We start from the raw sequence: 55,214 nt of genomic DNA, 5'->3' as shown, positions 1-55,214 counted from the left end.
CATATTGTTTATCGCGATAACTGTCTACGATCTCGCGGTACCGAAGTCCAGTAAGATTTGCCGCGATAAGTAATTTTATGTACGGTCATGCCTGAAGGAGCCTGACGTGTCCGATCCCCTGCCCCTCGACGACCAGCTCTGCTTTTCGCTGTATGCCGCGACGATTGCGATCAATCGTGCGTACAAGCCCGTGCTCGACCGGCTCGGCATCACCTATCCACAGTTTCTCGTTCTCCAGACGCTCAACGAAGCGGAGGATGGCTGTTCGATCGGCGCGATCGCAGATCGGCTCGCGCTCGAACCGAGCACGATCACGCCGTTGGCGAAACGGCTGGAGGCGGCGGGGCTGGTCACGCGCATCCGCAACCCCGCCGATGAGCGACAGGTGCGCGTCCGGCTGACCGAGACCGGCAAAGCGCGGTGGACGGAGACCGGGTGCCTTGGCCCGCTGATAGTCGAGCGGTCCGGCATGACGCAGGATCGACTCGCGGCGCTGAACGTGGAGGTCGCAGCACTGCGGCGAGCACTCGCAGGGGACCGCCCGGTAACGCAGTGACGCCCGTATTGCGCCAATCCTGCAGGCACGACTGACGATCGGTCGGACGATGCCGACTGACTCGGCTGGGAAGTACGTACGCGATGATCGACGCCTACCCGTCCTTATCGTTTGGTATCCAAGAAGCCGCGTACGGCTGAGATTGTCGCGACAGGCTGTTCTTCCATCAGCCAGTGGCCCGAGTCCGGAATCACCGCCTCGGTCACGTCGCTCGCGGCGAACCGCATGACCGTCGCCATCATCGGTCCGAACGACTTGGCGCCACCGATGGCAAGCACCGGCATGGTCAGCTTGCCCGCCGCGACGAAGCCGGCATTGTCCGCTGCGTCGCGGTCGAATGCGGCGAACTGCGCAAAGCCCGCATGCATCGCGCCGGGTCGGGCATAGAGCGCGGCATAATGAACGCGGGAGGCTTCGCTAAACTTCGCCGGTGACGCCGAGAACTCGTTCCAGAACCGGTCGAGATAGATACGCTCGCGACCCGCGACGAGCCGCTCCATATCGGGACCGCCGAACCGGAAATGCCAAAGCAGCGGGTTCTTCAGCAGTTCGTCCCAAGGCCCGACGCCCGGCAAGGGCGCGTCCATCAGGACGAACCGGGTCACGCGGTTGCGGTTCCGGGCGGCGAAGGCATAGCCGACCATGTTGCCGATATCGTGCGTCACCAGATCGGTCCTGTCGATCTGCAGCGCGTCGAGCACACCGACCATGTCGACTGCCTGCGTCGACTTGTCGTAGCCGCCCGCCGGTTTCGATGAGAGGCCCATGCCGCGCAGGTCGGGAACGATCACCAGGTGGTTGCGCGCCAGATCGGCGGCGAGCGGTGCCCACATGTCACCGGTCTCGCCATAGCCGTGCAGCAACAGGACCGCTGGACCGTGGCCCCCCGCGCGCACATGGATCGTCGTACCGTTGGTCGCGATATCGCGTTCGGTGAAGCCAGGTGGGAATGGCTGGACCTGCGCCAACGCGGGCGTAGCGACGAGTATCGCCAGGATGGCGGCAGCGGCGTGTCGTAGCATCACGGTGCTCCTGGGCAGCATGGCCGCTGCAACTGGACAGGAGCGTGCCGCGCGAGCACCGTTCGCACTAGCCGGCAAAAGCCGAAACCGCCTTCCGGGATTGTCGAACGATGATGAAGCTCGACGGTATTGCGGCGTTCGTTGCCACCGCGGAAGCGGGGTCGATCAGTGCGGCGGCGCGGCGTCTCGGCAACGCCAAATCGGTGGTCAGCGAACGACTGGCGGAGCTGGAGCGATTGCTTGACACGCGCCTGATCCAACGCACGACGCGCAAGCTGTCGCTGACCGAAGACGGCCAGACCTTCCTGCCGCGCGCGCAGCGGATCCTGTACGAGGCAGCGGAGGGCGCGACAGAGATGGCGGCACGGCGCGGCACGCTGGTCGGGCCGTTGCGCCTGTCCGCACCAGTCGGCTTCGGCGTGCTGCATCTCGGACCAGCAATCTGTCGCTTCCTAGCCGACCATCCGGGCATCGACCTGACGCTCGAACTCGACGACCGCTTCGTCGATGCGGCGGCCGACGGCTTCGACGCGGTCATTCGCCACGGCACGATCGCCGACACCAGGCTGGTCGCCAAGCGGCTCGCCACCAGCCAGCGCATCCTCGTGGCCTCGCCTGCCTATCTCGCGCAGCACGGCGTGCCGCAAAGCGTAGCCGACCTCGAAGCGCATTGCGGCATTCTCTACGCAAACCGCGATGCCGACTGGCGTTTTGCGAGCGCCGACGGGTGGACCGTCGTGCGACCGCGCGCTGCTTTGCGCGTCAACAACGGGCTCGTGATGCGCGATGCGGCACTGGCCGGGCTGGGCATCACGTTGCTGCCGACGTTCTTCGCGCATGCCGATGTCGCGACCGGTACCCTGATCAGGATTGATATCGGCTACGCGGCCGAGGGTGCCGAGCTGTACATTGCTTATCCGCGAGAGCGAACTGCGTCGGCAAAGATCGCTGCCCTGACGTTGAGCCTCAGGGCCTCGTTCGGCGATCCGCCCTATTGGGACTTGCCGCCGAGCGATCGCGACGTGCCACTTTCAGCTAGGATCGCATTCCGGGATACGCCCGGATAGGCTGCGGCGTTTCGATCTGGCAGGGAGGCCGTAATGACGACGCTCGCCAAGCCCTTCGTAGAGCCCCGCATCCCCTCCCGCGCCACCGCCGTCGTGCCGACGGTCGCCGACCTGCCCTGGCTGGTCGGGTACGCGATCGCGTTTCTGGCGGCGCATCATATCGCCGCCGAATGGGGCGGGCGCGGTTTCTATTCGTTGCTCTATCCCGCTGCCGGCTTCCGCATCGCGCTGCTGTGGCGGCGTGGGCCGCGGCTGACCCTTGCGATCATCGTGGCCGAGATCCTCGTGCAGATTGGCACGGGCGTGATCGATCCGCGGTCGGCGGGATGGCTGACCGCGCTGATCGGCGTGATCCGTCCGCCGCTGGTCTATGGCCTGATCGTACTGCTGGTCCGGACGATGGCGGATCGCGCGCAGACGAGCATGAGCGTTGCGCCGATGCCGCTCGGCCTCGCCTCGGTCGGCGCGCCCGCCGCCGCTGCGTTGACCGCGCTGCCGTGGTCGTTGCTGCGCCCCGATCTCACCGGCGTATCCGGGCTGCGCGAGACGGTGACGTCGCTGACCGGGTTCGTCGTCGGCGACCTGCTCGGCGTCCTGCTGCTGGCGCCGCCCCTGCTCTGGGTGGCGGACCTTGCGACGGGCGGCACATTGCGGCCCGGACGCCCGAGCATGGCGTCGGTCGCGGAGGCCGTGGTGATCCTGGTGGCGTCGTTCGCGATCGAGATCCTGCTCGCGCGGATCGGCCTGGGCACGCCGCATACCCCCGTCCTGCTCGCGGTCGCGTGGATCGGGCTGCGGTTCGGGCGACTGGCGAGCTGGCTGGCGATCGTCGTCGTCGCGGCGATGGTCCTGCCGCAGACCGCGATGCCGATGGACATGGGCGGGCGCCTCGCGCTGCACATGAGCCTCGCCTCGATCATGGTCGTCGGGTATCTGGCGGGCAGTTTCGCGGATGCGCAGGCCAGGGTGCGGGTCGATCTCGAACGCCGCGATCGCCTGTTGTTCCAGGCGGAGCGGCTGAAGACGTTGCGGGCGATGTCGGTGGCGGTCATCCACGAGATCAGCCAGCCGCTCTCGACGCTGGCGATCGAGGCCAAGCATCTGCACGAGCTGACCGTCTCGGCCGATGTCGAGATCGCGACGACTGCAGCGCTGATCGATCGCAAGGCCGCCGCATTGTCGACGCTGGTCCGCCGGCTGCGTCGGTTCGGCGGACGGACGGTCGACGTACCGACGCCCCTGCCGCTCGCGACGTTGATCGACACCGTCGCGGCGCTGGCCCGCCCCGAGGCGAAATCGCACGGTGTCACGCTGTCGATCGACGCCGTCGCGCCCGACCTCGTCATTCTCGCGCAGGAGGTCGAACTGGCGCAGGCGATCGTCAACCTGGTGCGCAACGCGGTCCAGGCCTGCGGCAATGGCACCGTGATACTCGGGGTGACCCGCACGAACCGAGGCGTCGAGCTGGTGGTCGTGAACGGATCGCGACCCGCCCGCCCCGAGCAGCCCGGCATGGGCATCGGCATCCTCGTCGCGCGCGCGATCGTCGAGGCGCATGGCGGCACCCTTTCGCGCGTCACCGATACCGCCGGAAACACGCGGGCGACCATTGCCCTGCCGCTCGTTGGAGAGCCCGAATGACCGATACCGCGTGTGGCATGGTGTATGTCGTCGATGACGACCAGGACCTCGGCGCTGCGGTCGCACGGCTGCTTCGCCGTCACGGTCATGTCGCGGAACCGTTCCTGGATCCGGCCCCATTGCTGGAGGTGTACGAGCGCGCCCCGGCGCACTGCATCGTCACCGACGTGATGATGGGCGAGATCGACGGGTTCGACTTTGCCGATCGCGTCCGCCTGCTCGACCCCGCGGTCGCGATCATCTTCATGACTGCTTGGCCAACGACCGCCAACGCGGTGGATTCGGTGCGTCGCTATGGCGGCCTCGACTATCTCGAAAAGCCGATCGACGAGGACCGGTTGCTCGCCGCCATCACCGAGGGCGTCGCCTGGTCAAAGGCGCAACGCTCGGCACTCGCACGGACCGCGGGGCTGACGCCGCGGCAGCGCCAGGTGTTCGACCTGCTGGTGAAGGGGCACAACAACCAGGCTATCGCCGCCGCGCTCGACATCAGTCCGAAGACGGTCGAGGATCACCGCGCCGCGATCGTCGCGAAGACCGGCACCAACGGCATCGCCCAGCTGATCGCGCTCGCACGGTAATCCGCGAGGTCGATCGGACCACCGGATGGGCAAGCTTGATGCAGCTTCGGGCGATGCGGTCGGCGGCTGCTGGAATGCTGGGGCCACTATTGGGTCGATGCGCGCTGACCGGTCTCGATGCGCCATCCTCGGCGCTGTCGGCAATGCATGACGCGTCTCGGTATATTTCCCGGATTGGGTGCGCTTCGACACCGGGATACGCATTCTGGACGATGATCCAACCAGATCGGATGAGAATTGCGCGCTTTGAAGGAACTCTCGGTTCCCTGTCGCATGAATGTCGGCGGCAAATGGTCGAACGGATGCATTCATGACGTGTCCGACAAGGGCCTGCTCGTATCGAGCAGCGAACCGCCGATCCTCGGCACCTATGTCGACATCCGTCGTGGGACTCTCGTCATCATTGGTCGCGTGGTGTGGAACGGCGGCAGCCGCTTCGGGGTAAGGACCCAGGACCCGGTCAGCCTCGCCGCATTGTTGAGCGAACCCGTCCTGAAACATCGCCCCCCCGCCGCCGACGCCGACCGCCGCGCGATGAAGCGCGAACAGTCCGCCCGGAGGATCGTCGAGCAAACCGACCGTACCAAACGCCGCGCATCGGCATTCCAGTTCGTCTGCCTGGCGATCATCGGCGCGGGTATCGCCTGCTTCGCGGCGATGTCCTGTTACCAGGCGCTGGTGGCTCCACTCGGTACGACCGTCGACGTGCTCGCCGGCGCGGTGAGCTGACGCGCCTGCGGGAAACGACGGTTTCCGGCGCACCGTGCTGCCGAGCGACGCGAGCCGGCAGCTTCACGGGACGACGCCTTCACGCGGCTATGCGACCGAAGCCGATCGGTTGGTCCATTCGATCATCTTGGTCGTGGCGACGGCGGTTTGCGCTTCCGTGCCGACGATCCGCTCCTGCGTGGTCGTCGAGTGCAGCGACTGGACCTTCAGCATCGCCAGGATCACCACGACGTCGCCGCCTTGCACGGACAACGTGGTTTCAGAATTCGACGGCTTGATGCCGTTGCGCGCCATCGCGGTCTCGACGGTGTACGTGCCGGGCGGGACCTCGGCCATGACGAACTGGTTCATCCGGATCTGTCCCGACGCGACGCCGTGGATGTCGATTTTCATACCGGCCATGCCACCCATGAAGCCGCGCCGCACGACATAGATCCGCGCACTACCCGCAGCCGGCCGAAGCGTCCGCGCGTCTGCAACAAGGGCGGGCGACGCAGTCTTGCCGACCCTGTTGCCGGACAGCGACCAGATCACGAACGCGATGGCGGCGACGAACAGCCCCCCGAAGATCACGACCGCCGCGCCGCCGGACAAGGATTGCGCCCCCGTCATGCCGAATATCACGCCGAAGAATGCCGCTATCCCGGTGAGAACAAACCATTTAGTATTGCTAGGCCTCATACCTACTCCTCGGATAGTCTGTAGAGTTGCGCGATTATTGAACGGTCTGCGCCGATTACTGTTCGCGTATTAGCGCGCTACCTTGCCCGATCAAGGCCGCCGCGCTGAACGATCGAACGTCGTGGATCGGCTTTGCCCTGCCGTGCGCGGCCGGTACCAGCCGACTGTCGCAACGGCGCCTATCCCGCTAAGGAAGACGCCGCAATCATCGGGACGTGAGACAGACGCATGGCGCGCAAACATTCGAAACACGGTCCCTATGAAGATCCGCAGGCCGAGGAGGACGCGCCCGTCGCGATCGTCGCGTGCTGGCTATGTGGTCGCCCGACCGGCAAGACCATCGTCTGGCACCATCCCGTCCCCAAGAGCCGGGGCGGCCGCGACGTCGTCCCGATGCATCCGATCTGCCAGCAGACGCTGACCGCGAACTTCACCAATTCCGAGCTACAACGCCACGGCATGGACGTCGAGGGACTGCTGGCCGACCCGGCAGTGCGCAAGTTCGTCGACTGGGTCGCGAACAAGGACCCCGATTTCACTGCGACGCTGACCAAGAAACAGCGCTGATCGCAGGGCGGCGGTGCCTGCCCGCATCTCGACAGCGAGATGACGGCACACCACATTCCGGTCAACGGAGTGCCGCCATGACCAGTTACCGCAAGACCGAAGATGCCGTCGCCGCGCTGACGCCCGAACAATACCGGGTGACGCAGGAGAATGCGACCGAGCGTCCCGGTTCCGGCGCGTTGCTGCACACCAAGGACGCGGGAATCTACGTCGACATCGTCTCGGGCGAGCCGCTGTTCGCCAGCGCCGACAAATACGAGTCCGGTTGCGGTTGGCCGAGTTTCACGCGGCCGATCGAACCGGCGAGCGTCAAGGCCAGGCGCGACTGGTCGATGCTGATCCCGCGTACCGAAGTTCGCTCGGCGCATGGCGGCAGTCATCTGGGTCACGTCTTCAAGGACGGTCCGCGAAGCCGCGGGGGCCTGCGCTACTGCATCAATTCGGCGGCGCTGCGCTTCGTCCCGCGCGGGGAGATGGCCGCGCAAGGCTATGCCGCGTATCTCGATCAGGTCGAGGAAGTTCCGGCCAGGACCGAACGCGCGGTACTCGCGGGCGGATGCTTCTGGGGGATGCAGGACCTGATCCGCGCTCTGCCCGGCGTGGTCTCGACCCGGGTCGGCTATTCGGGCGGGGACATCGCCAATGCGACGTATCGCCGCCACGGCACCCATGCCGAAGCGATCGAGATCGTCTTCGATCCGGCGCGCACCGACTTCCGCACGCTGCTCGAATTCTTCTTCCAGATACACGACCCGACGACGGTCAACCGGCAGGGCAACGATCGTGGCGTGAGCTACCGCTCGGCGATCTTCTACACCGACGACGATCAGAAGGCCGTCGCGCAGGAGACGATCGCCGACGTCGAGGCATCGGGCCTATGGCCGGGCAAGGTCGTGACCGAACTCTCCCCGGTCGGCGATTTCTGGGAGGCCGAGGCCGAGCACCAGGATTACCTGGAGCGCAAGCCGAACGGCTATACCTGCCATTTCGTCCGCCCGAACTGGAAACTGCCGCGCCGCGCCGAAGCGGCCTGAGCGGGCGCGCGAGTATGGGTCAGCCTGCCTTGCGCTGCCAGTTGTCGCGCTCGGCGAACACGCGCGTGACCTCCGCCATGTTCTCGGTTCCCCAGGTGCACAGCGGCGCCAGCGCCTCGGCGAGGCTGCGGCCCATCGGCGTCAACGTATAATCGACCCGCGGCGGGACCTCATGGTAATCCGTCCGCGTCAGCACGGCGTCCGCCTCCAGTTCCTTCAATTGCTGGATCAGCATCTTGTCGCTGACGCCGCGCACCGCACGCTTAAGCTCCCCGTAGCGGTTGGGCCGCTGCAACAGGAAATACAGGATCAGCGGTTTCCATTTTCCCGCGATGATGCGGAGCGTGACGTCCAGGCCGCAGGTGAAGCCGTCAGTCGGAGGTGCAATTGGCATAACCTGGTACTTACCAAAAGGTGCATACTTGTCGATAGGTATGCGCTCCGCCAGTTAAGGATCTTCGCAACCACGGAGACATCAGATGGACAGATTGAACGGCAAGACGGCGATCGTGACCGGCGGGGGCAGCGGGATCGGCCTTGCATCGGCCAAGCGCTTCATCGACGAGGGCGCGTTCGTCTACATCTTCGGGCGGCGGCAGGACGCGCTCGACGCGGCACTGGTCGAGCTAGGCGAGAATGCCTGCGCGATCAGCGGCTCGGTATCCGACATGGCCGACCTCGATCGCCTGTTCGAGACGGTCCGGACGGAGCGCGGTTCGCTCGACATCCTGTTCGCCAATGCCGGTACGGGCGAGCTCGTCCCGCTCGGTGAAATCACGCCGGAGCATTACGACCGGACGTTCGACGTCAACGTGAAAGGGCTGCTGTTCACCGTGCAGAAGGCATTGCCACTGATGCGGTCGGGCGGCTCGATCATCCTCACCGGATCCAGCACGAGCGTGATGGGAACGCCGCGGTTCAGCGTCTACAGCGCGACCAAGGCGGCGATCCGCAATTTCGCGCGCAGCTGGGCGCTCGATCTGCGCGGCACCGGCATTCGCGTCAACGTGCTGTCGCCGGGACCGACCAGGACCGAGCTCGCGCTCGAGGTCGTCGGCGAGGATGCGATGGCGGAAATGGGCGCCGGCACCCCGATCGGCCGGATTGGCGACCCCGCCGAGATCGCCGCCGCCGCCGCCTTCCTGGCGTCCGCGGACAGCAGCTTCATGACCGGCAGCGAGATGTTCGTCGACGGCGGCGTCGCACAGATCTGAATGACGCGAGGCTGCGCCGCTGGCGGTGCAGCCTCGCCCAGTTTCGACGGAACTTCGAAAGGGTCGAGCGCGCCTGCTCGTTGCGGTTCGAGCGGACACGGGCGGCGCTTGCGGGAAATCCTGCCGCATCCTACCCCCGTGTCATCGCATCCAAAGGAACACACGTTGTCCGTCAAACTGCTGCTTGCCGCTTTCCTGTCCACGACCGTCGGCAGCGCCACGGCAAGCGCGCAGGCACTGCCGCCTCCCGTCGCGCAGCCGCGCGAGAGTGCGGACGATGCGCGGCTCAAGCGGGTGTTCTACGACAGCGACGAGGCGAGCTTGAAGCGCAATCCGATCGAGGGGATTTTCCGCGGCGATTTGCGCTATGCGGACCGGCTCGGCGATTATCTGACCGATGCGTATCTGGCCACCGAACGCGCGGCGATCGAGCATGATCTGGCCGCGCTCAAGACGATCGACCGGACGAAGCTGACCGCGACCGATCAGATCGCATACGACGTGTTCAAGACGCGCAACGAGACCGACCTGGCCGGCTACGCCCCCGCGATCGTCAGGGTCGAGCGCGACTTGCCGATCGACCATTTCAACGGGTTCCAGACCTTCTATCCCGACCTGGCATCGGGCAAGGGCGCGGCTCCGTTCAAGACGCTCGTCGACTATGAGAACAACCTGAAGCGCAACGCGCAATATGCCGCGGTGCTGGACCGCGCGATCGGGCTGTTCCGCCAGGGCATGAAGGACAGGATCGTCCAGCCGAAGCTGGTCGTGACCAACATGATCCAGGAGTTCGACAACCTCATCGCGGAGGGCGTCGAGGGATCGACCTTCTACGGCCCGGTGAAGACCTTTCCCGCGTCGATCCCGGCGGCCGACCAGACGCGGCTGAAAGCGGCCTATGCGGCGCAGATCCGCGATGTCATCACGCCTGCGCACCAGCGGATGCGGGACTTTCTCGCCAAGACGTACCTGCCGGTCGCGCGCGACACGGTGGGGCTGTCCGCGCTGCCCGGGGGCGATGCCTATTATGCCTATCTGATCCGCAAGAACACGACGCTGCCGATGATCGCCGAGCAGGTCCACCAGCTCGGCCTGTCCGAGGTGGCGCGGATCCTGAAGGGCATGGAGACGCAGAAGCAGGCGGTCGGGTTCAAGGGCGACCTGCCAGCGTTCTTCACCTTCCTGCGCACCGACAAGCAGTTCCAGCCGAGTTCGGTCGCGCAGCTTCGCGACGGCTATCAGGCGATCGAGAAGCGCATCTATCAGCGGATTCCCGAGCAATTCTCGCTGACGCCGAAGACCGCGCTCGAAATCCGCCCGGTCCCGGCGTTCAAGGAAAAGGGCGCGGCTGGCGGCTCGTACGAGGGCGGTACGCCGGACGGCTCGCGGCCAGGCGTATTCTACTACAACAGCTATGATCTGCCCTCGCGCTACATGTGGGAGATGGAGACGCTGTTCCTGCACGAGGGCGTGCCGGGGCATCATTTCCAGATCAGCCTCGCGCAGGAGAACACCGCGCTGCCAGCCTTCATGCGGTTCGGTGGCAACACCGCGTATGTCGAGGGCTGGGCGCTGTACGCCGAGAGCCTGTGGAAGGAGTTGGGCATGGAGACCGATCCGTATCAGCGGATGGGTGGGCTGAACGACGAAATGCTGCGCGCGATGCGGCTGGTCGTCGACAGCGGCATCCATGCCAAGGGTTGGACGCGCGATCAGGCGATTGAATATATGCTCGTCAATTCGCCGATGGCGCGAACCGATGCGACTGCCGAGGTGGAGCGCTACATCGCGATTCCCGGCCAGGCGCTGGCGTACAAGATCGGCCAGCTGACGATCGCGCGGACCAAGGCGAAGGCGCAGGCGGCGCTCGGCGCGAAGTTCGATCCGCGCGACTTCCATGCGCAGGTGCTCGATACCGGATCGCTGCCGATGCCGGTGCTCGAACGCAAGATCGACGCCTGGATCGCTGCCGGCGGCGGGGCAGCGAAATAATCGTACGGGCGCTACCCTGCTAGAATGGTTCGGTTGGCGCTTGGTGGACAGGGTTTACCCCTGCCTCGCCAAGCGCCAGTCATGAACCGCGGTGGGGACGACGACGCGTGAGCAGCTTGCCCGCCTAGCGCCTAGGCCTTCCGCAGCGATTGGACCGCATGATCGGCGGCGCGCGCGGTCAGGGCCATGAAGGTCAGCGACGGGTTCACGCACGAGATCGATGCCATCTGCGCGCCGTCGGTGACGTAGAGGTTGGACGCCGCGTGCGCCTGGCTCCATTCGTTCAGCACCGAGGTGCGCGGGTCGCGGCCCATGCGCGCGCCGCCCATTTCGTGGATCGCGTCGCCGGGGACGTGCTCGCTTTCCGAACTCTTGACGTTGGTGAGCCCTGCCCCTTTCAGCATCGCCTCGCCCTGCGCCCGTGCGTCGGTCATCATCTTCAGTTCGTTGTCGCGGAAGCGCACGTCGAAGCGGACAAGTGGCACACCGAACCGGTCGACCTTGCTGGCATGCAGCGAAACCTTGTTGTCGGCATAGGGCAGGCACTCGCCGAACGCGCCCATGCTGAACCGCCACGGCGCGTATTTGCGCATGCCCTGCTTCATCGATGCTCCGAAGCCCACTGGGGCGGCGGGATTGCGATACGCGCTGCCCTGATAGCCATAGCCGCGCTTGAAGCCGACGCCCTCGTCGCCACCGATGTTGCGGAAGCGCGGGACGTAGACGCCACCCGGACGGCGACCGAATTCGATGAACTCCTCCATGCCGGGGATGTCGCCTTCGATTCCGACGCGGAAGATGTGGTCCATCACATAGCGGCCGAGCGTGCCGCTCTCGTCGAAATAGCTGCGGTCGCTGCCCGGCGCGCGCGAGTTCAGCAGGATCTGCGTCGAGGCGATTGCCGAAGCGCAGAGGAAGACGAGATCGGCCTGCACCGTTTCCGCCTGGCCGGTCTTCGCATCGATATAGCGGACGCCGGTGACCTTTTTACGCGCTGCGTCGTACACCAGGTTGGTGACGACCGAGTCCGACTTGAGCGTCAGGCGACCGGTCGCGCGGGCGGCTGGCAAGGTGACGGCCTGGGTCGAGAAATAGGCGCCGAACGAACAGCCATTGCCGCACTGGTTGCGGAACTGGCATTTCGTGCGGTTCTGGTCGGGCTTATCCTCGGTCATGTTCGACAGCCGCGTGTTGATGAGCTTCCGGCCCGGGAACTTGGTTTCGAGCCCCTGCTTGAGCCACTTCTCGGCGACGTTCATCGGCATCGGCGGCTGGAATTCGCTGTCGGGGAGATAGACGAGGTTCTCGCGCGAGCCCGATACGCCGATGTATTTCTCGACATAGCTGTACCACGGCGCGACGTCGTCATAGCGGATCGGCCAGTCGCCATCGATGCCGTCGCGCTTGTTCGCCTCGAAATCCTCCGGGCTCCAGCGGAAGCACCAGCGGCCCCAGATCAGCGATTTGCCGCCGACCGCGCCCGGCCGGATCCAGTAGAACTTGCTGCCCTCGTCATAGGCGTATGGGTTCAGCCGGTCGTCGTTGTGGAACTCGCGGTTGCTGGGCTGAACATAGCCGTGCTTGGCGATGAAATAGTCGCTGTCCACCAATGGCTTGGGCATGATGTTGCGCGCGGGCACCTCGTATGCGGGCTTGCCGTCATAGGTGTAGCCTTCGCCATGCTCGACCATCTTGCCGCGGTCGAGCATCAGGACGCGGAGGCCCTTCTCGGTCAATTCCTTCGCAGCGAAACCGCCGCTGACGCCCGAACCGATTACGATCGCGTCGAACCTGTTGGTCTCGGCCATGATCTTCCTCTCCTAATATCCTGTAAGAAACGCGCCTGTTCAGCAGCAGCCGCTCAGAAACGAAGCGCGCGCAACGTCCGGAAACTCGTGGTGATGTCGGGCAGGTACGGCGCGGGGGCCTGGTCGTTCTCGACGTAGAAATGCCGCACGCCGGCGCTGCCCTTCAGCTTGAACAGTGCGGCGAAATCGACCGTGCCCGCGCCGACCGCCGCCATGCTGCGATCGGGGCGCATGTCCTTGACATGGTAGGCGTAGATCCGCTGCGACAGGCGTTCGATCAGCGTCGTCAGGTTCTCGCCCGCATGCAGCGCCCAGTAGAGATCGAGCTCGAGCTTCACGAGCGCGGGGTCGGTCTCCTTCAGCAGCCGCTCGTACAGGCTGACGCCACCCGGCTTGGTGGTGAACTCGAAGTCGTGATTGTGATACGCGAAGCCGAGCCCGGCCTTTTTCAAGTCGGTAGCGAACCGGTTGAAGTTCGGCAGTGCCGCAGTCCAGCCCGCCTCGTTGCGATGCTCGTCGGTCATGTACGGCAGCACCACGGTGGTCGCGCCGAGCGTCTTGGCCATCGTCACCGACTGGTCGAACCGCTGGAGCAGCGCGTCGTAGCCGATATGAACGGACGGCGCGGTCAGGCCGAGCTTGTCCATCGTCCGGCGCAGCATCGCGTGGTCCATGCCTTCATAGCCGCCACCGCCGAACTCGACTTCGCGGTAGCCGATCTTCGCGACCTGACCGAGCGTACCGACCGGGTCCTTCGAGAAGATGTCGCGGATCGTGTAGAGTTGCAGGCCGATCGCCTTCAACTGTGCCGCGGAGGCGGTCGGGACGAACGCGAGCGCTGCGACCGCGCCGGAGCCGGCGAGCAGGGTTCTACGGCTGAGGATCATGCGGAATACACCTTGTTGACCTGAGAATAGGGGAACTGGCCGTTATACTCGCCCGGCACCGGCAAATATTCGCGCTCCTGAGTCATGCCGATTTCCGACGTGTAATAGCCGGTGACGACGAGCTGCCGGAACGCCTCGAAGAAGACGCTGCCCGACGGGATCTGGTCGTTCATCGCCAGCGTGAGCAGCGCGTCGTGCTGTGCCGCGGTCGCATTTGCGCCGGGGACCTTGTAGTCCGCCAAGCTACGCGCCTCGATCGCGTCGAGGCCAGCGAGGATCGGGACGCGATCGGCGGGTGCGGCCCAGTCGGCGAGCAGTTTCTCGATAAACGCGGGGACGCCGGCCGCAATCGCGCCTGGCGTATCGGTGGTCGGCAGGACGCGTTCGCTGAGCGCGGTCATCAGCGCGCGCTGGGGGGCCGTGAAGACCGCGACACTTGGCGGACCTTCGCTGATGACGGGGATGCCCGCCGCCGCGCCCGGCGTTGCCGCGACCCCGGCTGCGCGTGCAATCGGCGCATACAAAGCCGAGCCGAACATGGCGACGACACCGGCGAGTGCTATTCTGCGGTCGATCATTTACCGTCCTTCTTCAGGTCCTGCGCAATCGCCGCTTCGGTCAACGGACGGACCCAGATGTTGCGGAACGACACCGGCGAGTCGTGATCCTGGAGCTGGATCGGTGCGGCATCAGCGTGCGCGGTGTAACTGGCCACCTTGCGCCAGATCGTGGTGCCGAGCATCACCTGATGATTCTGCACCAGCACGCCGTTCAACAACGCGGTGACGTAGGCCGGGCGGAGCAGGCTGCCGTCGGCAGCGAAGCGGGGGCGCTCGAACACGATGTCGTAGGTTTGCCATTCGCCTGGTCGGCGCGCGGCGTTCGCCAGTGGCGGCTTCCAGCCATAGACCGCGCCGACCGTGCCATCGGCATAGGTCGGGTTCTGCGATCCATCGAGGATCTGCAGTTCATAGCGCTGCATGAACCAGATCCCGCTGTTGCCGCGATCCTGCGACGTCTTGGTCGGTGGGTTGGGCGAGCGGAATTCGAGATGCATCTGCACGTCGCCGAAGCTCTGTTTCGAGACGAGGTTATTCTCGCCGCCGCTCTTCGCGCGCGAGGGGATCGTGAGCGCACCGTTGGCGATCGGCCACGCGATGCGATCGGGCTTCCATGCGTCGAGCGAACGCCCGTCGAACAGCACGACCGCGTCGGCGGGCGGACCGCCGGGGGTGGCGGCCGGCGCGACTACGGCCGGCGCGGGGCGGTCGGCATCATGGACGTGCCACTGGCCGCCGGGCAGCATCGGCGTGTCCTTGAAGCCGGGCTTGTCCTGTGCCGCAACTGGCCCCGCCAGCGCCACGATGACGCTCGCCATCAACACCGTCTTCATCCCGATCCCCCTCATGCTGCGTCGATCTCGCGGTAGGCGGCGATCAGGCGATCCTCGCCTGCGCGGCCTGCGATCGAATTGCCGTGTTCCATGCCGATCACGCCGGTGTAGCGTTGCGCCTTCAGCCATTTCACGACCGAGGCGAAGTTGATCTCGCCGGTCGACGGCTCGTTGCGGCCCGGATTGTCGCCGAGCTGGATATAGCCGATCTCGTTCCAGCACGTGTCGAGCGTCGGGATCAGATTCCCCGACTGGATCTGCTCGTGATACAGGTCGGCGAGGATCTTCACCGCCGGGCTGTTGGCGCCGCGCGCGACCGCATAGCCCTGCGAAATCGTCTGCATGTAGACGCCGGGATGATTGGTCCGCGTGTTGAGCGGCTCCATGACCATCGCCGTGCCCGACGGCGCGACGATATCACCCGCTCGGCGCATCACGTCGATCACGCGCGCCGTCTGGATATCGACCGGCACCTTCGGGTCCATGAAACCGGTGACGACGGTCATCCGCTTCGCGTTCAGCCGCTTGGCGACGTCGAGCGAGGCGCGGATATCGGCGAGGAACGCCTCGCGCTCGGCGCCGTCATTGGCACCAAGGAGCGGCCGCGACTGCGACCATTTGGGCATGCTGGCGACGAACACGCCCATCGTCATGCCGCGCTGCGCCAGCGCCTTGGCCATCTGCTCCTGTTCGGCCACCGACCGCGTCGCCGCTTCGTTGTCCTCCCAGGCGGTGAAGCCCTGGTCGGCGGCGTAGGCGATCTGCTCGATCCGTCCGCCGCGACTGGCGAAGCTGCCCTCGTGCGGCGCGTAGCCGAGCGAGAACCGTGCGGCATTGCTGCCGCGGCGCTGGGCGGCGATCCCGGCGGGGACCAGCGATGCCGCTGCACCGGCGGCGAGCAGGGTACGGCGCGAGAGCGTCATGCGCGCGGCGCGATCACTTCGCACCCTCCGCCTTGAGGTACGCGATGATCGCAGCACGTTTGGCGGCATCGGGCGTCGCGATCGGCATCCGCGTGCCCGGCACCTTCTTCTGGGGGGCCGCGAGATACTCGTTCAGCGTCTGCTCGTCCCAGCGCAGTTTCGACGCCTTCATCGCAGCCGAATAGTTGAAGCCGGGCGTCGCGGCGGCGGCACGGCCGACCACGCCGTACAGGTTCGGACCGATGCCGTTACGGCCACCCTTCACGACGGTATGGCACGCGCGGCAGGCGGCGAACGCCGGGGGCGAGGCTGCTGTCGATTGTGCGATGGTCGGCACGGATATCGTGACCGCCGCAACCGCCGCGATGCTTCCCGCGACCAAGGCCATGATCAACTTCATTCATTCTCTCCCGGATTTACTGAAGTCCATTTCTGGTCCGATGCGGCGTTAGCGATCACCGCTTCGATGAAGCGCATGGTGCGCAGGCCATCGACCACGCCCGGAAACCAACGGTCGTTGCCATCGCCGCGGATCGCTGAGGCGAATGCGCGGTAGAGGTTGGCGAACGCCTCGATATACCCCTCTGGATGACCCGCCGGTGTACGCACCAGTGTGGTGGTCGCGTCGAGCATGCCCGGGCCGCCGGTTCGGACGATCTCGGTCAAGCGATCGAGCCAGCGCAGCGTCAGCGTGTTGGGCTCCATCTGCGACCAGTCGAGCCCGCCGCGTTCGCCGTGGATGCGCAGCCGCAACCCGTTCTCCTCTCCCGCCGCGACCTGACTCGCCTTGAGCACGCCGCGCGCGCCGCCCTCGAAACGGAGCAATGCACTGACGTCGTCGTCGAGCCGCCGGCCCTCGACATGCGTGGTGAGGTCCGCCGAGACCGACTCCACCGACAGGCCGGAGACATGCTCGGCAAGCTGGAACGCGTGCGTGCCGATGTCTCCGAGGCAGCCGCCGAGCCCCGCGCGGGCGGGATCGGTTCGCCATTCGGCCTGCTTGTTGCCGTCGGTGTCGATCGATTGGCTGAGCCAGCCTTGCAGATATTCGACCTGGACCAGACGGATCGCGCCGAAATCGCCGCGATCGACCCGCGCGCGCGCCTCTTCGATCAGCGGATAGCCGCTATAGGTGAACGCGAGCGCGAAGTGGCGGCCGCTGGCCTTGGCGGCGGCGGCGATCGCCTCGGCCTCGACGACGCTCATCGCCATCGGCTTTTCGCAGAAGACGTGGAAGCCTGCGTCCAGTGCCGCGATCGCCATTGGCGCGTGAAGGTGGTTCGGCGTGACGATCGCGAGCGCTTCGATCCGCTCATCCGCGGGCAATGTGCGTTCGTGCGCGATCAACGCTTCGAGCGATGGATAGACACGCTGCGCATCCAGTCCGAGCAACTCGCCGGTGCGCGTGTTGCGCCCGCCATCGGTGCTGAATGCGCCCGCGATCAGATCCCAATCGCCGTCGAGCGCAGCCGCCATCCGGTGGACAGCGCCTATAAAGGCCCCCTCCCCGCCGCCGGCCATACCGAGACGGAGACGGCTCATGCCTGCTCCTCCGACAGTCCGAGCAGCTTGCGGATCGCAGCACGATCGATGCCGCTGGCGGCGAAGTCGTCGAATGGGCGCTCGGTCTTGCGGATGATATGGTCGCGGATGAACGGCGCGCCTTCGCGGGCGCCGTCATCGGACCGTTTCAGCGCGCACTCCCATTCGAGCACTGCCCAGCCGTCATAGCCATATTGTGCCATCTTGCTGAAGATGGACGAGAAATCGACCTGCCCGTCGCCGAGCGAGCGGAAACGGCCGGCGCGGTCGACCCAGTTCTCGTAGCCGCCATACACACCGGTCCGCCCGTTCGGATTGAACTCGGCATCCTTGACGTGGAAGCACGAAATCCGGTCGTGATACCGATCGATGAAGTCGAGATAGTCGAGCTGCTGCAACACGAAGTGCGACGGATCGAACAAGAGGCGCGCACGGGGGTGGTTGTCGACGGCCGCCAGGAACCGCTCCCAGGTCGCGCCGTCATGGACGTCTTCGCCCGGATGGACCTCGAACGCGCAATCGACGCCCACCTCTTCGAACACGTCGAGGATCGGAGTCCAGCGCCGCGCGAGTTCGGCAAACGCTTCCTCGATCAGCCCGGCGGGGCGTTGCGGCCACGGATACACGTACGGCCATGCCAGCGCGCCGGAGAAGGTCGCATGCGCGGACAGGCCTAGGTTGGCACTCGCCCTTGCCGCCATTTTCACCTGCTCGACCGCCCAAAGCTGGCGCTCGGCAGGCTTGCCGTGGACTTGGGGCGGCGCGAAGCCGTCGAACAGCGTGTCGTACGCCGGATGGACCGCGACGAGTTGGCCTTGCAGATGCGTCGACAGTTCGGTTACTTCGATGCCGTGCTTGGCGAGGCCGCCGCGAAGATCGTCGCAATAGGTATTGCTCTCCGCCGCGAGCTTGAGGTCAATCAACTGCGCGTTGCACGGGATCTGGACCCCAACATAACCGAGCCCGGCTGCCCATTCCGCCAGACCGTCGAGCGTATCGAACGGGGCCTCATCTCCAAGGAACTGGGCGAGGAATATTCCAGGGCCCTTCATGCCGGTCATGCTGCGATCTTCCTGGTGTCGTCGCGGAACGTGAACTGGAACAGCAGCGCGATCACCGCCGCGGCGATTGCGGGATACCACCACATATGCTGCCAGTCGGCGATGGTCGGCGAGGCGGGCAATTGCGCATACAACAGGGCACCGATCTGCGATCCGAGCAGCATCCCGACGCCGTAGGTAAACAGCGTCAGCATGCCCTGCGCCTGCGCGTTAACCCCCTTCGGCGTGGCGATCGTGCCGGTGTAGATCGCGCCCGCGACGAAGAAGAAATCATAGCACACGCCGTGCAGCGCGACGCCGAGATACACCGCCCACAGTGACGATCCGCCATCGCCGATCGCGAACAGCGCATAGCGCAGCGCCCATGCGGCCATGCCGACCAGCAGCAGCGGCTTCACCCCGAACCGGCGGTACAGCCACGGCATCGAGAACATGAAGACGAGTTCGGACATCTGCCCGATCGCGAGCGTGCCGCCGACGTTGCTGATGCCGGTCGCGCCGACATAGGGCGAGGCATAGGCGTAATACATCGCGAGCGGGATCGAGATCAGCGTCGCGCAGGTCATGAAGATCAGGAACGAGCGCTGGCGGAGCAACCCGAACGCCTCGACGCAGAACACCTGGCGGAGAACGCTCTCGTCGCGCGGCGCATCCGCGGTCACGTTCGGCAGCGTGAAGCTGTAAAGGCCGAAAACGATCGACACCACGCCTGCGACGCGGAAGATCTCCGGGCTCGCCGACAGGCCCGCCCAGCCGATGATCAGCCCCGCGGTGATCCAGCCGAGCGTGCCGAACGCGCGGACGAACGGGAACTTGTCGGTCCGCTCGCCAAAGCTCTTCAGCGCGATCGTGTTCGCGAGGCCGACGGTCGGCATGTAGAGGATCATGTAGCAAAGCAGCAGCCAGACGAAGGTCCGGCCATTCTCGGGTGTGATCAGCGACGGCAGCAGGAACAACAATACGCCGCCGACAAGGTGTAGGATCACCATCAACATCCGCGGGCTGACGTACCGTGCCGCCGCCATGCCGAGCAGGAACGACCCGACGATCGACGCGATCGGCCCAACGGAGAATGCGTTGCCGATGAGATTCCCGATTCCGACGGTCTGCATGACGAGGCCGAGAGTTACGGTCCAGGCGCCCCATACGAAGAACTGCATGAACATCATTGCGCTCAGGCGGCCTGTCAGCAGACCGCCCGACTGGGCCATGCCTGTTGAATATTGTGCAGTGTCCGCAACGGCCATTCGCCACCTCTCCGATCGCAGTTTTACTGCTTGTCGGACATGAAACTACGGAGCCTCCAATCGAATGTAAAGGATTACATCGGATATAGATCGACACTGTCCACGACCGGATACATGACGGCCTTATGCCGACGATCATCGAAGTGGCCGCTCTCGCAGGCGTCTCGACCGCCACGGTTTCGCGCGTTCTCAGCCGCCCCGAACAGGTGTCCGAGGAAACGCGGCGACGCGTCCTGGAGGTCGTTCGCGAGTCCGGCTACACGCCCAACGTCGCCGCACGCAGCTTGCGGACGTTGCGCGCCGCCAAGATCCTGCTGACCGTCCCCGACATCTCCAACGCATTCTTCGCGAGCGTCATCCGCGGCGCAGAAGAAGCCGCACGTGACGCCGGCTATTCGGTCATGGTCGGCGACACGCGGCACGACCCGGAGGTCGAGGATCAATATGCAGACATGCTCTCGCGCCGAGAGGTCGACGGGCTGATCTTCCTCGGCCACCGCCTGCCCGCCAGCCTCGCGCCGCTGCTGGCGCGCAAAGGAACTGCGGCACCGATCGTCAACGGTTGCGAATACAGCCCCGACCTCGGCGTCCCCAGCGTCCATATCGACAACGCCGCGGCGAGCGCCGATGCGATCCAGCACCTGATCGACCTCGGCCACCGCAGGATCGGCGTGATCACCGGCCCGGAGATCAGCCCGATCAGCCGCGACCGCCTCGCCGGCGCGATCGACGCCGCGACCCGCGCCGGCCTGCGCGACAGCCTCCACATCCGGGTCGGCGATTATTCCGCCGGCTCGGCTGTCGACCAGACCCGCGACCTGCTCGCGCAGGACGTCACTGCGATCTTCTGCTTCAGCGACGAGATGGCGATGGGCGCGCTCAGCGCGATCGGCGACGCAGGGCTCAAATGCCCGAGGGACGTCTCGGTCATCGGCTTCGACGATCTCCCCCTCGCCCGCTATTTCCAGCCGCCGCTTACGACGATCGCCCAGCCCAAGGGCATGATAGGTCGCCGGACCGTCGAGCTTCTGGTCGACATCCTCCGCGGCGTCGAAAGCCCTTCGCAGCAAGTCACGCTCCGCCACGAACTCGTGATACGCAGCAGCACCGCGCCCCCTGCTTCGGGCCTTTAACCAGCATCGAACTCAACGGTTGGCATGTTCGGCGAAGGGCCTGGCTCTACACTTGTCTCTTGCAGAGGATCGAGTTGGCGCCGAACATCGGGCGCGATAATCGACGAGATCGTCCACCCGCGGTAAGAGACCTGTCCTAAGCGACCCTAACCCACGAAGCACTCCAAAATTCCGAAAAGCATTAGGCAGCATGCTTTGATACCGCAAAGCTGAACCTAGCCGCTACAGTCCGGCTGCCATTGTCCGCTATCGGTAAATGGCAGTTCGAACCAGTTTCGAAGATACCGACGATTTCTATATGGTGGTGCCGCTTACAGGACTCGAACCTGTGACCCCCGCATTACGAACGAAGCCGTTAGCCCGGACTTCTAACGTTCTTGCTTGGGAAACTCTAGAGCTCCGCACCTTCTAGCCCGCAGAAATCCGTTATCTAAAACGGACTGCACCGGAAACGCACCGGACGCGAGACCATCGACATCGAGCCCCGCAATCCCGGCCCCAGCGCCGGCCGATTGCCTGCCATCGACTTCCTTCGGGAGCCGACACGATGTCGAATTCACTGCCCGCCGCCACGTTCAACCGCACGTCCTCCGGCGCGAGCAATATCGCCCGCTCGTTTAGCGAGATCACAACGGGCGTCCGCGACCGCGCACGTTCAAACTCGCATGTTCGCCGTCACAGTAAGAACGCCGGCGGTGCCGAAGTTTCGCTCTGGCGCACGCACAACATGTTTCCGAAGACCGAACACAACGCGCGCATGCGCGCGGCCGAAGCGTTCGAGCATGAAACTAAGCTGCCGGGTAAGCGCAACGGTGCCCTCGGGGGGATTGGCCTCGACGTGCTGCGCTGCCTGCTTCGCCTGCGCGGCCGCAAAGACGGCCGGCTTGACCCAACCTATAAGTGGATCGCCGATAAGATACACAAGTCCCGTAGCGCGGTGGTGGAAGCCGTCGCCCGGCTGAAGGCGTGTGGCTTCCTCGACTGGATCCGCCGCTGCGTACCGATCGAGGACGCGCTGCCTGACGAACAACAGAGCGAGCAAATCTCCAACGCCTTCATCCTGCTGCAGCCGGCAACGGTGCGCGAGTGCGTCCGGCGCATGCTCCGCAAGCCGAGCGAGTTCGTCCGCGCTGTTGCCGAAAAGCGCGCACGACAGAAGAAGCTCGACACCGCAACGGTCGACGACGTGATCGCCGAGGTCCAGAGCCCGGAGCTGCGCGCTATCCTCGCCCGCGTCCGCGCTTCTGTTGATAGTGCAAATCCGCCGAGCGGTCACACAGAGGCCCTGTAAGATCTAAATATAAAAGGAACGCCTATGGCGTGCGCAGTTTGAAGCTCCACCAAGCCCACGAGGCCCCGAACCCAACGGGTTCAGCATCCAGCGACCGCTGGTGAGCGTGCCGGCTTGCGCCGTCCCGTGCATCCGGGGGGGATGCGCAAATTCGGTGCCAACCAAAATGAGTGGTTTGCCTACCGGACAGGTCGAGCGATCTGCGACTTAGTTTGGCCCGTCCCTTTTCCAATTTTAGCGATCGAAACGAAGTAGAAACAACACCACGAATCCACCCGGTGGTTAGGACATTAAAAGTATTGCGCTTCGCCAAGCCCCCCGTAGATACACGGCATGTTCATTTGTACGGTTTCTCCAGGCGGGCCTGTTCCGATCGTCATTCTACGCGGGAATGAAGAATTCCTAGCACGTGTTCCAGTCGGGTTCGACGATGATACCGGCGCGGTATATTCGGTGTTTGCAGCACTTTCTCCACTGATCGGATATGCAGATGTTCCCGGATACGAGTGCGTGTTTTCGATCATCGAGGCGAGCCACGATGAAGCACATATGCGAGATTGCTGGGACGGGTTGGAGACGGAGCCTTTAATCCCCGACAGTGAACATCGCGGTCACATACTCAACTTAATATGCATGGTGGTCGGCCGATTAGTTGACGCGGCACAACCAGGCATCGTATCAATGACCACGCACTCACCGAATCTGCCTGAAAAAGCGCTTCTCAAATTTAACCAGATATGCACCGTTTTTCACGAAAAAGGGTACACCGTCTGGCTTTCCGACTCGTATCATGGTCGATACGTCTGGATGATGGAACGCAAAGGCGATGGAACGGTAAGCGCTTGACGATTGTTGTTGGTGCAACGACATTCGAATAGGAATGGAGGCTATTATGAACGCTCCCCTTAACCGGGATCAACAGATCGAGCTTATGCGAAATGCGGAGCAGCGTCACCGCGCTCGCATGGCGGCGTGGCTGTCTGATGCAACGGTACGTGAAGCTGTATGTCAGCCTGCCCCCGGGCAAGCTACGCATTCTCATTATATGAGAACAGACTCACTGGTCGCCTGCTGCGGCTAAGAGGAGCCCCGCCTAGAGCGGGGCTTTTTTTTTGCCTGCGCGAGGCCCGGGCGCGCCCCCCCCACCCCTGCTAGGTAAGCGAGCGACCCAGCTACGTTTAGCTCCACCATAGAGCTCCCCGTTCGTCGCCCTTGCTGCACCGAAACGCACCGAGGAAAACGCCAGCAAGTATGGCCGCCCTCCCTCGTAAACCGGCCGATTGCCCTCAGGTGTTCCAGTGCACCTTTTTCGACACAGAAAGACCGCGGGCGAGGCGGGGGGAAAAGCGTGTTTCTCGGGGTCGCAGGTTCAGGGGGTGGCGGGCCGGCCTCGTCGATTTTGTAATTTTCTTTTGCGTAATTTTGTTGCGCCGGCCAACCCGGCCCCACGCTTGGCGTTCCCTATCTGTTCCGCTATAGCATCGGCATGGAACACGCACCCGAGTCGATGCGCCACGGCGCACAGCCCTTCAGCCAGACGCACAACCTGATCGCTGAGATCCTGCCCGACATCCGCCCATGCGAGATGCAGACGATCTACTTCCAAGCGATGGAGGATGGGCCGGAGACGCTACTCGCGCCGATCGAGGCGGAGTTCGCCCGTCGTGGCCTGTCACCGTACGCAACCTACTCAACCGACTACCTCTGATGGCTGGCATGATCACGGCAGAACGGATCGCCTCGTTAATCGAGGACGCCCCGGCCTGGGCGCTGATCGGTCTTGCCGCGCCAGGGGAAAGCCTGCGGGCGGCTGCTCAACTCGAAGTCGCGCAGCATGTTTATAGCGGTCTATTTCAGCCGATGAGCGCCGAAGCGACACAGATTCCCTTGCCTTGGTGATCTGTGGGCAACGCGCGTTTCAGGACGCTGGGCGACTTTGCCAAACATGAAGCGAATGTCGGCGCTGTCTGTGGTCATTGCGGACGCAAAGGCGTCGTACATCGAGACGTTCTCGCCCGCTGGTGTTTCCTCAAGCGGGTGAACAGTGCGGTCGAGAACCTGCCGCGATACCTACGCTGTTCGAGATGCGGCGGCCGGCCGAACAGGATCGTGCCTACGCCGCTGCCGCCATCCTTCCCACTATACGGTCGGGACGAACGGCACTGGAAGCAGTTCGAGCGAAGGTTACGAGGTTAGACCGACGACATGCGCCAGGTCGGAACACGCTACGAGATCGATGGAGGATACCGATGATTGATGACCACGAACAAGATGACGCACCGGCCGTGTCGTTTGGCGCCTGGCTGCTAACCCAGCGCGATGCCGGTGGCTTCGTCGGGCAACTCGCCAACGCCGCGGCGATCGACCGCGCGTTCCCGAGATCCGGTGACGTCGACGCGGCACGGAAGTGGCTGCAGGCGAACCGCGCCAGTGGCGATGACTGGGAAGCGCTGGAGGATGCCGAAACAAAGTGGATGGGGTAAGCAACGCCGTTATCGCGATCTGGCTAGGTTGATCCAATCTCGACTGAATCGCGGAGGGGCTTTGACGATGACGTGCGGCCCGCATAGCCTCCCCAGAGGGGGATCATATGCCATTTTTCGAACAGTTACGGGTTTCACTTGCACGTGATGAGGTCGGGCCGCTGCTGGAAGCTATTAAGCATGAGGAAAGCTACAGATCACGCCGTGCGTTTCTAGAAGCGGCATTCTCTAAAAGTCACTCGTTTCTGCACAGTAAAACTGGGAAGGCGTTCGACTTTTCTCCAATCGAAATCGATGGCGATTACGTCGCCGGGATCTTCAAGCGGGGCAAGCCTGTCTCTCTGCACGATCATGCTCTTCGCCCGTATAATGCAGAAAATTACGAAGGCGCGTTTGTTTTCATCTCTCTTGCCAAGGATCAGTTAGTTTGGGCGCAGTACAACCATAAGGTTGGGTCCACACGATCGTTGCTGGAGTCGTACTTTTCGTATCTGTCTGATAAGACAGATGTATCTGACTGGCAGGTTTATGTGGAGTATCTCCATGATGAGCGCGAATACTGGACGGTCATCGACGAGAAGGTATCTGAAATTGCGAAGATTACCTTTACGTTCATCCCGCCCAACGCTCTTAGCGCCGATGATGAAATCTATAATTTGATTAAGGCAGTAAAACAGGAGGCCAATCCTGATATTCAACAGCACGTGTACAAAGCCGAACCTGGAAAGATGAAACCGAACACCGAGCATATGAACGCAAGCGCTCGCATCGCTATGGCTGGCGGAGGCGATGCGGATGTGAGGGACCGAGGAGGGCGAGTGCTCTACTCATCCGCTCACGCCCGTGTTACACGGGAGGTGCCGGCGGATGAAATGCCGACTCCGGACAACGCGCCGTTAATTCAAAGAGTTAGGGACTGGCTTTTTAAGAAATGAAGGGCAACCGCGCAAATATTTGGCGTATTGGTATCCTCTTCGCATCGATCGCAATCGTCGGTGCGCTGAGCATCAGTAGGCCTGCCGTTTTCGCGAAGAACCGGTTTCTACAGGCTTTCATGGGGCCGGATATGGTGTCTGTCCTCATTGTGATGCTGACGATCACGTTCGCATCTGTCGCGAATATCCATTTGTCGATAACGCGCATGGTAGCTCTTGCCCCGGACCGCGCCGAAGCGGCGGGGGCCGCTGGGCGTGCGAGGGCACAGTTAAACACGAACGCCTGGACAATCTTTTGGGCGTTCGCGGTTTCGCTCCTGTCACTCATAGTGAACGGTGAGTATCCTAAGGACGAATTGGTTCAGTCAACCACCACGGGGGTATGTCTGGTCGTTCTGATCCTGAACGGGCTCGTTATGCACGACATCTACCGTTCCATATTCTTACTTGTGGCTAACGAGCCTCAAGGTGCCAGCGACAAACCAGACGATTATTCCTGATACCGCGCCGGCCGGCTACCCGTCGCCGGCAGGACGCGGCCGTTTCTCAATCGCGACCGGCACGGCGAGGAAATACTCGCGCGCCTCGCCGTCCCAGCTCGCTAGGTGCTGCTGGATCGCGCCCCACTTCGCCTCGGCAAAGCTATCCCTTCACGGCCCTCGCGGTTCACCAAACACCGTCACGCGGTGTTCGCTCTTCGGGTCGGGAGTGATCCCCAGCTGCCCGCAAGCCAGTCGCCTCGCAGGGCGGGTAGCCGGGCGGGCGGATTCACTCCCCTGCCCGTCCGGCACTTTTCCGCTTACCTAGCGGCGCCTCTCTCGCCATAATTGGCTCGGGAGGCGATTTTATGGATAATGACTATTCGGGGCCGGACGCGCAGTCCGTACCGATTGGCTGGTTTCGCGAAGCAATCGAGGTTGCGCAGCGCGCCGCACCGGGCGGCTATGAACTAGCTATCCAGCTATTCGACAACGGGTTTGAGGTCGTAGCGCGCTCCGGCGATCGCACGGCGACCGAACGCTTGACGTTCTTCGATATGGCAATGGAGGCTGAGCGAGGAAATCCTTTCCTTCTTCATATAGAGCGTGCCATCTCGGCTATCCGCTAAGTCTGGAGGCTCCGCAGTGGCACTCAACATCAGCAAGTTCTCTGACGATTTGGAGGGCCTAATCTTGCGGGCTTTCCAACTCGAAGAGTCGATGATCCTCACTTATTTGGGTAAGGAAAAGTTTCGCGAGCGGGTTCGCCCAGCGTTTCAAAAAGAAGAAAACGCAGACGAATCCATTGATAAATATGTCAAGGAACTACCGGAGTTTAACACCGGCTATCAGTCTTGGTATTCCGAGTCACTCGTGGTGGTGAGACAGTTAATTCCAGATCGACTAGACGATTTCGTCAGCCATTATCAGAAGCCTCGAACTCGAAAAGATATTTCATTTGAGAACTATAAAATGCAGGATTATCTGCAGGGGCTTCGCATAACACGCGGCGGCGGATCTGAAGTGGTTGTAGATCAGAGCGCCGGTATTCCGCAATTTCAGCAGCAACGTGCTATCTTAGCGTCCGCGAAGGCGCGGTTTACGAGTTCTCTCTTTGAGATTCGTCAACTGGTCCAAGCTGATCTATTTGATTCTGAAATCGAAGCCGCGCGTGAGTTGCTCAAGAACAAGTTTTTGCGTGGCGCTGGAGCAATTGCTGGAGTTGTCCTCGAAAAGCACCTTCGGCAGGTTTGCGACAATCACACCGTCAAAGTCGCCAAGAAAAATCCCGGCATTGCAGACCTCAATGATGCCTTGAAGAATGCTAGCGTTATAGATGTGCCCCAATGGCGGCAGATTACGCTGCTGGGCGACTACCGGAATCTATGCGACCATAACAAGGCTAAGGAGCCGACTGTTGAGCAGGTGACGGACCTGCTAGATGGCGCAGACAAGGTAATTAAGACGCTCGCCTAGCAATCCACGTCGATCGAATAATCGGCTTCACGGCGGGCGCTACCGCCGCGACGCTTGCCAGTTCTTCCTCCCTCCTGTCGAGGTTAGCCGTTACTAGTGTGCGGGCGGCATAGGCGCAGACAACACAGTCCAGCGCCTCCGCTCGCATACGGGGCGGCGCGACGCCGCCCCGGCCGTCATCGTGGGTCGAAGTTCGAGATAATAAGCTCGGCTGCCTTCGAGGCCGCCCCAGCGCCGACCGTGTACGTCGTATCAGCCTCGATCATATGGAACGCGGCGAACGTCGCGCGCACGCCAAGCGTATCGTTGATTGACAGCAGGAACTTGCCCTTGATGCCAGCGAGCTGCGCCGCGAGCTGGTCGAAGTCCGCGCGGCCGAACACGTCCTGGCCATAGTCCTTTTCGCAACCCCAATAGGGCGGATCGAGATAGAACAGCATGCCGGCGCGATCGTACCGCCGGATGAACTCACCATAGCCCAGCTGCTCGATCGTCACGCCGGCAAGGCGCTCGTGAATGTCAGCCAGCAGCGGCTCCAGCTTTGTGACGTTGAACCGGGCACCCTGGCTCTTGTCGACGCCGAACCCACGTCCCGCAACCTTCCCGCCGAACGCCAGCTTTTGCAGGTACAGGAACCGCGCTGCGCGTTCGAGATCGGTCAACGTCTCGGGGCGCTGCGCCTTCAGCCGTTCGAACTCTGCCCGGCTGGCGATGCGGAACCGCAGCATGTCGATCATGTAAGGGTAGTGCCGTTGCAGCACGCGGAAGAACGTCGCGACGTCGCCCGACACGTCGTTGATGACCTCGACCTTCGGCCGCGATCGGCGGCGAAGGAAGACGCCGCCCATTCCAACGAAAGGCTCGGCATAGCCGTCATGGTCGATGCGCTCGATCATCGCGACCAGACGCGATGCCAGATTGCGCTTGCCGCCAATGTAGCCAGCTGCCGGAGATACGGGTCGGACGGAATTAAGGGTGTACATGTAGGATTTCCTCGCCTTGTAGAGATCCCGCCCACGCAGATCGCGCGGGTGCGGGACGGCCGGTTGGCCGATGGTCGTGGCGAGCGTGATCCTCGTCGGTTTGCCGGGCTCCACCCCGACATCCCCCGCCCGGCTGTGCCGGACGTGAAAGCTTAGCAGGCTGGTGCCGGTGCCTTCCGCGGCGCGAACGCGACCGCTTCGACGCCGACTGCCGCATTGATGTCCAACAGGCGCGCCTGGATCGGTTCGATCTCCAGCTCGAAAAACATATCAACCGCTTCGCTGGGCTTGCCGAGCGTAGAACCCTGCGCCGGCACGATGCCCAGCAGAACGGGCGGCGTACGGTGCGCTGCCAGTACGTCGTCGCGTGTCGCGTTCTTGATCCCCATGAACTCGTCGTTCGCGCCGACCTGGGCGATCGGCAGGATCTTGATCCCGCCATCCTTGCCGCCAGGCTGGTGGACGAAGAGGTTGCGGAAATTCCCCGGCCCCTTCGACCGCTTCAGCGCGTCGCGGATCGCGTTTACGTCGCCATCCGAGAATTCGCCCGTCGCGTGCAGGATGAAGCCGGCATGGCTACCGTTCAGATAGTATTTGCGGCGAAACAGGGTTGCCGCTTCATTGAGCAACGCGGACTGTAGCGCAGAGATATACTCCGGCACGCCGTAAATCTCCTGGTTGATGTCGGGCTGCATGATCTGGATGACGCTGCCAGGTCGAAACTCGAACTCGGTAGCTAGGTTTTCCACGAAGAAATACCGGCCCTCTTCGATCCCGCGGCGGGTGAATTTCGCCAGGGAGTGATCGAGGCGCATCAGTCCGCCAAGGACGCTCCGGCGCTGCTCGACGAAGCCGAAGCCGAACACCAGATAATCGAACACTAGCTTTTCGAACGCGCCGCGCGACAGCCACGGCGTCGGCATGAACGACCGCACCAGCAAATTGCGCTTCAGCAGAATGGCCGAGCTATGGTGCGGACTCGCGCGAAACGATCGGGCCAGGCCATCGACGCTGATCGGCGGTTCGAACCACCGCCCATTATGCGGGCATTCCAGCATGTCGAGGATCTCGCGCCGGCTATTGACCGGCTCGGGATCCCCAAACGAAAACGCCGCTACCGACGTCGACTTCTCCGGCGTCGTGACGTTCGCGCCGGCTCGGCCGGCCTCGTGACGGCCCATGCGGCGTGCCTTGCCCATTATAGGATCTCCATAGTCGACTTGGGCGCTTCGCGGCCGTCGAGCGGTTCGTTGTTGAGGACGTGCATGATCGACCAGGCAAGATCCGCGTGGCCGTCGTCGCCGCCCCGGCCGGCCTTGAACGTGACGTTCCGGCCGCTGGTGGTTAGCGTTTTCTTAATTGAGACGAAGGACGAAACGACATCGAGCCAGCTCGCATCGAACGTCATGCGCCCGCGCGAGATCACATTCTGCGCCTTCATGATCATCATCGCCTTCACCTCGAGCGAATATTCGATCTTGGTGACGCCCTTGATCCCGGCATCGGGTTTGGCGAGCAGCTGGTAGACGCCGGCGCCGACGCCCGACGCGTCGATGCCGAGGAACGTGCAGTTGTAGCGCGACAGCATACCCTTCACGAAGGTGGCCTGCTGTTCGAAGTCGAGACCGCGCAGCGGGTGGCGTTCGAGCAGCCGGAAAGCGCCGCCCTGGACTAGCGGCGGTGCCATGATCGACAGCGACGCATTATCGCCGTTCTCACTGTTCTGCGGATCATAGCCGGCCCACACGGGGCGCTCGCCGTACGGGCGTGCGGCCTCCGGATTGAAGTCGGTCCAGTTCTCCATGGAGTCGCAGCCGCATTTGATCAGGTCGTTAAACCGGAACGCGGACAGGCTGTCGTCGACGAAGTCGCAGTCGAAGAGGTTGGCAAACTCGTCTGGCGCATATTCGTCGCGCAGCTCGTCGATGTCGAACAGGTCGCAACCCGCCGCCTCTGCATCGGTGATCGTGACGATATGCCGCCAGATGCGATCCGGCCCCTGCGCGCCGTCCTTCAGCGCGGCGTGGCTGACATCGATCTCGACGCGCTCGGCTTTGGCACGTCGCCGGTTGCGCCGCTCACCCGTCCAGTACGGATAGGCTGCATGCGCGATCGTCGACGGCGTCGAGAAGTAGGTTTTACGCCACTTCTTGTGCGTCGCCATACCCGACGCGACTTTGTTCAACTCTTCAAAGCTATGGACCCAAAAGAATTCGTCGAAGTAGAAGTTGCCGTGACGGCCCTGCGCGGTACGGAAGTTCGTACCGAGGAAGTGTAGCTCGGCCGCAGCCTCTTCCGCCGGGCGTAGGTCCGACGTGATGTTCATCGGATCGCCGGCAAGGCTGACGCCGACCAGCTTGGCAAAGCTGACGATGTAACTGCGGAACTGGTGCGCCTGCGCCTTCGACGCCGACAGGAATATTTGATTGCGGCCCGTCTCGATCGCGTCGATCAGCGCCTCGAACGCGAAATAGTAGGTCGCGCCGATCTGTCGCGACTTCAGGATCATGCGCGTTCGGAACGACAGCGCCTCGAACCACGCCTCTTGATACCCGTACAACTGGTCGAGAAAGATCGCCTTCAACTCGGCCGCCTGGTCGGCGGTGAAGTGGTTCTTCTTCGCTTTCTTCTTTTCGCCCGCGTTGCGGTTAGCGACCCGGTCGTTCAGATCGCCGGAATGACCGCCAGGTGCTTCATAGCGGCGGACCTTGGCCAGGCTCTCGACCTGGCGGCGTAGCGCGTCCAACTCGGTATAATTGTCGCCGGTCTTCTTATCCTTGCAGATGAGCACCATCAGGCGCGTCTCAAGGCAGTCCTCCAGCTTGCGGATCGACGGCGCATCGTCCCAGTTGTGCCGGCGCGCCCAGCTCTTCACCGTGTCGTATTTTACGTCCAGTTCGGAGCTGATCTGAGCCAAGCTCCACCCGCGCCAGTACAGGCTGCGCGCCGCGCGGATCCGTTCTTCGACGGGCAGAGTGAGTGGGTCGGCAAGGATCGACATGGCACCGCCAGCCTAGCCACGCCGATACGCGTCCCGCCCCCCACGGCTCTTGTAGAAAGTCATTCTACAAGAGCGTGCGCTTGAGGAAGGCACCGTATTCGGTCCCTGTTCGACCTCGCTAACGGGCGCTTGGCGCGCCGCAACCGACCGAACCGAGGACCAGCCGCCATGGGCACCAAGAGCAAGCCGTTCCGCTCCTTCGTAGAAGGTGAAACCATCAGCGATGGCCGCAAGGTCACCGCCGAAATGATCGACGAGTGTGTCGCGACGTTCGCGCCGGCCACCTACAGCCCGCGGATCAACATCGAGCATGTCTCCGGATACAGCCCCGAGCCCCCGTTCAACGGCTATGGCGACGTAGTCGCGCTCGAAGCGAAGACCGACGACATCGTCATCGCCGGCAAGACGGAAAAGCGCCGCGCGCTCTACACGACCGTCGAAGGCAACGACCAGCTCGTCGCTCTCGCGAGGGCCGACCAGAAGCCATACCCTTCGGTCGAACTCACCCCCAATTATGCCGGCACCGGCAAGTTCGGCATCATCGGCCTGGCGTTCACCGACACCCCCGCATCGATCGGTACCCAGCGTTTGCAGTTCTCGCACCGCGCACCCGGCACGGTATTCGCATCGGCCGCGGACGCGGTCACGATCGAATTCGAAGCCAAGAAGGCCGAGGATGAGAAGGTCGATAGCATCGTCGATCGGTTGTTCTCCGCGCTCAGCGCCAAGTTCAAGCCGAACGAGCCCGACAAGCCCAAGGAAGAGCCGAAGCCCAAGTCGGCAAACGACAACTTCGATTTCGATCCGGCAGCGTTCACCGCCGACATCAAGACCGTGATTACCGGCGTCGTGACGGCCGCGCTGAAGCCGGTCATCGAAACGCAGACCGCCAACCAGCGCGAGTTCGCCACGCTCAAGACCCAGCTCGCGAACACCGAACAGCCGGGCTTCTCGCGCTCGCCAGCGTCGGGCGGCGGTGACGACGCCGTTACCGACTGCTGATCGTCAGCCACCCGCCCCGACCGCCAAGCCTTCACAGGAACCGCCCCGATGCTCAACGCAACCCGTAACAAGTACAACGCCTACACTCAGCAGATCGGCAAGCTGAACAACGTCGCTGATCCCAGCCGCCAGTTCGAGGTGCTGCCGTCGGTGGCGCAGACGCTGCGCGCCAAGCTGAAAACGTCCAGCGACTTCCTCTCGAAGATCAACATTATCCCCGTGGTCGCGCAGGAAGGCGACAAGGTCGGCGTCGGCGTGAAGGGCACGATCGCCAGCCGCACGGATACCCGGACCAAGGATCGCGAGCCGCGCTACCCCGGCGATCTCGACGAGACGCGCTACCGCTGCGAGAAGACCGACTTCGACACGCTGGTGCGGTACGAGACCCTCGACGCCTGGGCACATCAGCCAAATTTCCAGACCCTGCTGCGCGACGCGATCATCAGCGCCAAGGCCGTGGACATCATCACGATCGGTTTCAACGGCGTATTCGTCGCCAAGACCACCGATGCCACCAAGTATCCGCTGCTCCAGGACGTCAACAAGGGCTGGCTCCAGCACATCCGCGAAGACGCCCCGGAACGCCACGCCGCAGGCGGCGAGCTGAAGGCGGAGGTGCGTAACGATGACGGCGTGGTGACCGCGGCAGGCGCGATCTATGTCGGCGCTGGCGAGGTTGGCTCCGAGGTCGATTACGTCAATATCGACGCGCTAGTGTTCGCAGGCATCGAATTGCTCGACGAGAACTACCGCGAGGATACCGACCTGGTCGTCATCGTCGGTCGCACGCTCGTCAACGACAAGTATTTCTCGATCGTCAACGCATCCGGCGACAAGGCGACCGAGCAGCTCGCGCGTGACGTTCTGCTTTCCGACAAGAAGATCGGCGGTTTGACCGCGGTCCGCGTGCCGAAGTTCCCCAAGAACGCCATCCTCATCACCACGCTCGCCAACCTGTCGGTCTATGAACAGATCGGCACCGAGCGTCGCAAGATCGAGGACAACGCCAAGCGCGACCAGATCGAGAACTACGAGAGCGTCAACCACGCCTATGTCGTCGAGGACATGGGCAAGGCGGTGCTGATCGAGAACATCGTCATGGGCAAAGCCCCGGCCGCGCCTGCGCCGGCTGGCGGCTAACCCTTTCCCCCCGTTCCCGCCCCCACAGGACACGCCATGAGCTTCGCTCGACGCCAGGAACAAATCCTAGCCATGAAAGCGGCGTCTGCTCCTGCATCCGGGGGCGGGCACACCCGTATCGCCGCGGTCGTACCATCGGCCGCGGCGGACCAACTCCCCATTCCCACCGGCAACACGCCGGCCGCCCGCAATGCCGCGACCGTTGCCCTGCGCTTCCGCCATGATCGCCAGCGCCTCAAGCAGATCAAATCCAAAGAGCTGAAGGTCGCCGCCAAGCGCCAGATGCTTCCGGAATATCAGGCCTGGTGTGACGGGCTGCTGGACGCCGGCCGTCGTGTCGAAGGCCGGCAACTCGACCCCACCGGCGCTGACGATGTCCTGCCGAGCATCATGGTTTGGTGCCTGGACGTTGGCGACTGGACGCGCGGCCTGATGCTGGCGAGTTTCGTCCTCCGCTTTTCCATCCCCATGCCTAAGCACTTCGTACGCGATGCCGCGACACTGGTCCTGGAAGAGATCGCGGACGCAGCGTTGCGAGCGCAAGCCCGGAGCGAAGCCTTTCCGTTGTACGTGCTGGAGGCCGTCGAGTTGCTGACGGACGGCATCGACATGCACGACGAACCAAAGGCCAAGCTGTTCAAGGCGATCGGTGCCGAGCTGGTGCGTGCAGCCGGCGAGGCGACCGGCGACGCGATCGTGCCGACGATCGAGCGCGCCGTGGCCGTGCTGACCCGCGCACAGGAAAAGAACGAACGTGTCGGCGTGAAGACGATGCTGCGTGGCCTCGAAAAAGCGAAGGCCGCAGCCATCAAGAACGCCGACGCCAGCACCGAAACACAGGCCGGCGACACCGCCGGCTGACCAAGCTCGCCCCCGGCGCTCGGGGACGGATCACGCGAGACGGGAGGCCTCCGGGCCGCAGGGCCGTCGATCGACCTGATCCCCACCCCCGTGAATTTCTAGGACCGTTCGATGGCCGACTTCCTTGTCAGCACCCTGATCGCCTTCGTGGGCGTCGTCGCGTTGGTCGCTGCCGTCGCGATCACGCTGCTTGGCGGCTTTGTCATGATCATCGCACGGAAGAGCGACCGACCGATCGAGCTTTCGCCCCGCCGCTACGCCTGGTGCGCGATTACGCTTGGTGTGTTGTTGGGGGGTAAGGCGCTCGACGTCGTCGCCAGCGTGTCGCTGTGACCGGCCTGATCGCAACCGTCCTGCCAGACGAGGATACGCCCGCACCGGCGCTGATCGTCAACGACGGGTTCTTTCCCGAGATCGATCCTGCGGTATTTCGCAAGCAGCATCGGATCCGCGACGCGGTGACGCCAGATCGCGCCCGCGAGGCGCTGATCGCGGCAATGCTGGCGGTCTATCGCGATCTCGCCGCCTGGGCATTGAGCCACCGCGCAGGGGGCACCCGGAAGCTTGACGACGTGCGGCGATCGGATGGGTCTATCTCGACGATCGACGGCATCAACACGCTTGTCCTGCTCTACCAGCGCGCCGTCTTCACGGCCGCGAAGGCGGAAGTCGTCGAGCGCTATCGCGACGTGGACCTGACCAGCGCCGGGCAGCGCAAGGCCGAGGATCTCGAACCGAGCATCACCGAGCTGCGCCGCGATTCAATCCACGCGATCCGAGATATGCTGGGCGTCACACGCACCACGGTCGAGTTGATATGACCTCGTCGCTCGACATCGTTCGTGCGCGCGACCGCGACACGCTCGACGCGCTGATCTGGCGCGAACGCAACCTCGGCCCGGCCGATCTGCCCGCCGTGCTTGCAGCCAACCCCGGCGTCGCCGGCCTCGGCTCGATCCTGCCGAAGGGTCAGCCAATCAACCTCCCCGCCATCGCCGCGCCGGCTACCGCCGTTCGCACCGATGTCCTCAACCTGTGGGACTGACCGTATGAAGGATCTACTTCACGACTTCGGGACCTGGCTGCTGGCGTTCGTCATCAGCCTGGTCCCCGCCGGCCTCGGGTCTGTCGTCAGCCTACTTGTCGAAACCGGCCTCACTTGGGGCCAGCGGATCGCGCAGGTCTGGGTCGGCATCGTCGTCAGCTATTTCGTCACGAACGCCGCCAACGCGATGTTCGGCATGCACCCGTTCGTGTCGCAGGCGATCGGCTTTCTCGTCGCCATGGTCGCCTTCAAGGGCGCCCCCGGTTTCATTGCCGGCTGCAGCGCCGTCCTCGCCGAACTGCCCGGCAAGCTTAGCGAGCGGCTGCTCGCGCTCATCCCGCGAAAGGACCCCAAGTAATGCCCGGTTACGGACCGCCCCCTACTCCCGCGAAGAAGCTCCCCCCCAAGACGCTGATCGGCGTAATCGGCGCGGCCGCAGCGCTGATCGTGACCCCGTTCGTGTCCGGATGGGAGTCGGGCGGCACGCCGCGGCTCGTTGCATACCAGGACATCGTCAAGGTGTGGACGATCTGCGGCGGCGAGACGCTGGGCGTGAAGCCCGGCATGGTCGAGACGGTTGCAGGATGTGAGCTGCGCGAGGAAGCGGCTCTCATTCGCCACGCCGAACCGGTCTTGGCCTGCACGCCAAACCTGCGCTCGCATCCCAACCAGCTCTCGGCCGCAATCAGCCTCGCCTATAACATCGGCACCGGCGGATATTGTGGATCAACCGTCGCGCGGCGCTTCAACGCCAGCAACTGGCGTGGTGCCTGCGATGCTTTCCTGATGTGGAACAAGGCGGGTGGCCAGGTCGTCCGCGGCCTCGACCGCCGTCGCCGCGCCGAGCGCGACCTCTGCCTGAAGGAGCTGCCCCGATGATCCGCACCCTGTTCGCCAAGGTAAAGGCCGAGGCCTTCTTCCTCGTCCTGCTCGCCGTCGCTGCGGTCGGTGCCTGGCTGTACGTCCAGTACCGCCAGGTCAGCGCCGATCGCGACGACCTGCGGCACCGCGCCGAGTTGATCTGCGCCGGATCGGGCGCGGACTTCGCCGCAATGGGTAACACCGCACGCGGTGTCCGGTGCGCACAAACGGTCGCCGGCTTGGTGAAATTCAAAAGCGACAGCGACCAGCTCACCGCCGCCACGCTCGCGCAGGCGATGGCCGATCACGACGCCCGACAGAACGACGACACCCGCGCCGCGCGCGCTGCTGCCGAGGCAGCAAGCTCGGCCGCACAACGAATGGAGATGGCAGATGCACAAGCTGAACGGACGAATCTTGTCGATAGCGATTGGTTTCGCGCTGTTAACGGCGTTGCCGGCCTGCGCCCGGCACGCTGACGCACCGCCAGCGGTCATCCCAGCGCCGATCGTGGTGAAGGTGAAGGACACGCCCCCGGCAGAGCTTCTTACGTGCGCTACGCGCCCCGAGGGCCTGCCGGAGGATCCGTCGCTGATCGCGCAAATTCCGACCAAGATCCGTGCCGGCATTATTCGCCTCGCCCGTGCCTTCGCCGGCAACGCCGATCGCGCCGACCGCCTGGTGAACTGGAACGTGCCCGGCAGCTGCCCGGCCGCGAAGACGGCACCGTGAAAAAGCTCGATAGCCTGCGCGCACATCTACTCGCATCTGTTCCCGAAATTGGGAACAGCCCCGAGAAGATGGAGATTTTCGTCGACAAGGGCGGTGTGGCGGTGCGCGCAGGCTCGCTCTCGTTCGAGTATTCTTACACCGCTTCGGTATGGGTGCAAGACTACTCGGGCAGTGTGGACAACCTCCTGGTGCCGATCCTCGCATGGATCGCTGCCAACCAGCCTGATCTATTCGAGAAGGGTCAGCGCAAGCCGTTCACGTTTGAATCGGAGCTGCTCGACGCGGAGACGTGCGACATCACGATCTCGATCGACCTGACCGAACTGGTCCGCGTCGAGCAACAGCCGAACGGCCTTAAGGTCACGCATCTACCCGAACCGATTATAAACGACGCCTTTGCGGGCGTCCCGACCGGCACCAACCTATGGGCCGGCCTGATCGAGGACGGCGCCGGCATGGTCGAGATTGTGACGCGATGAACGACTTCGCGCCGATCGAGCAGCTAGTCCGCGATCTGCTGGTGCGTACCGCCGCGCCTGAACGCGCACGCTTGATGCGCTCGATCGGCCGCGAGATCCGCAAGAGCCAGTCGGACCGTATCGCTGCCCAGCGCGATCCCGAGGGCGCGGCGTTCGCCCCACGCCGTCCCAAGCCCGATCGCGGCCGGAAGAAAGGCAAGCTTCGCCAGCAGAAGATGTTCCGCAAATTGCGCATGGCTAAGAGCCTGAAGGCGGGCGGCAACGGCGACGAAGTATGGGTCGGCTTCGGCGGTCGCGCATCGCGGATCGCGAGCATCCACCAGGCCGGCCTGTCGGACGCCCCGGCACCTGGTCAACCGAAGGTACGCTATGCCCGGCGCGTGCTGCTCGGCCTGACGGAAACCGAACAGCAACGGATCCTCGATCTGATTCTTGCCCAGGTCGCGCCCAGCTAGGCCAATTCGAGGTCCGCGCCGGTACATGACTAAAGGTCATCTCTCTTGTAGAAAGCGTTTCTACAAGAGCGTGCCATAGCCACGCCCTCGCCGCGCCGACGACATGGCCCGCGCCATGACCGTCACAACCGCCATCGTCGATCTATCGAAGCTCGATCCGCCGACGATCGTCGAGCAGCTCGACTATGAGACGATCCTCGCGCGCAAAGTCGCGCGAATGCAGGCGCTACTTCCGGACTTCGACGCGACCGTCGACAGCGATCCGGCCATGAAGGTCATGCAGGTCGCGGCTTACGACGAACTGTTACTTCGCCAGGACTTTCAGGAACGCCTGGTCGGCCGCCTGCTCGCGTACGCCACCGGTGCCACCCTTGATCATATCGGCGCGGCGATCGGCGTCGGTCGCCTCGTCGTCACGCCGGCCAACGCCACCACCGGCGCGGTAACCGTCTACGAGGACGATGACAGCTTCCGCGCGCGGATCGTCCTCGGTCCCGAAGGCTTTGCCGCTGCCGGTCCCGAGCTTGCCTACGTGAAGCGGGCGAAGGACGCTGGCGTTGACGTCCTCGACGCCAGCGCCATTTCGCCGGCACCTGGTGAAGTGCTGGTCACTGTCTTGTCGCGATCTGGCGACGGCACCGCCCCCGAGGCGCTGGTGCAAGCGGTACGCGACATTGTTACCGACAAGGCGGTTCGACCGGTTGGCGACTTTGTCACCGTGGCAGCGGCAACGCAGCTTCGTTTCGTCATCGACGCCAGGCTTTGGACGTTCGCCGGTCCCGACCCCGCACTGCTGATTGCAACGTCACGCAAACAACTCGATAAGTATTTGATCGACGCACGTCGCCTCGGGCGCAACGTCACGCTGTCCGGCATCAACGCTGCGCTCACCACGCCCGGTGTTCAGCGCGTGGAGATCGTCTCGCCCGCGACCGACATCGTTTGCGACCGCACTCAGGCTGCACTCTGCACTACCCTGACGATCACGCATGGCGGCTATGACGACTAGTCTCCTACCGCCCAACGCGACACCGCTGGAAAGAGCCTTGGAGGCCGGCGTACGTGCCGGCAGCATTGCAACGCCTGTCGACGTCATCGACGATCCGCTGAACTGCCCGGACGATGTGCTTTTCTGGCTGGCTTGGGGGCTGTCGGTCGATAGCTGGGATGCGGACTGGTCAGAAGCCGATAAGCGCGAGGCGACCGCAACCTCCTATGCATTCCACCGCATCAAGGGAACGCGTCTCGCGGTCGAGACGGTGTTGGCGCGCTTCGACAAGCTCATCAAACTGGTCGAATGGCATGAAGCCGAGCCGCGTCGTGCGCCGAACACTTTCGAAGTCGTTCTCCCGCTCGTCCTCGATAACGGGACAGCGCCTGGCGGACGTCGCTCTACCGCCGCTTTTGCCGAGGCCATCATCCGCGAGGTCTCGCGCGTAAAGCCGCTGCGCGAACACATGACGCTCGTCCACGCACTGACCTTGGACGGCTCTGTCGGCGTCCAAGGCGTCGCACGCGGCTTCATCGAGATCCGTCAGGACATGGACCTGGTCGCCGACACCTCGCCCGAATGGGATTTCTATCTGCAGACTGAGACCGGCGAGCCGCTGCTCGACGCCACGGACGGCAGCTATCTGGACACCAGCCTATGACCGCGCTCCGTCTCGTCCTCACGAAAGCGGGGATCACACGCTTCGCTTCCGCCCAGCTTGGCGACCCGATCGACCTGACGATCGCCGCGATCGGGCTGACCGCGGCTGACTTCATCGCGGCCCCGACGCTTACCGCGCTCCCCGGCGAGTTTCGCCGCGTCACCGCCGTTTCCGGCATCGTGGCCGGCGACAACACCGTGCATATCGTCATCCAGGACGCGGAAGAGGTCACCTACACGGTGCGGGGCTTCGGCCTTATCCTTGCCGATGGCACGCTGCTGGCAGCCTACGGCCAACCCACCCCGATCGTCGAGAAGCCGCTCGCCGGCACGCTCTATCTGCCGCTCGATCTCGCCTTCCCGACCACCGCGATCAACAGCCTGACGTTCGGCAGCACGAACTTCCTCAATCCGGCCGCGACCACGACGAAGAAGGGCGTGGTCGAGCTGGCGACGAAGACCGAGGGCCTTGCTGGCGAGGATCCGCTGCGCGTCGCGCCCGTCGCGGTCGTTCGCGCTATGCTGGAACAGCATGTGCCAACCGGCTCGATCCTGCAGTGGTTCGGCGCGGTCGACTCCGTCCCCAAGGGTTGGGCAATCTGCGATGGCAGCGTCGTCGATCGTGGCGATGGTAAAGGCCAGATCACGACGCCCGACATGCGCGGCCGCGTTGCGGTGGGCGCGACGATGGACGCGCCAGCCGGCACTAAGTTCGGTGCGACGTCGAAGGATCTGAACACCGGCAGCGCCGGCGCTCACACGCCGATCGCGACCGTCGCCGTCGAGAACGCTTCGACTAGCAGCACCGTGACCACCACGACGCGCAACGTCGATGCCGGCGGATCCGCGAACAACGTCGTCACCAGCGTCACGCTCAACGATCCGATGCACACGCACGTCGCGCGCGCGACCGTCGATGCGGTGCCGGCGCATGACCACACCGTCACGGTCGACGTCACCCAGCCGTCGCTGTCCCTTCATTACATCATGAAGATCTGATCCATGGCGAAGATTTCCGAACTCCCCGCGCTGAATGATCCGGACGGCAACGAGCTGGTCCCTGTCGTCAAAGGCGGAAAAACAATGCGCGCTAACGTCGCCGGTCTGGTCGCCGGTGCTGTTGCGGGCACCGTCGACAACCTGAAGGTCGATGACGTCGCCTATATCGGCCGCCCTGTTGGCGTCGCGCTGGTCGACGGCACGCCGGTCGGCATCGGTGCCATCTACTGGCATCACTTGGTCGAGGATCCTGGCAGCCTGGTCGCGATCGACGTGTTCGACAGGACCGCAGGTCTCAATAATCTGGCGGTCTACCGCGGGCCGCTCAACGCGCTGGTACGTGTGAGCCTCTCCACGTTTGCGACCACCGGGACGCGGACAGATCGCCGGATCCCGCTGGCAGCTGCAATCGCCCTGCGTGCCGGCGACGTCCTCGCGATCCAGCCGGCGAACGGAACGCTTACCGTTGCCGAGGTGCAATCCGGCGACATCGGCTACACGTACAGCGCGCCGTATCTGCCCGAGACTTTGGCTCTCGGCGCGCCGACAACCAACGGCCAGGTGCAGGTTCGTTTCGTCATCAACTACCGCAAACAGGTGGTGACGGCCGGCACCTTCCTCGAAGCGACTGCCGTCAAGATCGTCAGCCCCCGCGCTGTCGCGATCAACAGCGATGCAAACCCGCGCGGCTATCTCGAATGGAAAACGACCGGCCGACCGACCGGGCACTTGGTCAAGTGGGGCACCTACACGGTCACGCTCGATGGCCAGGCGCAACGCATGGATTTCCCCAACTACTCGCTCGCGCAGCCTTACGCCTTCATCGGTAACAGCCTGACGGACAGCACCGACGTCCTCAATCGGTGGTCGCAGGTGCTGTCCGCTCGATACCGCCAGCTCATGATTAGCGTGGCGCGCTATTCGTCGGATTGGCGGATGGTCTACCGCGTCGGTGCGAAGGCGATCGTGCTGACACTCGCCGGGGCAGTGCCGGCGAACGGGAGCGTAGCCGTATCGCTTATCAACGGCGCGGTGATCGACGGCAATAACCCAGCCGCGTTCCTGACGACCGGCGATCCGGGCGTCGTATCGGGCATGGCCATGAGCGGATACCTCACGCGCAACGGCGTGACGCGCCGCGCGACCGTGTCCGCGCCGAACGGTGCCAGCTTCGCCTATGTTGTGACGCAGGCGCCAGGACAGACGGCGATCACGTTCGATGGTCCGGTGACGTTCGTGCCAGACTTCGAACTGTCCGTGCCCGGTCGTATTTGCGTCATCTGGCTCGGCAACAATTACTTCTTCAGCGGCGTCGCGAACGCATACGGGGATTATACCAATCCGCAGATGTGGATCGATCTGAAGCTGATCGTCGCATTCCTTCAGGCGCGCGGGTGCCGGGTCCTACTGATCCCGATCATCCCGTCGGCCAATACGGCAGAAGGGGACAACTGGCTCGCGCGCGGTGCTGGCACGCCATACACCGCCATGGAGTCCGCCAATGCGCGCACCGAAGCCATGTTCCCCGGACTTGTGGCGCGACATGCCGATGGCCGGCGTTTCCTAAAGTTCCTGCAGGATCGGAACGACGGTTCGCCAGAAGCGCTCGACGACGTCGCTAAGGGTTTCACGCCGCGTAACCTGCGCCGCAGGGCGGACGGGTCTTACGACTTGCTCCACATGTACGGCGACGGGACCGGCGATCTCGCGGTCGCCGACTTCGTGGACAGCGCGCTGCAGGCTCAGGCGTTGCCCAACGCCGTCACGCAAACGACCGACTTCGCTATCACGGCGATCGGCGGGGGCGACCAGACATCGGACGTGGCGATTGCACGCGTGGTTCGTGATTCAATGGCGGACCTCTCGGACGCGATCGCGCGGCTTGACTACTCAGGTTTGAATGTCCGTGGGTTCAGCGCCAACCCCGTGTTTGCCGAGGTCGGTGCGACGGTCGCAAACGTGGCGCTTGCCTGGACGATCGAGGGGGTACCGCCCACCGTTCAGACGCTGATGCGAACGGGCGGCATTGCAACAGCGCTGACCGCAAACGATCGCGGCAAAAACGTCGTGGCAAACTTTGCGACGGATACAACGTTCGACTTCACCGCGACCGATACCGCCGCGCCGGCCGGCGCGATCGGCGCGACCAGGACGGCGAGCGCGACCCTCCGCTTCCTTCCCAAGTGGTACGCCGGCATCTCCGCCGGCAGCGCCCCGAGCAATGCAGTCCTTCGCGAGTTCCCCTCGCAAGGTTTTGCTACGTCTCGCGCCCGCACGATCATCTTCGATGCGACTGGCGGCGGACGTCCAACCTTCGCCTGGCCGGCCGCGCTCGGCGCACTGACCAGCGTCAAGGTCGGTGGTCTGAGCTTCACTGATTTCACCGTGACGACCCGCGACGTGATCAACGCCAGCGGTGCCACCGTGCCGATGAACATCCTCGTCTTCAACACGCCGCAAACGGGCGCTTCCATTGAGGTCACCTTCGCATGAGCACTATCCTCGGCACCAATGTCGCGGCTCCGATCACGCCGTTCGATACGGCTGATCAATATCCCACCCACCGCGAAGAGTTCGGCCAGGGCGGCTATCGTGCGACCGCCACAGCAGCCGATCGCGATGCGATCCCAGCTGCGCGCCGCGAGGCAGGGATGCGCGTGAAAGTTCTGGCGGCCGATACGGCGGGCATCACAGGCCGTACCTATACACTCGCGGCCGATCTGCTGACGTGGGCCGGCGAACTCACTGAAGGCGAGATGAAGCAGCTCACGGCGAACAGCGAGAAGCGCGCGCGCCGCATCTCGGATGGGCGGGTGTATGCGCTGACCAACAACCTCGACGGCACGATCAAGATCTCCGCCTCGCAGGGCCGCATATGGGACGAAAACCAAGCCGGCTCGCCGTCGTTTCGTGTGAACGGGATCGCTGACGTCGTCCTTTCGGCGAATCGGGCGCTGGTCGTCGACCTTGACAGTGCCGTCGACAGCAACGGTCGGTTGACGCCGACTGTCGTCAACCTCGGATCCGTTGGCAGCGTCGGGTGGCAGTCGGGAAACTGGGTCGTGCTTTTCTCGCATACGACCAGTTCGAGCGGCCTCCCGATCGACCAGATCTACGGCGGTGGCGCTTACCGCCTGAACTTGCCGGTCCCCGATACGACGCCGCTCGATCTCAACACGCGCCGCGCCCGCTACAATGTCACCGGCCGGATCTACGCGCTATCCGCAGCACCTAACGCGCTGACGATCTCGGCATCGCAGGGCCGCGTGTACGCCGAGAACAATGCCGGCAATCCTTTGTACAAGATCGACGGCGTCACCAACGTCGTCATCCCCAACGGGCAGGCACTGATGGTCGATCTCGATAGCGCGGTAAACGCATCGGGGCGGGTGGTGCCGTATGTCGGCAACCCCGCCTCGGTTGCGAATGCCGGATGGCAGAGCGGCAACAAGCTGGTGCTGTTCGCGAACGCCAACACCGATGCCGGGCTGCCTATCGATCAGATTTACGGCGGCGGACCTTACGTGCTGCACCTGCCGGTCCCCGACACTTCGGCGTTGGCGACCAGCACGCTGCGCACGCGCCGAACGGTCGACGGCCGCATCTTCAAGCTGGTCAACAACGGCAACGGCACCGTGACGGTTTCGATCAGCCAGGGCCGCGTCTGGAAGGAAAACGCCACGGGCAGCATCGAGTATCGGATCGACGGCCTGGCCGACGTGGTGCTTGGCGCTAATCAGGCGATCGTCGCCAACTTGGACGACCAGCCTGCCGGCAGCCTGACCCGTGTTGTTCCAACGGTGGTGAACAATCTGGCTGCAGGCGCGAATAGTGGCTGGCAGAGCGGCAACAAGATCGTCCTGTTCAGCCACACGACCAGCGGATCCTCGGCTTCGCCACTGGACCAGATCTACGGCGGTGGTGCCTACCGGCTAGAGGTTGCAAGCATCGCGCGCGACAACAGCTTGGTGATTGCAAAGGTCGCCCCAACGAATGGCGGCATCGGCTCGATGAACATCTATGTTCCGGGCGCGAAAGCCCGCTGGACTGCATGGAGATTCTTGCGGAGCTTGAACACGGATCTCACCAAAGGCCCGAAGGTCGACGTCTGGCGCAACTCGGGGCAGTACGACGTATCTTTGGACGCGAGCTATTTGCAGACGATCGTTGCGCAGCTTACCCGACAATCGGAGATCGAGACGGCGGTGATGCAACCGGGCCGCGCGGACTATTCGGGCGGCATCAGCCACGGCAACCAGGTAATGACCGAGTTCAAGGCGTTCGCCGACGGGAGCGAGTTCGATCCGGCTGTTGCCCAGACGATCACCGCCAAGGAACTGACGTTCTACATGACGTCGGCGCTGTTTGATAATGCCGCCCCGGATACCAAGATTGCGGACGTCTACACGCACTGGCGATGGACGGTGAAGGGTCTGCGGCTCGAGGTGACGTTCGTCATCAGCGGGGCGCAGACCTTCAGCTACATCTACGCCGGCATCTTCCCCGTCTTCCGTCAGAACGATGCAGGTCAGCTGATGGTCACGAAGGGGCGTCGCTCGCCGCCTCGGCCGGGGCAGTACGAAGAGGATCTGACGACCGCGACGTACAGCCAGTTCACGAACAAGGCGAGCGAGCTGGTCGGCTACGGTAACGGCTACATCTTCCGCGCCCGCAAGGTAGCGGGATACGACGACGCGACCGCGCCGCTGCGCTCAACGTACTTCGCGCCGACCGTCGATAACAAATTCTACTTCAACCAGATCACGGCAGCGAACCCTCAGACTTTCGCGGATGGCACCGTGATCGGTCCGGTGGTTACGGAGTTTGAGATCCTGAACCCGAACTAATAGGGGTGCTGCTATTCCGCAGCACCCCCAATTCCGGCTGTCGGTTCAGCCGTCAAAACGGCGCGTCCGAACAACTGCGACACCCGCAATAGACCGATCGGACGGGTGTATCGTGCCTACGGCCTTAAACGCGCCGCTTGAATTTGGAATGAAGCTTCCAGAAACCTCAACCACTTCGTTGTCCTCCGGAGGATCAAACCGAGAGGCCCAGATTACGACTACCGCTATAGACCCGGTGTCATACGGCGCGGGCTTTATGGTTCCGACCAACGCCTTCAGCGGCTTCCCCTGATACTCCACGTCCAGCGTGCGGCCGCTCAACTCCAACCTGGCGTTCTTGAATTCTTGTGCATCGACGGGCTGCGCGTGAATGCCGAGAAAACGCGGAGAGTTCGGAGCGTCGACATTCAACAGGCAAGTCGACTCATCTGGAACCCGAATTTCAACGCGGTTGGCACCGGCACTCAGGGCAGTGCGCGCGAGGTGATCGATGCCGTTCAGGACCTGTGCGTTATCAACAACGTTGGCGGAAACTTCGACTGACACCGTTTTCTGGCGTGCTTGCGCGTCGTCCTTTGAGATGAAAAAGCCAAAGGATAGCCCCGCTGTTATTAAAAGAGGCCCCAGAGATTGCATTAGAGTCGAAACATTCGCAGCATTTTCCAAACTTTCGCCGTATTCGCCGTTGAAGCGCTTCATGATGCCTTTAAGCGCAAGCCGCACGCTACCGCGATCTGCGGCAACGATGTAATACTTGATATCAGCTTCGCCTTGACCAAGAGCTTCTACCAAAGTTCGCATTACATTTGAAAGGGCTTCGCACAGTTCGTTAACGATCGCCGGATCAAGCAACACGGTGCGGCCATCATTATTCTCGAATTCAAAAACGATCACGTCGTTCAACATCTGTAGGCCCCACTTGATCTTGTCTCGCGATCATTGCGCGTGAGAATCGCCACTGCAACCCGGAGCCGTGATGAAAATCTACATTCGCGCAACCAAGGTGAGCGGGAACTCGATCGTGCAGTCATGCGTGCCTCGCTCGATCGACCGACCTCCGGGTAATGAGGCAAGGGTTCCGCCGCTCTTGTAGAATGTGTTTCTACAAGAGCGGGGCCTCGCCTCTCCGAACGTCCCGCGCATGGTCGCCGCTATGGTCGAACATGCCGATACCCAACGCCTCATCGGCGATCTTGCGCGCGAAGGCGTGATCGTTTCGGTCGATCATGCTGCCGGCACCGCCTGCGTTCAGTTCGCCGACGAACTGACGACCGGTGATATTCCGTGGCTTGCGAGCCGCGCAGGATCGACGCGCACCTGGTCGCCGCCTGCCATTGGCGAGCAAGTCATGGTTCTCGCACCCGAAGCCGACACTGCGCGCGGCGTCATCATCGGTAGCCTGTCGAGCGACGCGCATCCGCATCCGGCAAACGATGCCTCTACCCTGACAGAATACGAGGACGGCGCACGCATCGGTTACGATCCGAAGTCGCACTCGCTGACTGCAATTCTCCCAGTCGGCGCGACCGTCCGTATCGATGCGGATGGTGGCCTCTCGTTCAAGGGCGACATGACGGTCGATGGCAACATCAAGTCGACCGGCACGATCACCGCAGACACAGACGTTGTCGGTGCCGGCAAGAGCCTCAAGGATCACGTCCACCATGGCGTCCAGCCGGGCGGCGGGCTGTCGGGGAAACCGCAGTGATCGGCATGGATCGCCATACAGGCAAGCGCCTCGCTGGCGGGGATCACCTCGGCCAGTCGATCGACGACATCCTTGAAACGCCGGTCGGCACACGCTGCGGGCGGCGCGACTATGGCTCGGAAGTCCCCAAGCTGATCGACCAGCCAAACAACGAACTCGGCCGCGTCCGGATCATTGCCGCCGCGGCGCACGCGCTACTTCGTCAGGAGGGCCGTGCACGGCTTTTCCGCGTCGTGCTTTCGCCCGGAAAACTCCCCCAGTCGGCCGTCCTCACGATCACTGGTCGTCGCACCGACGTGCCCGGCGCACCCGCCTTTACCCACTCGTCCACCGTCCGCGCCCTGTCGGCGCTCGCCTGAAAGGTCCGCACATGAGCTTCCTCCACGGGATCAACGTCAACGAGGTGAAGTCCTCGCGCCGCTCGATCCTCACCGTCGCCACCGCCGTCATCGGCCTGATCGCCACCGCGCCAGCCACGGTGGCCGGCGCATTCCCGCTCGATACTGCCGTCGCGGTTACGAACATGGACGACGCGATCGAGAAGGCCGGCGCGGACGGCACGCTGCGCGCCGCGCTGAAGGCCATCGCCGGCCAGGTCGACGCGCCGATTGTCGTGGTGCGCGTTGCGCCAGGTTCTACGCCGGCAGCGACGGCGACCGCGGTCGTTGGTACCGATGTGGCTGGCGTGAAAACCGGCATGCAGGCGCTGCTCACCGCGTCGGCGCAGTTGAACCTGCATCCCCGAATCATCGGCGCACCTGGTCTCGAAAGCGAGGTGGTCACGAAGGCGATGGTCACTGTCGCCAGGCGGCTCCGCGCCCGCGTCTACGCGTACGCCATCGGCAACGACCGCGGCGAGGCCATCGCCCACCGCGCCCTGTTCCCCGACGCGCGCGAGCTGACGTTGCTCTGGCCCAGCGTAACCGCTCCCTATGGCGCTGACGGTGCAAGCATCGGCGTGCCGGTCGCGGCCGTCGCGATGGGCGCACGCGCCGCGATCGACCAGACGCAGGGCTGGCACAAGACGCTGTCGAACGTTGCACTGCCGGAGGTCGACGGCCTGGCCGCAGATGTGACCTTCGATATTCAGGACGCTGATTGCGACGCGAACGTACTGAACGCGTCCCAGCTGGTCACCGTCGTGCGTATCGCGGGCGAACTTCGCTTTTGGGGCAATCGCACCTGCGCCGCACCCGCCAGCGACTTCGTGTTCGAAAGCGCCTGCCGCACCGCACAGATCCTTGCCGACACCGTCGCGCTCGGCCTGGTGTGGGCGATGGACAAGCCGCTGCTGCCCAGTCTGGCGAAGGACATCGTCGAGCAGATCAACGAGAAATTCCGGCAGGAAAAGCGTGCCGGCCGCATCCTCGGTGCCGTCGCGGTGTTCGACGGGGCCAAGAACCCGGTCGATCAGCTGAAGGCTGGCAAGCTGCTCATTGGCTACCGCTACACCTTCGTACCGCCGCTGGAGGCGCTCGGGATCGAGCAGGAGATCTCCGACGAGTTCTTTGCCGACTTCACCAGCCTAGTCGCCGGCAACTAAACCCACCTCACCCACGAAAGGTCGACGCGATGGCGTTCCCCAGCAAGCTCAAGCAGACGATGATGTTCAACGACGGCGAAGCCTTCATCGGCGAAACCGTCTCGATCACGCCCCCCAAACTCGCGCGCAAATTCGAGGAATACCGTGCCGGTGGCATGGGTCGCGCAGTCAAGGTCGACATGGGTGGCGAGCCGCTCGAAATGGAGGCGACGTATGGCGGTCCCATGCGCCAGATCCTTCGCCAATACGGCATGCTCAACCTCGCCGGCGTACAGCAGCGCTTCGTCGGATCATTCCAGAACGACGACACTGGCGCAGTCGACGTCTTGGAGATCGTTACGCGCGGTCGGCACGAAGAGGTCGACATGGGCGAATGGAAGCCCGGCGAGGACACCGAATTCAAGGTCAAGAGCCAGCTCAGCTACTTCAAGCTGACGTGGAACGGCGTCGTCGAAGTCGAGATCGATGTTCTCGGCATGATCGAGATCGTCGGTGGCGTCGACCTGATGGCCGCACATCGCGCCGCGCTGGGCTTCTGATCTCCGCCTTAGCGCTTCCGCGCTGACCCAACCAACTACCAAGACCTGTCAGGAAACGTACGATGGACAACCAGAACGACAACTCGACCCCCGCCCCGGCCGGTGCACCAGGTGACATCACTATCGAATACGATGTCGTCGTTGCTGACAAGGTCGTGCTGCCGGCGGGCACGGTGGTTCATGTTCGTAAGCCGATGGCCGGAGCATTGCGCGGCGCGAATCTCGGGGGCTTGGTACGTATGGATTTCAACCAGGTCGCGCTTGTGGCCCCACGCGTGACCCAGCCGATCCTGCATCCTCATCTGATCGACGCGATGGATCCCGCGGACGTCATGCAGGTCGCAGGGGTGCTGGTCGATTTTTTGCTGCCGACTGCGACGAAGGAAGCGCTTTCCCAGAGCATGTAGAGGAGCCGATGGCGGATATCGCCTTCGTCTTTCATTGGCCACCTGACGCGATGGACGCGCTGGCGGTTCCCGACTTGATGCAATGGCGCAACCGCGCCGCTCGCCGTCACAATCCCGAAGGAAAATAGCGTGGACCGTAACCTGCGCATTCGGATGCTCTTGGAGGCCGGTGACCGCGTCACCGGCCCTTTGCGCGCTATCGCCGGTGGATCGACGAAGGCGGCGCAGGCGCTTCGGCTGACCCGCGATAGCCTGAAAGCGATCGAGCGTGCGCAGGGCGACATCGCCGGTTTCCGTGCCTTGAAAACTGGCCTGCGCTCGACCGAGCAGCAGATGCAATCCGCCCGCCAAAATGCTTCGGCGCTCGGCCGTCAAATGGCCGAAACCGCAGAGCCCACGCGTGCGATGACCCGCGAATTCGCTAAGGCGAAGGCCGAGGCCGCAAAGCTCGAACGTCAGCACCAGGCCGAGACGCGCGAGTTGGGAACGCTCCGTGATCGTCTGCGCGAGGCCGGCGTCGCTACGACGGATCTGGCACGCCATGAACGCGACCTTCGGAACAGCGCCCGGGAAACCAATCAAGAGATCGCCGAGCAGGAACGGCGCGTAAGTCGTTTGGCCGATCGCGAGCGCCGCATGGCGACCGGCCGTGCGCGGTTCGCCCGCATGCAGGGCGTGGCCACTGGCCTTGCGGCCGGCGGTGCCGCGGCGATCGGCACGGGCATGGCGATGGCGACCCCGCTTATCGGCAGCATCAAGGCGGCGCAGGAATACCAGTCGGTGATGACGGATATCGGTCAGAAGGCTGATCTTTCGCGTGCCGCGTCGGATAAGCTCGGCCGCAACCTACTGGTCTCCGCTCGCGCCGCAAATCAAATGCCAGCGGATCTGCAGGCTGGCGTCGACGCCCTTGCTGGTCTCGGTGCCAAAGTCCCCGACGCGGTGAAGATGATGACGCCGATCGGCCGAGCGGCGACGGCGTATAAGGCGGAAATCGCGGATCTATCCGCTGCCGCGTTCGCCGCAACCGATAACCTGAAGGTGCCGGTCGCGCAGACCGGAAAGATCATCGACGTCATGGCCAGTGCCGGCAAGGCAGGCGCGTTCGAGATCAAGGATATGGCGCAGTATTTCCCGGCGCTGACGGCCGCATATCAGGGCCTGGGCCAAACGGGCATCGGTGCCGTGGCCGATCTTGCTGCCGGACTGCAGATCGCTCGCAAGGGTGCCGGCGACGCCGCATCTGCAGGCTCTAACCTCGCGAACATCCTTCAGAAGATCGCATCCCCCGCGACAAACAAAGCATTTGAAAAGATGGGCGTGGATCTCCCGAAGGCGCTGAAAAAGGCGTACAGCGAAGGGAAGACCCCCCTAGAGGCCATCGCGGAGCTTACGAACAAGACGCTTAAAGGCGACCTGTCGAAGCTGGGGTATCTTTTCGAAGACGCCCAGGTGCAGCAGGGCCTTCGCCCCCTGATCCAAAACATGGAGGAATTCCGGAAGATCCGGGCCGAGGCATCGAAGGCGGGCGGCACGACGGATCGCGACTTTGCCGATCGCATGAAGGACTCGGCCGAGCAATCCAAGCAGTTAAAGATCAACGCCACCACGCTGGCGATCACGCTCGGGTCGCAGCTGCTGCCAACGGTGAACGCGGTCGTAAAACGGGCCAATGCGTTTGCGACCTGGATCGGTGATGTTGCCAACCGGTATCCGAATGCGACGAAGGCGATCGCCGTAGGTGCCGCGGCATTTGCCGGCCTGTTCTTCATCTTGGGCGGCGGTGCGATCGTCATCGCGGGCTTGGTCGCGCCGTTCTCCGCACTGGCATTCGCCGCCGGCGCGCTTGGTATCGGTATGCTGCCAGTGATCGGCATCGCCCTTGGTGTGGTCGCCGGTATCGTCGCGATCGGCGCCGCAGCCTACCTGATCTACGCGAACTGGGGCGCAATCAGCGGCTGGTTCGCTGGCGTGTGGAACGGGATCAAGGCAGGGTTCGCCGGTGGCATTGCCGGAGTCGCCGGCATGCTGCTCAACTTCAGCCCGGTAGGTTTGGTCTACAGCGGCGTTGCCGCCCTGCTCAGCCTGTTCGGCGTTCAACTGCCGGCACGCCTCACCGAAGCCGGCCGTCACATGATGCAGGGCCTGGTCAACGGGTTGTTGAGCGGGCTGCGCTGGGTGGTCACTGCTGTCACAAGCGTTGCCAGCACCGCTTCCGGTGCCTTTCGAAAAGCGCTGGGCATTAAGTCACCTAGCCGCGTCTTCATGGGCTTTGGCGGTCACATCGTCGACGGCTTGACGAACGGCATCGCCGCGCAGGAAGGCGAGCCCGTCAGGCGCATGGATCGCCTATCAAGTCGCCTTACCGCGGCGATGGTCACCGGCAGCGCGATCCCAGCGATGGCGGTGGCCGGTTCCGCCAGCACGCCGTCCGCGCCCGCGGGCAACGCAGGTGCTTCCTCGCCTAGCTACGTGATTCATATCAACCAGCAGCCGGGACAAGACAGCCAGGCGCTTGCCCGCGCCGTTGCAGACGAACTCGACCGCCGGGATCGAGAGACAGCTGCGCGTGGCCGTTCGTCGTTTGCTGACACCCCTGATTATGAGACCGTCTGATGCTGCTCGCACTTGGCCTGTTCGCTTTCTCGATCGACACGCTGGCGTTCGATGAGATTGCCCGTCGTGCCGACTGGCGGCACGCCACGTCGACGAGGATTGGAGCGCGCGACGCCACGCAGTTCACCGGCCCCGGCGTCGAGACGATCGCGCTGCCCGGATCAGTTTATCTGGAGATCGCGGACGGACGGGTTTCGATCGACGAGCTGCGCCGCATGGCGGACACCGGCGATGCCTGGTCGCTGGTCGACGGGCGCGGCTATGTCTACGGCTCCTACGTTATCACCGGTATCGACGACCGCGGCAAAGTCTTCTTTCAGGATGGTACGCCGCGGCAGATCGATTTCGCGATCGACCTACTTCGCGTCGATAGCGACGTAGCATGATCTCCAATATCGCCGCGGTTCGTGTCGTTGTCGACGGCAAGGACATTACGCCAGTCCTAGAAGGCAAGGTGCCGCAACCGAACGGCCGCCCGCCACGCCGTCGCCTCGTCTCGCTGGGGATCAGCGAGAAACGTGGAGAGGAAGCCGACCAGCTCGATCTGGTCATCGACGATACCGACGGCACCGTCGCGCTCCCGCCGACTGGCGCGAAGATCCACGTATGGCTCGGCTGGAAGCAGGGCAGCGACGTCACGTCGGGCCTGGTCGACAAGGGATGGTTCATCGTCGACGAGGTCGCGCATGGCGGCCCACCCGACCTGATCACGATCCGCGCGCGCTCGGCCGACTTCACTAGCGACCTGAAGACCAGGCGAGAGAAGAGCTGGCACGGTACAACGCTAGGGACGATCGTAAGCGATGTGGCGCAGCATCATGGTCTTACGCCGCGCTGCGCTGCTAGTCTCGCCGGGATCGCGATCAAGTCGAAGGCACAGAACCGGGAAAGCGATTTGGCGTTTCTGCGCCGGCTCGGCCGAGAGCGTGGCGCGGTCGCCAAGATCGCTCGGGGCGTCCTCATGTTCTCGCCAATATCTGCCGGCGTTACCACGACGGGCAAGCCGATCGCCATCGTCACCATCGCCCGGCGCGATGGCGATGCGCATCAGTACAGCCGCCAGAAGCGCGACGACGTACCCGGCGTGAAGGCAACGTGGCACGATCGCAAAACCGGCAAACGTCAGCACTTCGTTGCAGGACAGGCGGAAGGAGCGAAGATACTATCTCGCGTCTACGGTAACGAGATCGACGCACAGGCTGCCGCGAATGCGGCGAGCGGACGCGCTGGTCGCGAACCGGTTTCGCTTTCACTAACGCTTGCCTTAGGGCGCCCGGATATACATCCTGAGACAAAGGCTATTGTTACGGGTTACAAAGATACGATCGATGCGGTGGGCTGGTTGGTTAGCGAAGTTGCACATTCCGTCAGTGACCGCGGATATACGACTTTATTGAAACTGGATCGCGAATGATGCGGCGTACCGATATATCAGAGCTACTCAGCTCGATCTTCATGCGCATCCTCCACTTCATCCTCGAAGTCATAAGTCAGATCATGGGGATTTATTATCTTGGCAACCTCAGACTGCCCAAACTGTCCGACTAGCGCTTCTCTTGTTAAACCCATATGGTTGAAAAATACATTCCTGTCGATGCGTGCTCGACTAGTTCCTAAAACATGGCCACCTTCTACTCGCTGTGACAACTCACGAGCCTCAGCCTTTTCCACGTGCTCTTTGTTACTTATTATAAGATCGCGAAGTTTGATAACCGTGTTCACATCAAACGTTAATAGATCTTCCAGAAGTTCGCTGTAATCTTCGTCATCCGACTTATTTTCTGGTGGCAATAATTCGTCAAGCAAAGACTGCAACAGGTCTACGTTGAGGGGATCGTCATCGTTGATTGTTACCCCCGCGCTATCAATGTAGGCATCCCTTTCCTCTAGAACTCTCGATAGTTCAAGGTCTACAGTTTCTAGTAGCGCAGAAATTCTATTAATGGTCCTTCGCAACGGTAGAGGAACACTCTCCTCCTTCTTGTACTGAAGCTTGTGAGATGAAGCCGCCCAGATATGTTGAGATAAAGTACGAACCTGGATCTCAACATATATTTCGCCAAGATCAGAATAGCTAGGAACACCTAACCAAGTATCTTTCAGCTTAACGATGTAATGTGTTGACTGATACCCGAACTGTGTCGACCCAAGTCTATCAATCGTATTTTCCGAGCTAACAACGTCGAAGTTGTCGTTGATCAAGACATCCAGCGCTGGAAGGTCTCTGAGAAATAACAGTATAAATCTCATTCCTGCAATATCTTGAATGTCAGATATTTTTTTGGGCTCTCGCCCTTCGATCTTCTGCGATAGCGAACTCCAATCCTTCACTCTTTTTTCGATAGGCACACCAAGAGACACTCCATGCTTCGCAAGCAGAGCAGGCATTTGGTTCGCAATGCCGTCAATAATACGCGTAGCTAGGGGCAAGAGTCTTTGGTACTCTGCATGAAAATCTTTTTTTCCTGTGCCGGCGCCCGGCTCCTTTTCGAGTTTACCTTCGGCCTTGGCGAGTCTTTTTCGCGGTCGCACAGGGGTCGAGGTATCACGCGCCATGCTTATAAACCTACCATTAGTGAATTGTTGTTCAAAAGTTATTCTCG

The 55,214-nt window shown here is 63.1% G+C and carries 62 protein-coding genes; 45 read left to right on the top strand and 17 right to left on the bottom strand.

Annotated features, from left to right (window positions below; genetic code table 11):
- Window positions 1–106 precede the first annotated feature (106 nt).
- Entirely contained in the window at window positions 107–556 is a 450-nt protein-coding gene (locus tag C8J25_RS16660; protein ID WP_107955504.1) for a MarR family winged helix-turn-helix transcriptional regulator, read from the top strand.
- A gap of 104 nt (window positions 557–660) precedes the next feature.
- Here C8J25_RS16660 and C8J25_RS16655 read toward each other — a convergent pair whose 3' ends face one another.
- The gene (locus C8J25_RS16655; protein ID WP_107955571.1) at window positions 661–1,578 is read right to left on the bottom strand and encodes an alpha/beta fold hydrolase; all 918 of its coding nucleotides are present in this window, start codon (window positions 1,576–1,578) and stop codon (window positions 661–663) included.
- A gap of 110 nt (window positions 1,579–1,688) precedes the next feature.
- Here C8J25_RS16655 and C8J25_RS16650 point away from each other — a divergent pair, with 110 nt between their 5' ends.
- From C8J25_RS16650 to C8J25_RS16635, 4 genes are all read left to right on the top strand, one after another.
- The gene (locus tag C8J25_RS16650; RefSeq protein WP_107955503.1) at window positions 1,689–2,645 is read left to right on the top strand and encodes a LysR family transcriptional regulator; all 957 of its coding nucleotides are present in this window, start codon (window positions 1,689–1,691) and stop codon (window positions 2,643–2,645) included.
- A gap of 33 nt (window positions 2,646–2,678) precedes the next feature.
- Window positions 2,679–4,286: a sensor histidine kinase gene (locus C8J25_RS16645; RefSeq protein WP_107955502.1), complete on the top strand. Its 1,608-nt coding sequence runs from the start codon at window positions 2,679–2,681 to the stop codon at window positions 4,284–4,286.
- Window positions 4,283–4,867, top strand: coding sequence for a response regulator transcription factor (locus tag C8J25_RS16640; RefSeq protein WP_107955501.1), 585 nt, complete (start codon window positions 4,283–4,285; stop codon window positions 4,865–4,867). Before C8J25_RS16645 ends, C8J25_RS16640 begins: the two co-directional genes overlap by 4 nt.
- A 237-nt stretch (window positions 4,868–5,104) precedes the next feature.
- Window positions 5,105–5,596, top strand: coding sequence for a PilZ domain-containing protein (locus C8J25_RS16635; protein WP_146173367.1), 492 nt, complete (start codon window positions 5,105–5,107; stop codon window positions 5,594–5,596).
- Window positions 5,597–5,683: 87 nt separating this feature from the next.
- Here the strand turns inward: C8J25_RS16635 and C8J25_RS16630 are convergent, their stop codons facing one another.
- A complete protein-coding gene (locus C8J25_RS16630; protein ID WP_107955499.1) occupies window positions 5,684–6,277 on the bottom strand; it encodes a DUF2846 domain-containing protein in 594 nt (197 codons plus the stop codon).
- Between the two features lie 228 nt (window positions 6,278–6,505).
- On the opposite strand from C8J25_RS16630, the gene C8J25_RS16625 reads away from it, so the two are divergent.
- Window positions 6,506–6,844 (top strand): hypothetical protein, encoded by a 339-nt coding sequence (locus C8J25_RS16625; protein ID WP_107955498.1) that lies wholly within the window; start codon window positions 6,506–6,508, stop codon window positions 6,842–6,844.
- A gap of 77 nt (window positions 6,845–6,921) precedes the next feature.
- Window positions 6,922–7,878: a bifunctional methionine sulfoxide reductase B/A protein gene (locus tag C8J25_RS16620; protein WP_107955497.1), complete on the top strand. Its 957-nt coding sequence runs from the start codon at window positions 6,922–6,924 to the stop codon at window positions 7,876–7,878.
- Window positions 7,879–7,897: 19 nt separating this feature from the next.
- Here the strand turns inward: C8J25_RS16620 and C8J25_RS16615 are convergent, their stop codons facing one another.
- Window positions 7,898–8,272, bottom strand: coding sequence for a winged helix-turn-helix transcriptional regulator (locus C8J25_RS16615; RefSeq protein ID WP_107955496.1), 375 nt, complete (start codon window positions 8,270–8,272; stop codon window positions 7,898–7,900).
- Between the two features lie 85 nt (window positions 8,273–8,357).
- Here C8J25_RS16615 and C8J25_RS16610 point away from each other — a divergent pair, with 85 nt between their 5' ends.
- The gene (locus C8J25_RS16610) at window positions 8,358–9,092 is read left to right on the top strand and encodes an SDR family NAD(P)-dependent oxidoreductase (RefSeq protein ID WP_107955495.1); all 735 of its coding nucleotides are present in this window, start codon (window positions 8,358–8,360) and stop codon (window positions 9,090–9,092) included.
- A gap of 165 nt (window positions 9,093–9,257) precedes the next feature.
- Entirely contained in the window at window positions 9,258–11,084 is a 1,827-nt protein-coding gene (locus C8J25_RS16605; RefSeq protein ID WP_244187167.1) for a DUF885 domain-containing protein, read from the top strand.
- Window positions 11,085–11,215: 131 nt separating this feature from the next.
- Here the strand turns inward: C8J25_RS16605 and C8J25_RS16600 are convergent, their stop codons facing one another.
- From C8J25_RS16600 to C8J25_RS16560, 9 genes are read right to left on the bottom strand one after another with little or no spacing between them, the layout of a single operon-like run.
- A complete protein-coding gene (locus tag C8J25_RS16600; protein ID WP_107955493.1) occupies window positions 11,216–12,892 on the bottom strand; it encodes a GMC family oxidoreductase in 1,677 nt (558 codons plus the stop codon).
- 53 nt (window positions 12,893–12,945) lie between these two features.
- Window positions 12,946–13,779 carry a sugar phosphate isomerase/epimerase family protein gene (locus C8J25_RS16595; RefSeq protein WP_107955492.1) on the bottom strand — a complete coding sequence of 278 codons (834 nt, stop codon included), beginning with the start codon at window positions 13,777–13,779 and terminating at the stop codon, window positions 12,946–12,948.
- Window positions 13,776–14,357 (bottom strand): gluconate 2-dehydrogenase subunit 3 family protein, encoded by a 582-nt coding sequence (locus tag C8J25_RS16590; RefSeq protein ID WP_107955491.1) that lies wholly within the window; start codon window positions 14,355–14,357, stop codon window positions 13,776–13,778. Before C8J25_RS16590 ends, C8J25_RS16595 begins: the two co-directional genes overlap by 4 nt.
- Window positions 14,354–15,187 (bottom strand): 3-keto-disaccharide hydrolase, encoded by an 834-nt coding sequence (locus C8J25_RS16585; RefSeq protein ID WP_107955490.1) that lies wholly within the window; start codon window positions 15,185–15,187, stop codon window positions 14,354–14,356. Before C8J25_RS16585 ends, C8J25_RS16590 begins: the two co-directional genes overlap by 4 nt.
- Window positions 15,184–16,095: a hydroxypyruvate isomerase family protein gene (locus C8J25_RS16580; protein WP_107955489.1), complete on the bottom strand. Its 912-nt coding sequence runs from the start codon at window positions 16,093–16,095 to the stop codon at window positions 15,184–15,186. Before C8J25_RS16580 ends, C8J25_RS16585 begins: the two co-directional genes overlap by 4 nt.
- A gap of 13 nt (window positions 16,096–16,108) precedes the next feature.
- Window positions 16,109–16,495 (bottom strand): c-type cytochrome, encoded by a 387-nt coding sequence (locus C8J25_RS16575; protein WP_107955488.1) that lies wholly within the window; start codon window positions 16,493–16,495, stop codon window positions 16,109–16,111.
- Window positions 16,492–17,637: a Gfo/Idh/MocA family protein gene (locus C8J25_RS16570; RefSeq protein ID WP_208622621.1), complete on the bottom strand. Its 1,146-nt coding sequence runs from the start codon at window positions 17,635–17,637 to the stop codon at window positions 16,492–16,494. The genes C8J25_RS16575 and C8J25_RS16570 overlap by 4 nt, the downstream gene beginning before the upstream one ends.
- Window positions 17,634–18,698, bottom strand: coding sequence for a sugar phosphate isomerase/epimerase family protein (locus C8J25_RS16565; RefSeq protein WP_107955486.1), 1,065 nt, complete (start codon window positions 18,696–18,698; stop codon window positions 17,634–17,636). Before C8J25_RS16565 ends, C8J25_RS16570 begins: the two co-directional genes overlap by 4 nt.
- Window positions 18,695–19,909, bottom strand: a complete 1,215-nt coding sequence (locus C8J25_RS16560; RefSeq protein WP_107955485.1) for an MFS transporter — start codon at window positions 19,907–19,909, stop codon at window positions 18,695–18,697. Before C8J25_RS16560 ends, C8J25_RS16565 begins: the two co-directional genes overlap by 4 nt.
- Before the next feature lie 161 nt (window positions 19,910–20,070).
- Here C8J25_RS16560 and C8J25_RS16555 point away from each other — a divergent pair, with 161 nt between their 5' ends.
- The 10 genes from C8J25_RS16555 (at window position 20,071) to C8J25_RS16520 (ending at window position 27,742) form a co-directional block, all read left to right on the top strand.
- A complete protein-coding gene (locus C8J25_RS16555) occupies window positions 20,071–21,078 on the top strand; it encodes a LacI family DNA-binding transcriptional regulator (RefSeq protein ID WP_107955484.1) in 1,008 nt (335 codons plus the stop codon).
- 547 nt (window positions 21,079–21,625) lie between these two features.
- Window positions 21,626–22,369 (top strand): hypothetical protein, encoded by a 744-nt coding sequence (locus C8J25_RS16550; protein WP_107955483.1) that lies wholly within the window; start codon window positions 21,626–21,628, stop codon window positions 22,367–22,369.
- A gap of 333 nt (window positions 22,370–22,702) precedes the next feature.
- The gene (locus C8J25_RS20350) at window positions 22,703–23,215 is read left to right on the top strand and encodes a hypothetical protein (protein ID WP_146173366.1); all 513 of its coding nucleotides are present in this window, start codon (window positions 22,703–22,705) and stop codon (window positions 23,213–23,215) included.
- A gap of 640 nt (window positions 23,216–23,855) precedes the next feature.
- The gene (locus C8J25_RS16545; protein ID WP_107955482.1) at window positions 23,856–24,077 is read left to right on the top strand and encodes a hypothetical protein; all 222 of its coding nucleotides are present in this window, start codon (window positions 23,856–23,858) and stop codon (window positions 24,075–24,077) included.
- Window positions 24,077–24,268, top strand: coding sequence for a DUF6771 family protein (locus tag C8J25_RS20345; protein ID WP_146173365.1), 192 nt, complete (start codon window positions 24,077–24,079; stop codon window positions 24,266–24,268). The genes C8J25_RS16545 and C8J25_RS20345 overlap by 1 nt, the downstream gene beginning before the upstream one ends.
- A gap of 350 nt (window positions 24,269–24,618) precedes the next feature.
- Window positions 24,619–24,852 (top strand): YozE family protein, encoded by a 234-nt coding sequence (locus C8J25_RS16540; protein ID WP_107955481.1) that lies wholly within the window; start codon window positions 24,619–24,621, stop codon window positions 24,850–24,852.
- Between the two features lie 107 nt (window positions 24,853–24,959).
- The gene (locus C8J25_RS16535; protein ID WP_107955480.1) at window positions 24,960–25,787 is read left to right on the top strand and encodes a hypothetical protein; all 828 of its coding nucleotides are present in this window, start codon (window positions 24,960–24,962) and stop codon (window positions 25,785–25,787) included.
- Window positions 25,784–26,287: a hypothetical protein gene (locus C8J25_RS16530; RefSeq protein WP_107955479.1), complete on the top strand. Its 504-nt coding sequence runs from the start codon at window positions 25,784–25,786 to the stop codon at window positions 26,285–26,287. The genes C8J25_RS16535 and C8J25_RS16530 overlap by 4 nt, the downstream gene beginning before the upstream one ends.
- A gap of 347 nt (window positions 26,288–26,634) precedes the next feature.
- Window positions 26,635–26,895, top strand: a complete 261-nt coding sequence (locus C8J25_RS16525; protein WP_107955478.1) for a hypothetical protein — start codon at window positions 26,635–26,637, stop codon at window positions 26,893–26,895.
- 16 nt (window positions 26,896–26,911) lie between these two features.
- On the top strand, window positions 26,912–27,742 hold the full coding sequence (locus C8J25_RS16520; RefSeq protein ID WP_107955477.1) for a hypothetical protein: 831 nt from the start codon (window positions 26,912–26,914) through the stop codon (window positions 27,740–27,742).
- A gap of 176 nt (window positions 27,743–27,918) precedes the next feature.
- On the opposite strand, the gene C8J25_RS16515 is transcribed toward C8J25_RS16520, so the two are convergent.
- The 3 genes from C8J25_RS16515 to C8J25_RS16505 form a co-directional block, all read right to left on the bottom strand.
- The gene (locus C8J25_RS16515) at window positions 27,919–28,725 is read right to left on the bottom strand and encodes a DNA adenine methylase (protein ID WP_107955570.1); all 807 of its coding nucleotides are present in this window, start codon (window positions 28,723–28,725) and stop codon (window positions 27,919–27,921) included.
- A 152-nt stretch (window positions 28,726–28,877) separates the two neighbouring features.
- Window positions 28,878–29,924, bottom strand: a complete 1,047-nt coding sequence (locus tag C8J25_RS16510; RefSeq protein ID WP_244187166.1) for a phage portal protein — start codon at window positions 29,922–29,924, stop codon at window positions 28,878–28,880.
- Window positions 29,924–31,726: a terminase large subunit domain-containing protein gene (locus C8J25_RS16505; protein WP_107955476.1), complete on the bottom strand. Its 1,803-nt coding sequence runs from the start codon at window positions 31,724–31,726 to the stop codon at window positions 29,924–29,926. Before C8J25_RS16505 ends, C8J25_RS16510 begins: the two co-directional genes overlap by 1 nt.
- A gap of 168 nt (window positions 31,727–31,894) precedes the next feature.
- On the opposite strand from C8J25_RS16505, the gene C8J25_RS16500 reads away from it, so the two are divergent.
- The 17 genes from C8J25_RS16500 to C8J25_RS16420 all read left to right on the top strand — a co-directional run bounded on the left by C8J25_RS16500 (window position 31,895) and on the right by C8J25_RS16420 (window position 45,798).
- Window positions 31,895–32,728 carry a GPO family capsid scaffolding protein gene (locus C8J25_RS16500; RefSeq protein ID WP_107955475.1) on the top strand — a complete coding sequence of 278 codons (834 nt, stop codon included), beginning with the start codon at window positions 31,895–31,897 and terminating at the stop codon, window positions 32,726–32,728.
- Between the two features lie 48 nt (window positions 32,729–32,776).
- The gene (locus C8J25_RS16495; RefSeq protein ID WP_107955474.1) at window positions 32,777–33,868 is read left to right on the top strand and encodes a phage major capsid protein, P2 family; all 1,092 of its coding nucleotides are present in this window, start codon (window positions 32,777–32,779) and stop codon (window positions 33,866–33,868) included.
- A gap of 36 nt (window positions 33,869–33,904) precedes the next feature.
- Window positions 33,905–34,729, top strand: a complete 825-nt coding sequence (gene gpM, locus C8J25_RS16490) for a phage terminase small subunit (protein ID WP_244187165.1) — start codon at window positions 33,905–33,907, stop codon at window positions 34,727–34,729.
- A 111-nt stretch (window positions 34,730–34,840) separates the two neighbouring features.
- Window positions 34,841–35,062: a hypothetical protein gene (locus tag C8J25_RS16485; RefSeq protein WP_107955472.1), complete on the top strand. Its 222-nt coding sequence runs from the start codon at window positions 34,841–34,843 to the stop codon at window positions 35,060–35,062.
- Window positions 35,059–35,550 (top strand): head completion/stabilization protein, encoded by a 492-nt coding sequence (locus C8J25_RS16480; RefSeq protein ID WP_107955471.1) that lies wholly within the window; start codon window positions 35,059–35,061, stop codon window positions 35,548–35,550. Before C8J25_RS16485 ends, C8J25_RS16480 begins: the two co-directional genes overlap by 4 nt.
- Window positions 35,547–35,774 carry a tail protein X gene (locus C8J25_RS16475; protein WP_107955470.1) on the top strand — a complete coding sequence of 76 codons (228 nt, stop codon included), beginning with the start codon at window positions 35,547–35,549 and terminating at the stop codon, window positions 35,772–35,774. The genes C8J25_RS16480 and C8J25_RS16475 overlap by 4 nt, the downstream gene beginning before the upstream one ends.
- Window positions 35,775–35,778: 4 nt before the next feature.
- Window positions 35,779–36,132, top strand: coding sequence for a hypothetical protein (locus C8J25_RS16470; RefSeq protein ID WP_056063737.1), 354 nt, complete (start codon window positions 35,779–35,781; stop codon window positions 36,130–36,132).
- Window positions 36,132–36,653, top strand: coding sequence for a lysozyme (locus C8J25_RS16465; protein WP_107955469.1), 522 nt, complete (start codon window positions 36,132–36,134; stop codon window positions 36,651–36,653). Before C8J25_RS16470 ends, C8J25_RS16465 begins: the two co-directional genes overlap by 1 nt.
- Window positions 36,650–37,114 (top strand): hypothetical protein, encoded by a 465-nt coding sequence (locus C8J25_RS16460; RefSeq protein ID WP_107955468.1) that lies wholly within the window; start codon window positions 36,650–36,652, stop codon window positions 37,112–37,114. The genes C8J25_RS16465 and C8J25_RS16460 overlap by 4 nt, the downstream gene beginning before the upstream one ends.
- Window positions 37,029–37,367: a hypothetical protein gene (locus C8J25_RS16455; protein ID WP_244187164.1), complete on the top strand. Its 339-nt coding sequence runs from the start codon at window positions 37,029–37,031 to the stop codon at window positions 37,365–37,367. The genes C8J25_RS16460 and C8J25_RS16455 overlap by 86 nt, the downstream gene beginning before the upstream one ends.
- Entirely contained in the window at window positions 37,364–37,846 is a 483-nt protein-coding gene (locus C8J25_RS16450; RefSeq protein ID WP_107955466.1) for a phage tail protein, read from the top strand. Before C8J25_RS16455 ends, C8J25_RS16450 begins: the two co-directional genes overlap by 4 nt.
- Complete coding sequence (locus tag C8J25_RS16445; RefSeq protein ID WP_107955465.1) at window positions 37,843–38,301, top strand: phage virion morphogenesis protein; 459 nt, start codon at window positions 37,843–37,845, stop codon at window positions 38,299–38,301. The genes C8J25_RS16450 and C8J25_RS16445 overlap by 4 nt, the downstream gene beginning before the upstream one ends.
- Window positions 38,302–38,416: 115 nt before the next feature.
- Complete coding sequence (locus tag C8J25_RS16440) at window positions 38,417–39,310, top strand: baseplate assembly protein (RefSeq protein WP_107955568.1); 894 nt, start codon at window positions 38,417–38,419, stop codon at window positions 39,308–39,310.
- Window positions 39,300–39,953, top strand: a complete 654-nt coding sequence (locus tag C8J25_RS16435) for a phage tail protein I (RefSeq protein ID WP_107955464.1) — start codon at window positions 39,300–39,302, stop codon at window positions 39,951–39,953. The genes C8J25_RS16440 and C8J25_RS16435 overlap by 11 nt, the downstream gene beginning before the upstream one ends.
- Window positions 39,950–40,951, top strand: coding sequence for a tail fiber protein (locus C8J25_RS16430; protein ID WP_107955463.1), 1,002 nt, complete (start codon window positions 39,950–39,952; stop codon window positions 40,949–40,951). Before C8J25_RS16435 ends, C8J25_RS16430 begins: the two co-directional genes overlap by 4 nt.
- 3 nt (window positions 40,952–40,954) lie before the next feature.
- The gene (locus C8J25_RS16425) at window positions 40,955–43,444 is read left to right on the top strand and encodes a hypothetical protein (RefSeq protein WP_107955462.1); all 2,490 of its coding nucleotides are present in this window, start codon (window positions 40,955–40,957) and stop codon (window positions 43,442–43,444) included.
- Entirely contained in the window at window positions 43,441–45,798 is a 2,358-nt protein-coding gene (locus tag C8J25_RS16420; RefSeq protein WP_107955461.1) for a hypothetical protein, read from the top strand. Before C8J25_RS16425 ends, C8J25_RS16420 begins: the two co-directional genes overlap by 4 nt.
- Before the next feature lie 45 nt (window positions 45,799–45,843).
- Here the strand turns inward: C8J25_RS16420 and C8J25_RS16415 are convergent, their stop codons facing one another.
- A complete protein-coding gene (locus C8J25_RS16415) occupies window positions 45,844–46,704 on the bottom strand; it encodes a hypothetical protein (RefSeq protein WP_107955460.1) in 861 nt (286 codons plus the stop codon).
- Window positions 46,705–46,939: 235 nt separating this feature from the next.
- Here C8J25_RS16415 and C8J25_RS16410 point away from each other — a divergent pair, with 235 nt between their 5' ends.
- The 9 genes from C8J25_RS16410 to C8J25_RS16370 all read left to right on the top strand — a co-directional run bounded on the left by C8J25_RS16410 (window position 46,940) and on the right by C8J25_RS16370 (window position 54,025).
- Window positions 46,940–47,506 carry a phage baseplate assembly protein V gene (locus C8J25_RS16410; protein ID WP_244187163.1) on the top strand — a complete coding sequence of 189 codons (567 nt, stop codon included), beginning with the start codon at window positions 46,940–46,942 and terminating at the stop codon, window positions 47,504–47,506.
- Between the two features lie 5 nt (window positions 47,507–47,511).
- Window positions 47,512–47,865 (top strand): GPW/gp25 family protein, encoded by a 354-nt coding sequence (locus C8J25_RS16405; protein ID WP_341871542.1) that lies wholly within the window; start codon window positions 47,512–47,514, stop codon window positions 47,863–47,865.
- Window positions 47,866–47,876: 11 nt separating this feature from the next.
- A complete protein-coding gene (locus C8J25_RS16400) occupies window positions 47,877–49,049 on the top strand; it encodes a phage tail sheath subtilisin-like domain-containing protein (RefSeq protein WP_107955458.1) in 1,173 nt (390 codons plus the stop codon).
- A gap of 29 nt (window positions 49,050–49,078) precedes the next feature.
- Entirely contained in the window at window positions 49,079–49,588 is a 510-nt protein-coding gene (locus C8J25_RS16395) for a phage major tail tube protein (protein WP_107955457.1), read from the top strand.
- A 62-nt stretch (window positions 49,589–49,650) separates the two neighbouring features.
- Complete coding sequence (locus C8J25_RS16390; protein WP_107955456.1) at window positions 49,651–49,995, top strand: phage tail assembly protein; 345 nt, start codon at window positions 49,651–49,653, stop codon at window positions 49,993–49,995.
- Window positions 49,996–50,003: 8 nt separating this feature from the next.
- Window positions 50,004–50,123: a GpE family phage tail protein gene (locus C8J25_RS16385; protein ID WP_056063779.1), complete on the top strand. Its 120-nt coding sequence runs from the start codon at window positions 50,004–50,006 to the stop codon at window positions 50,121–50,123.
- A 1-nt stretch (window position 50,124) separates the two neighbouring features.
- Window positions 50,125–52,611 (top strand): phage tail tape measure protein, encoded by a 2,487-nt coding sequence (locus C8J25_RS16380; RefSeq protein WP_244187162.1) that lies wholly within the window; start codon window positions 50,125–50,127, stop codon window positions 52,609–52,611.
- On the top strand, window positions 52,611–52,997 hold the full coding sequence (locus C8J25_RS16375) for a phage tail protein (RefSeq protein ID WP_107955455.1): 387 nt from the start codon (window positions 52,611–52,613) through the stop codon (window positions 52,995–52,997). The genes C8J25_RS16380 and C8J25_RS16375 overlap by 1 nt, the downstream gene beginning before the upstream one ends.
- Window positions 52,994–54,025, top strand: coding sequence for a contractile injection system protein, VgrG/Pvc8 family (locus tag C8J25_RS16370; protein ID WP_107955454.1), 1,032 nt, complete (start codon window positions 52,994–52,996; stop codon window positions 54,023–54,025). Before C8J25_RS16375 ends, C8J25_RS16370 begins: the two co-directional genes overlap by 4 nt.
- Before the next feature lie 23 nt (window positions 54,026–54,048).
- Here C8J25_RS16370 and C8J25_RS16365 read toward each other — a convergent pair whose 3' ends face one another.
- Complete coding sequence (locus tag C8J25_RS16365; RefSeq protein ID WP_107955453.1) at window positions 54,049–55,167, bottom strand: GTP pyrophosphokinase; 1,119 nt, start codon at window positions 55,165–55,167, stop codon at window positions 54,049–54,051.
- Between the last annotated feature and the right edge of the window lie 47 nt (window positions 55,168–55,214).

The organism is Sphingomonas faeni, from assembly GCF_003053745.1.
GTDB classification, from domain to species: Bacteria; Pseudomonadota; Alphaproteobacteria; order Sphingomonadales; family Sphingomonadaceae; genus Sphingomonas; species Sphingomonas faeni.
Note: the sequence above shows the minus strand (reverse complement) of the source record. Positions and strands in the feature narration are given on the sequence as shown.

Coding starts and splice junctions, on each gene's coding strand:
- C8J25_RS16505 (WP_107955476.1), bottom strand. CDS start 31,726: ATGTCGATCCTTGCCGACCCACTCACTCTGCCCGTCGAAGAACGGATC.
- C8J25_RS16415 (WP_107955460.1), bottom strand. CDS start 46,704: ATGTTGAACGACGTGATCGTTTTTGAATTCGAGAATAATGATGGCCGC.
- C8J25_RS16625 (WP_107955498.1), top strand. CDS start 6,506: ATGGCGCGCAAACATTCGAAACACGGTCCCTATGAAGATCCGCAGGCC.
- C8J25_RS20345 (WP_146173365.1), top strand. CDS start 24,077: ATGGCTGGCATGATCACGGCAGAACGGATCGCCTCGTTAATCGAGGAC.
- C8J25_RS16650 (WP_107955503.1), top strand. CDS start 1,689: ATGATGAAGCTCGACGGTATTGCGGCGTTCGTTGCCACCGCGGAAGCG.
- C8J25_RS20350 (WP_146173366.1), top strand. CDS start 22,703: ATGTTCATTTGTACGGTTTCTCCAGGCGGGCCTGTTCCGATCGTCATT.
- C8J25_RS16405 (WP_341871542.1), top strand. CDS start 47,512: ATGGATCGCCATACAGGCAAGCGCCTCGCTGGCGGGGATCACCTCGGC.
- C8J25_RS16455 (WP_244187164.1), top strand. CDS start 37,029: ATGCACAAGCTGAACGGACGAATCTTGTCGATAGCGATTGGTTTCGCG.
- C8J25_RS16495 (WP_107955474.1), top strand. CDS start 32,777: ATGCTCAACGCAACCCGTAACAAGTACAACGCCTACACTCAGCAGATC.
- C8J25_RS16610 (WP_107955495.1), top strand. CDS start 8,358: ATGGACAGATTGAACGGCAAGACGGCGATCGTGACCGGCGGGGGCAGC.
- C8J25_RS16540 (WP_107955481.1), top strand. CDS start 24,619: ATGATTGATGACCACGAACAAGATGACGCACCGGCCGTGTCGTTTGGC.
- C8J25_RS16410 (WP_244187163.1), top strand. CDS start 46,940: ATGGTCGCCGCTATGGTCGAACATGCCGATACCCAACGCCTCATCGGC.
- C8J25_RS16465 (WP_107955469.1), top strand. CDS start 36,132: ATGCCCGGTTACGGACCGCCCCCTACTCCCGCGAAGAAGCTCCCCCCC.
- C8J25_RS16555 (WP_107955484.1), top strand. CDS start 20,071: ATGCCGACGATCATCGAAGTGGCCGCTCTCGCAGGCGTCTCGACCGCC.
- C8J25_RS16565 (WP_107955486.1), bottom strand. CDS start 18,698: ATGACCGGCATGAAGGGCCCTGGAATATTCCTCGCCCAGTTCCTTGGA.
- C8J25_RS16585 (WP_107955490.1), bottom strand. CDS start 15,187: ATGAGGGGGATCGGGATGAAGACGGTGTTGATGGCGAGCGTCATCGTG.
- gpM (WP_244187165.1), top strand. CDS start 33,905: ATGAGCTTCGCTCGACGCCAGGAACAAATCCTAGCCATGAAAGCGGCG.
- C8J25_RS16545 (WP_107955482.1), top strand. CDS start 23,856: ATGGAACACGCACCCGAGTCGATGCGCCACGGCGCACAGCCCTTCAGC.
- C8J25_RS16530 (WP_107955479.1), top strand. CDS start 25,784: ATGAAGGGCAACCGCGCAAATATTTGGCGTATTGGTATCCTCTTCGCA.
- C8J25_RS16485 (WP_107955472.1), top strand. CDS start 34,841: ATGGCCGACTTCCTTGTCAGCACCCTGATCGCCTTCGTGGGCGTCGTC.
- C8J25_RS16470 (WP_056063737.1), top strand. CDS start 35,779: ATGAAGGATCTACTTCACGACTTCGGGACCTGGCTGCTGGCGTTCGTC.
- C8J25_RS16460 (WP_107955468.1), top strand. CDS start 36,650: ATGATCCGCACCCTGTTCGCCAAGGTAAAGGCCGAGGCCTTCTTCCTC.
- C8J25_RS16445 (WP_107955465.1), top strand. CDS start 37,843: ATGAACGACTTCGCGCCGATCGAGCAGCTAGTCCGCGATCTGCTGGTG.
- C8J25_RS16620 (WP_107955497.1), top strand. CDS start 6,922: ATGACCAGTTACCGCAAGACCGAAGATGCCGTCGCCGCGCTGACGCCC.
- C8J25_RS16385 (WP_056063779.1), top strand. CDS start 50,004: ATGGCGGATATCGCCTTCGTCTTTCATTGGCCACCTGACGCGATGGAC.
- C8J25_RS16560 (WP_107955485.1), bottom strand. CDS start 19,909: ATGGCCCAGTCGGGCGGTCTGCTGACAGGCCGCCTGAGCGCAATGATG.
- C8J25_RS16500 (WP_107955475.1), top strand. CDS start 31,895: ATGGGCACCAAGAGCAAGCCGTTCCGCTCCTTCGTAGAAGGTGAAACC.
- C8J25_RS16440 (WP_107955568.1), top strand. CDS start 38,417: ATGACCGTCACAACCGCCATCGTCGATCTATCGAAGCTCGATCCGCCG.
- C8J25_RS16655 (WP_107955571.1), bottom strand. CDS start 1,578: ATGCTACGACACGCCGCTGCCGCCATCCTGGCGATACTCGTCGCTACG.
- C8J25_RS16570 (WP_208622621.1), bottom strand. CDS start 17,637: ATGAGCCGTCTCCGTCTCGGTATGGCCGGCGGCGGGGAGGGGGCCTTT.
- C8J25_RS16525 (WP_107955478.1), top strand. CDS start 26,635: ATGGATAATGACTATTCGGGGCCGGACGCGCAGTCCGTACCGATTGGC.
- C8J25_RS16515 (WP_107955570.1), bottom strand. CDS start 28,725: ATGTACACCCTTAATTCCGTCCGACCCGTATCTCCGGCAGCTGGCTAC.
- C8J25_RS16645 (WP_107955502.1), top strand. CDS start 2,679: ATGACGACGCTCGCCAAGCCCTTCGTAGAGCCCCGCATCCCCTCCCGC.
- C8J25_RS16575 (WP_107955488.1), bottom strand. CDS start 16,495: ATGAAGTTGATCATGGCCTTGGTCGCGGGAAGCATCGCGGCGGTTGCG.
- C8J25_RS16420 (WP_107955461.1), top strand. CDS start 43,441: ATGAGCACTATCCTCGGCACCAATGTCGCGGCTCCGATCACGCCGTTC.
- C8J25_RS16475 (WP_107955470.1), top strand. CDS start 35,547: ATGACCTCGTCGCTCGACATCGTTCGTGCGCGCGACCGCGACACGCTC.
- C8J25_RS16375 (WP_107955455.1), top strand. CDS start 52,611: ATGCTGCTCGCACTTGGCCTGTTCGCTTTCTCGATCGACACGCTGGCG.
- C8J25_RS16400 (WP_107955458.1), top strand. CDS start 47,877: ATGAGCTTCCTCCACGGGATCAACGTCAACGAGGTGAAGTCCTCGCGC.
- C8J25_RS16550 (WP_107955483.1), top strand. CDS start 21,626: ATGTCGAATTCACTGCCCGCCGCCACGTTCAACCGCACGTCCTCCGGC.
- C8J25_RS16600 (WP_107955493.1), bottom strand. CDS start 12,892: ATGGCCGAGACCAACAGGTTCGACGCGATCGTAATCGGTTCGGGCGTC.
- C8J25_RS16430 (WP_107955463.1), top strand. CDS start 39,950: ATGACCGCGCTCCGTCTCGTCCTCACGAAAGCGGGGATCACACGCTTC.
- C8J25_RS16390 (WP_107955456.1), top strand. CDS start 49,651: ATGGACAACCAGAACGACAACTCGACCCCCGCCCCGGCCGGTGCACCA.
- C8J25_RS16370 (WP_107955454.1), top strand. CDS start 52,994: ATGATCTCCAATATCGCCGCGGTTCGTGTCGTTGTCGACGGCAAGGAC.
- C8J25_RS16425 (WP_107955462.1), top strand. CDS start 40,955: ATGGCGAAGATTTCCGAACTCCCCGCGCTGAATGATCCGGACGGCAAC.
- C8J25_RS16395 (WP_107955457.1), top strand. CDS start 49,079: ATGGCGTTCCCCAGCAAGCTCAAGCAGACGATGATGTTCAACGACGGC.
- C8J25_RS16535 (WP_107955480.1), top strand. CDS start 24,960: ATGCCATTTTTCGAACAGTTACGGGTTTCACTTGCACGTGATGAGGTC.
- C8J25_RS16510 (WP_244187166.1), bottom strand. CDS start 29,924: ATGGGCAAGGCACGCCGCATGGGCCGTCACGAGGCCGGCCGAGCCGGC.
- C8J25_RS16580 (WP_107955489.1), bottom strand. CDS start 16,095: ATGACGCTCTCGCGCCGTACCCTGCTCGCCGCCGGTGCAGCGGCATCG.
- C8J25_RS16640 (WP_107955501.1), top strand. CDS start 4,283: ATGACCGATACCGCGTGTGGCATGGTGTATGTCGTCGATGACGACCAG.
- C8J25_RS16630 (WP_107955499.1), bottom strand. CDS start 6,277: ATGAGGCCTAGCAATACTAAATGGTTTGTTCTCACCGGGATAGCGGCA.
- C8J25_RS16595 (WP_107955492.1), bottom strand. CDS start 13,779: ATGATCCTCAGCCGTAGAACCCTGCTCGCCGGCTCCGGCGCGGTCGCA.
- C8J25_RS16590 (WP_107955491.1), bottom strand. CDS start 14,357: ATGATCGACCGCAGAATAGCACTCGCCGGTGTCGTCGCCATGTTCGGC.
- C8J25_RS16615 (WP_107955496.1), bottom strand. CDS start 8,272: ATGCCAATTGCACCTCCGACTGACGGCTTCACCTGCGGCCTGGACGTC.
- C8J25_RS16435 (WP_107955464.1), top strand. CDS start 39,300: ATGACGACTAGTCTCCTACCGCCCAACGCGACACCGCTGGAAAGAGCC.
- C8J25_RS16365 (WP_107955453.1), bottom strand. CDS start 55,167: ATGGCGCGTGATACCTCGACCCCTGTGCGACCGCGAAAAAGACTCGCC.